Origin of the sequence: Brevibacterium renqingii, from assembly GCF_017808105.1 — a bacterium.
Classification (GTDB): domain Bacteria; phylum Actinomycetota; class Actinomycetes; order Actinomycetales; family Brevibacteriaceae; genus Brevibacterium; species Brevibacterium renqingii.
Genome location: NZ_JADBHF010000002.1, coordinates 283,431 through 325,210, shown reverse-complemented (window position 1 = coordinate 325,210; position 41,780 = coordinate 283,431). Strand labels below are relative to the sequence as shown.

The following is a 41,780-nucleotide window of genomic DNA, read 5'->3' as shown; positions in this document are numbered from 1 at the left end:
GACCGGATGAGTTTCGCGGGCAAAACCATGTGAGGCATCGACTACTTTTCGCGGGCATATTGACATGAGGCATTACGCCCCTCGTCGGGAGCGCCGCGGTGATCGAGGTGAGCCAGCTGCCGGCTGCCGGCACCTCCGTCCGCCGGCATCACCCGACGCGCGGCACCACCCGACTTGTGGTATGAAATAGACCAGTGGTCTTGATCTGCGCGTGTGTCCTGTGCCTCAATAGGGGTGTGACGAAATTCCACTCGATCCGCGACCAGCTTCTCGACCGCCTCGAGGGCATGGCCGCCGGCGAGCAGTTCCCGCCCGAACGGCAGCTCGCCGAGTCCCTGGGCATCTCGCGGATGACCCTGCGCCGGGCCCTCGACGAACTCGTCGCCAAGGGCATGGTGCGCAGGCGCCATGGCACCGGGGTCTTCGCGCTCGGTCCGAAGCTCGACCAGCCGCTGGCCGCGAGCTCCTTCACCGAGGACATGCTCGCCCGCGGAATGCGGCCGGGCTCCCACATCCTCAGCTTCGACACGGAGCCGGCGGGCGCCCACATCGCCCGGCGGCTCCACCTCGGCGAGCATGACGAGGTCATCGCCGTCCTGCGTCTGCGGCTGGCCGATGACGAGCCGATCGCCCTCGAGGAGCTCCACGTCCCCTCCGCGCTCGTCCCGGGCCTGAGCGCGGGCGACCTCGAGAACCGGTCGTTCTACGAACTGCTCGGTCAGCGGTTCGACATCGGCCTCAGCCACAGTGTGCAGACGATCGAACCGACGCTCCTCGACGCCGCCGAGGCGAAGCACCTCGGCGTGCCCGAACTGTCCCCGGCGCTGCTGTTCGAACGCACCTCGCGCGGTGCCGACGATGTGCCCTTCGAATTCGTCCGCTCCGTCTACCGCGGCGACCGCTACAAGATCCGCACCGAACTCACCGTCCCCGACCGCATCGGAGGAGAGCACGCATGATCATCGCCGGACTCATGACAGGCACGTCCGCTGACGGACTCGATCTCGTCATCGCCGAGTTCCTGCCCGACCCCACCGTCGGCTCCGACCTCGTCGGCGCCGATCCGACGACCCTGAATGTGCGTATCCTCGCCGAATGCGAGACGCCCTTCGACGCGCAGCTCGCCTCCGACATCCTCCGTCTCCTCGAACCATCGGACCTCCCGCTGTCACTGGTCAGCAGCGTCGACGCTCGGCTCGGCCGCTTCTCAGCCGATGCCCTGGCCGAACTCTGCGCGGAGCACGAGCTCATGCCCGACCTCGTCGTCTCCCACGGACAGACGGTCCGCCACGACATCAGCGACGGCAGCGTCACCGCGACCCTCCAGCTCGGTCAGCCGGCCTTCATCGCCGAACGGCTCGGGGTGCCGGTGCTCTCCGATGTGCGCTCCCGCGACGTCGCCGCCGGCGGGCAGGGCGCTCCGCTGGTGGGAATGCTCGATTCCCTCCTCCTGTCCGAGGTCGCGGCCCCGACCGCGGTGCTCAACCTCGGCGGAATCGCGAACATCACCGTCATCGCCCCGGACCGGGACCCGATCGCCTTCGACACGGGACCGGCCAACGCCCTCATCGACGTCCTCGCTCGTCGCATCACCGACGGCCGGCAGGGATTCGACCGCGACGGGGTGCTCGCCGCCGCCGGAACCGTCGACGAGAAGCTGCTGACCGATCTGCTCACCGAGCCGTTCTACGCACTCGCGGCGCCGAAGTCGACGGGCAAGGAGCTCTTCCATGGCGACTACCTCGATTCCTTCCTCGCAGATCACCCCGACCTCGGCGAGCAGGATCAGATCGCCACGGTGACCGAGCTGACGGCCCGCACCATCGCCGAGGCGTGCCGCCGTTACGAGGTCGCCACCGTCATCGCCTCCGGAGGTGGGACGCGCAATTCCGAACTCATGCGCCGCCTCGGCGAGGGACTGGGCGACGGGGTCGAACTTCTGGGCACGGACGAGGCCTTCGGATTGCCCGAAGGCAGCAAGGAAGCACTGCTGATGGCGCTCATCGGCTGGCTGAGCTGGCACGGACTCGACGGGACCGAACCGAGCCTCACCGGAGCTCGTGGGCCACGCATCGCCGGCCGCTTCACACCGGGATCCGGACCGCTGCAGCTGCCCGAGCCCCTGCACCGACGACCCGCCCGGCTGAGGCTGGCCGACTGATTGCGGCGAACCGAACGCCGCCTGCACGCCCGAAACACCGACCGACAGACTCCACACCTCGAACAAGGAGAGACCAATGCAGATCATCGACCTCCTGGTGATCATCGCCTATCTCGTCGCAACGGCGTGGCTGGGACTGGCACTGAGTGGAAAGCAGAGCAGCCTCAAGGACTACTTCCTCGGCGGACGCGACCTGCCGTGGTGGGCGGTGTGCCTGTCCGTCGTCGCCACCGAGACGAGCGCGCTGACCGTCATCGGCATCCCGGTGATGAGCTACCTCGGCGATCTCAACTACCTGCAGCTGGGCTTCGGCTACATCCTCGGTCGCATCGTCGTCGCCTACTTCATGCTCCCGCGCTACTACGACGGTGAGATGATCACTGCCTACGCCTATCTGGGCAAACGGTTCGGGCAGTCGACGCAGACGACGGCGGGCGTGACCTTCCTCTTCACACGCCTGCTCGCCGACGGCGTCCGGGTGCTCGCCGCGGCGATCCCGCTCAAGGTCATCCTCGACGGGCTCGGGATCCACACGAACTACTTCGTCATCATCGTCGTGCTCTCGTTGGTCACGATCGTCTACACCTTCATCGGCGGCATCAGGGCCGTCGTCTGGGTCGACGTCGCGCAGATGGTCCTCTACGTCCTCGGCGGGATCCTCGCGATCGTCATCATCTCGACATCGATCGGCGGCGGCTGGCTCGCGGAGGCGGTCGAGGCCGGAAAGACGAACCTCTTCGTCTTCGAGGGCAGCCCGATCTCCGCCGACGCCTCGTTCATCCCATCCTTCTTCGGCGGCGCGGTCTTCGCCATGGCCTCGCACGGTTCGGACCAGCTCATCGTCCAGCGGCTGCTGTCGTGCCGGTCGAAGCTCGAGGCGCAGAAGGCGCTCATCGCCTCCGGCATCGTCGTATTCGTCCAGTTCGCGATCTTCCTCGCCGTGGGGCTGGCCCTCTGGGCCTACTACGATCATGCGCTGCCGGCGGACCTCGGACTGACCCGCGATGATGAGATCTTCCCGCACTTCATCATCGAGGGCCTGCCCACCGGCATCTCGGGCCTGCTGCTGGCCGGAATCCTCGCCGCCGCGATGTCGACATTGTCGTCCTCGCTGTCCGCCCTGTCGTCGTCGACGGTCAACGACGTCTATGCTCGTCTCAAGCGCACCCCGATGACCGATGAGCAGGGCTTCAAGGTCGGCCGCTGGGCGACGATCGGCTGGGGGATCGCGTTCATCCTCCCGGCCACGGTGTTCGAATCCGACTCCGGCAACATCGTCATCCTGGCGCTGGGCATCGCCGGCATCACCTACGGAGGGCTGCTGGGTGCGTTCGTCTTCGGCATCCTCAACAAGCGCGCGAACGCCCTCGATGCGAATATCGCCTTCGCACTCGCCGTGGCCGTCAACGCCTTCTTCTTCGTCATGGAGAAGTACGTCACCGGCGAGGTGTGGGTCGCCTGGCAGTGGTACCCGCTGCTCGGCGTCATCGTCACCTTCGCCGTCGGCGGTCTGCTCTCGCTGCGCCACCCTGCAGCAGATCCCACCGCCGCCGAGCTGGAAGGGAGCAGGCGCTGATGGCTCCGTCCCAGCCCGGTTCGCCGCAGCCCCAGTCGGCGTCGTCCGAACGCCGTCTGTCTCCGACCGAGCAGCGCAATCCGGCCAGCTCAGGACTCGACTACCTCGACACGCTCGGGGTGCTGCAGGTGCTCAACGCGCAAGACCACGCCGTCATCGACGCGGTCGCTTCCGCCCTGCCGCAGCTGGCCGAGCTCGTCGACATTGCCGCAGAGCGCATGCGCCGAGGCGGTCGTGTGCACTACTTCGGGGCCGGCACCTCGGGTCGGCTGGGGGTGCTCGATGCGAGTGAACTCCTGCCGACGTTCAACCTCGAACCCGGTCGGGTCGTCGGGCACATCGCCGGCGGACAGGCGGCCCTGGTCAATGCGGTCGAGAACGCCGAGGACTCCGCAGCCGACGGGCGCGCGATCGGTGCAGAGCTCGGACCCGTTGATGTGGCCATCGGCATCGCCGCCAGCGGGTCGACTCCCTATGTCGGAGGTGCCCTCGACGCTGCTCGGGAGGCGGGCGCACACACGGTGCTCATCTCGAACAACCCGTACGCCCCCTTGGCCGGGAAGGCGGCCGATCACATCGTGCTCGACACCGGCCCCGAGGTGATCACGGGCTCGACGCGGCTCAAGGCCGGCACCGCGCAGAAGCTCGCCCTCAACGGGTTCTCGACCGCGCTCATGGTGGCTCTGGGTCGGACCTGGGACAACCTCATGGTCTCGGTCGTCGCCACGAACGCGAAGCTGCGTGAGCGCACTGTGCGCATCCTCATGGAGGCCGCGGACCTCGGGGAAGGGGATGCCAGAGCTCTGCTGGAGAGCTGCGAGGGTGACCTCAAGACCGCGATCGTCGTCTCCTTCACCGAGGCGACCCCCGCTGCGGCCGCCTCGGCGCTCAAGTCCCATGCGGGATCGGTCCGGGCCGCGATCGGAACACTGGCCGCCGGCGGTTCCGCATGAGCAGGTTCGTCCTCGGCATCGACATCGGCGGCACCGGCAGCCGGGCCGCGCTCGGTGCGATCGACGCCGACGGCGGGCTGTCGGGTGCAGGGCGGAACGACAGCGGTCCGGCGCCGATCGTCACGCCTCTCACTCGGCCGCGGGTCGTCGACACGTTCACCGGGCCCCGCATCGAGGTCGGAGCCGGCGGCAGCACCGTCCTCGCAGTGGCCCGCGAGCTCGTGGATTCGGCTGCGAGGACCTGGTCTCGGCAGCTGCCCGACATCGTGGGCATCGGCATCGGGGCGACCGGCATCGCGTCCCTGTCCGAGGACCCGGCTGATGCCCTGACCGAGATCTTCGCGGAGCTCGGGATACCGGCTGTCGTTGCCATCGACGCGGTGACCGCCCACCTCGGGGCCCTGGGCGGCAGGGGCGGAGCGATCACGGTGCTCGGCACCGGTGCGATCGCCATCGCCCACCCCGGGCCCGACGAACGGGGGCGCTGGGCCGCGGATTGGTCGCGGGTCGACGGCTGGGGTCACCTCTTCGGCGATCGCGGGGGAGGGGCATGGCTGGGACGGCTCGGGCTCGAGACCGCGCTGCGCACTCACGACGGGCTCGACGAGCACGGGCGCACCCTGCTCGAGGCCGGCACCCGTCGCTTCGGACCACCGGCCTCGTGGCCGGGTCAGTTCTACACCCGCAACAACCGTGCTGGACTGCTCGCCGAGTTCGCCGCCGACATCGCCGCGTGCGCCCGATCCGGTGACATCGCCTCGGCAGAGCTGCTCGACGAAGCGGGACGGGAAGCCGCCCGCAGCGCGGTGGCCGCGGGCCGGGCGGCGTCACCGCGCATCGCGCTCACCGGAGGAGTGGCGGCTGCCGGCGGCCGCCTCGTCGAGGGCTTCCGCGCCGAAGCCTCCCGTCTGCAGCCGGACGTCGCCGTCGTCGACCCCGCCGGCGGGCCCCTCGACGGGGCGCTGACTCTGGCCCACCTCGGCGCGGGCGGCAAGCTCAGCGCTCAGGACAAGGTGATCTGGTCCTGAGCACCGGGGGAGTCCGATGACGGTGTCATTCCGGTTTCCCTCCATCGACTCCAATGGTCAACACCACTGTGCCAGCGAGCGGGAACACGTAGTGTGGCAGGTATGAGAAAGTTCTTCGATTCCATCCGCCGCCTCGGATTCCGCCGTGGTCCCGACCGCATGTTCGCCGGCATCGCCGGTGGTCTCGCCGAGGCCACCGGACTCAACGTCTGGCTCGTCCGGCTCCTCGTCCTCGCTTCGTTCCTGCTGCCCGTCGTCGGCATCGGAGCCTACCTCGTCGCCTGGGCACTCACGCCCTGGCAGGACGGCAGCATTCCCGCCGAGCAGATCGTCAGCGGCCGCCTCGAACGGTAGGCCGCAGACGGCTCGGCCTCTCACTGTTCGGTTCTGCCGCTCAGCGATGACGCGCCTCTGCCGCCGAAGCAGCTGCTCCACACCTCCTTGCCAACATGAGTGACACGGACGATAGTTGAAGCGTTCGTAGTCCACCCGGTGCCCGAGACGACATGGCAGCAGGCGAAGGAGAATTCCGCATGAACGAGGCCAGCGACGAGCAGAACACCGACGTCCGCCGCTCGGACGAAGAGGTCGACTTCGATCTCATCGTCCTCGGTGCCGGTCCCGTCGGAGAGAACGTCGCCGACTATGCGACCAAACGCGGACTGCGCACGGCGATCGTCGAAGCCGAACTCGTCGGCGGTGAGTGCTCGTACTGGGCCTGCATGCCGTCGAAGGCGCTCCTGCGCAGCGGCCAGGCACTGAGGTCGGCCCGCAGAGTCGCCGGAGCGCGCGAGGCCGCCGACGGAGAACTCGATGTCCCGAAGGTCCTGTCCAGGCGCAACGCGTTCGCCAGCCACTGGAAGGATTCGGGGCAGGTCGACTGGCTCGCCTCTGCGGGCATCGAACTCATCCGAGGACGCGGCCGCCTCCTCGACGAGCGCCGGGTGGGGGTCGGGGACCGCGAGTTCACGGCACGGTCGGTCGCACTCGCCACTGGATCCGTCCCGAATCTGCCGCCGATCCCCGGTCTCGCAGACGTAGGAGCGTGGGGCACACGCGAAGCGACATCGGCCGACGAGGTCCCGCCGCGCCTGATCATCATCGGCGGAGGCGTCGCCGGTGTCGAAATGGCCTCTGCCTATGCGAGCCTCGGCTCGGACGTCGTTCTCGTCGCTCGCAGCGGACTGCTGGGCAAGGAAGAGCCATTCGTCGGGGAACTGCTGGAGAGCGGCCTCGCCGAGGCGGGGGTCGACGTCCGGCTCGGCGTGTCACCGACCCGCATCGACCGTGACGAGGAGGGCGTCGTCCATGCGACGCTCGACGACGGCAGCGTCCTCAAGGCGGAGGAGATCCTCGCGGCGACCGGTCGACGGCCGAACACCTCGGGCCTCGGGCTCGCGGAGATCGGTCTCGAGGACCGGCTGAGCGTGGATGAGACGATGCGCGTCGACGGAACGGACTGGCTCTACGCCGTCGGCGACGCCAATGGTCGTGCGTTGCTGACCCACCAGGGGAAATATCAGGCGCGCGCCGCCGGAGAGGCGATCGCCGCGCGTGTCCAGGGAACGCCGGTCGAGGCCGAACCATGGGGACGACATGCCGCGACAGCAGATCACAGAGCGGTGCCCCACGTGGTCTTCACCGACCCCGAGGTGGCCAGCGTCGGTCTGACCGAAGCCGCCGCGCGCGAAGAGGGAATCGGCATCTCCGCCGTCGAGATCGACCTGGGAACGATCGCAGGTGCCGCACTGCACGCCGATGGGTACAGCGGACGAGCGAAACTCGTCATCGATGACGAACGCCAGGTGATCCTCGGTGCGACGTTCGTCGGCCAAGACGTCGCCGAGATGCTCCAATCAGCCACCATCGCCATCGTCGGCGAGGTGCCGCTCGACCGTCTCTGGCACGCTGTTCCCGCGTATCCGACGATGAGCGAAGTGTGGCTGCGTCTCCTCGAATCCTACGGGCGCCCCGAGAACTGAGAAACGACTCGCGACTTTCCCCTGCCTGCGGCCGCGTGGCGGGACGGTAGTGGCCTATGGAGAGCGGCGGTAGACGCGGATCGGGGCAGAATCGATCGCCGGCGCATCGAGCAAAACCCACACGAGCAACAGGAGCGCGATCGGGAAGAATCCGATGGCGAGGTAGCGACCCATGCCCCGCCAGAACCCGACGCGTCTGCCGTGAGCGGTCTGCAGAGACACGACTCCGCACAGCGCTTGGCCGGGCGAGACCGTGCAGCCGTAGAGGGCGCCGAAGAGGAGGACCAGCAGCGGGTAGCTGATGAGAGCCACGCCTGTCGCCGCATCGATCGAGATCACGTTCACCCCGTAGAGGGCGAAGGCGAACCCGATGAGGAACCCGGTGAATGTCACGACGAATACAGCATCGAGGATCCGGGCCCACCACCGTCGACTCGTCGATGCCGGTGGCAGCAGCATGCCGTTTCGCAGGGTCCCGGTGGGTGAGCTCATGATTGAGATTCTATGCGGCAGTCGGGTGCGGAGCTGACCGACAGCGTCTGTCGCTGCGGCAGGTGGTCGCCGTGAGCCGCGGTCGCACGGGCCATGGGCGGCTGGCACAATAAACACGGAGTGATACCGTGAAAAATAATGCGAGGGGATCTGCCCTCGCCCGATGAAGGAGGACCTGCCATGGCCGAAGACATCGAGCTCGATGTGCGAGCCGAGATTCCCGCCCGTCGTCACGAACTGATCTTCGAGACCTATCACGGGCTCGCCGCCGGCGATGCGTTCGTGCTCGTCAACGATCACGACCCCAAACCGCTGTACTACCAGTTCGTGGCCGAACAGGCGGGCAAGTTCACCTGGGACGCGCTCGAAGAGGGGCCTGAGCGCTGGCGCGTGCGCATCGGCCGCACCGAGCCGGAGGCCTGATCAACCGAACCGGGCGGTCAGCCGAACCGCCGAGATCAACCGAACCTGTGCATCTCCGAGGCGAGATGGTGGGTCAACGGGACACCGACGGCGGCCATCGCGAAGCTCGTCGTGAGCACGTCGCCGACCAGCTCGATGCGGCGCGCCGTTTCAGCGACGTGCTTGGCCGTCGCCGAATTCACCACTCGAGAACTCAATTCGCAGCGGAAGCCTTCGACGGTGGTGTGCAGCGGCCCTTCGGCCAGTTCGGTCTGTCCCGTGGGCTGCGCGAGGATGAACTCCACCGCGGATCCGTCGACGACCCGCAGATAGCCGGTCTCCGTGTGCATGGGAGCGCCGGCCGGCGACCAGGTCTTCTGGACGTAGTGGAGGAATGGTTTGCCCACATCTGTGAACGCCACTTCTTCGATGTACGAGAACGGCTCGATAGTCGAATACTCACCTTGGCCTTCACCGCGCCATGTGCCGATGAGGTCGGTGACCGCCGCTAGGGCGGGATGGAGTGCCATGACTCATTCCCCTCTCTTCGATGTCGACCAGTGGGCTTCTCGCTTCTGGTAGTGGATGCTGCTGCGACCTGCAGGTTCGTTGATATGCGTCTGCGCGCCCGGTTCGATATCGGTGTTCTGCGCCGCAACGGTGATCCACCCGCCGAGGCGGCGCTCGAGGACGAACGTGAAGATCCCATCCCGATCACCGGCCGGTTCGCCGTCCGGCGTCACCTGCCCGACGAGGTGCCACCTGGTCTGGACGACCGCCGCATCGGTGCCGATGAGACGCACGCGCGGCTCATCCATCGTGATGCGCGAATCCGGGAAGATGCGTGCGAACCTGAAGGCATGAGCCCCGCGGATGTTCGCCCGATCGTGCCACCAGAGTCCGACGACGTTGATGAACTCGGCGTCCTCGGCGAACAGGTCGGCCAGATCATCGGCATCCGCCCTGTTCCAGGCGTCTTCCCAGCCGCTGACGACGGCTTCCGGGGTATCCAGCATGGACATTCCTCCTCCGCGCGGGCGCCACAGTGAGCCGGGTTCCCACACTTTTCGGGCCGCGACGATCGTCAGCGTAACAAGAGCGGTGGCGCGACCCTCGGAGCGGGCTGTCGCCCTCGGGGCGGACGACGTCTTCTTCATTACACCAACAGCCTAGAGGAAACGCGAGTACCGTCTACTGCCAAGAGGACAATCGCTTCAGAGGCGTAGGAATGCCTCGGCGCTGCGCCAGAACGCCTCAGCGCTCGGATTGTGGTCACTCCGCCGAGGAGAATTCGGAAAAACCACGGATAAGCCTCGGCGGAGTGACCACGAACGGGTATCGAGAATCGTGGGGAAATGAGAAAATGTGCCGCGACACCGAGCGGATGGTGTCGCGGCACTGGAGGCGGTGGGCCCCGTGGGGATCGAACCCACGACCCGCGGATTAAAAGTCCGCTGCTCTGCCAACTGAGCTAGAGGCCCCGCCCCATCACAATCACAGGACGGAGTCCGTGGATACATGGTGGAGACGAATTAATAGTAGAGCCACGCGGCCGCATTACTCAAACCAGTCCGCCCTGCCATGACGGTCCCGCCTCCGCCGACATGGCTCTGCGGTCACTTGTCCAGCTCACGCCGATCGTCGCCGGTGTAGGTGCGCGGAAGACCGATCGGCGACTCGAGGTCCTCGTCGTCGTTCGGTTCGATGACAGAGGACTCGATGGCCTTGCTCTTCCGCAGTCTCCCGACCAGCGCGGAGACGTTCTTGAGGGTGGACAGCAATCTGCGGTCCTTCTTCGGGGCGACATATTCCGGGTCGGTTTCGATGGGGAAGATCGTGGGTGAGGCGCCGAAGGCCTCCTTCGACTCTCGCGCCACCTGGCGTGCCATCTGGGCGTTCACCACGGCACCGATGACGGCACCGACTCCGAAGGGCAGCAGTCGTCCGACCAGCGAACCTCCGGCGCGGGCGGCGAACTTGCGGATGAAGGCCTTGCGCAGCTTGCGCACGAGCAGGTCGACGAGGGGAGCGGGCAGCTGATTCGTCACTGTCGCGCCCCAGCTGCCGAGCATGGACTCCATGCCGCCGTTCTTCTTGCTGAAACGCTGGACGAGGTTCTTTCCGTCCTTGCCCAGCATCAGGCCGAGCACCAGGGCATTCGCCCTTTTGGCGTCCTGGACGGGCAGCCCGTGGATCTCGGAGACGGCCTGGGCGAAGAGCGCAGTGCCCTCGAGGAATCCGGCGGTCTCGGCGCTGGCCACCCCGAGCGCCGCCGTTGTGCCCAGTCCCGGAACGGCGGCAGTCGCACCGACCGCCGCCCCGCCCGAGGTCGTCAGCGTCAGATAGTGCCGACGAATGACCGTGATGAGCTCTTCGGGGCTAGCGTCGGGATGCTTGCGGCGCAGGCTGCGCACATAGGCCAGGGCGACGGGACGCTGCACGGACAGCAGCCGCGACAACATCGACTGAGCCTGCGGATTGAGGGTGCCGTCGTCATTGACCGCGAGCTTCGCCGCCTTGCCGAGGCCCTTCTTCGCCACGGATGATTTTGCCACGAGAGTTCCTCCTCGTATCGGTCACTCGCATCTGCCGGTCACAGACACGAATCATCTCCCAGTTTAGTCGCGGCCTCTGTGAGTCCGTCTTGCGAATGCTGGCCGCCAGGCGACAATGCTGCCGTGCGGGAGGACACAGTGGTCGTGGCGGCGTGCGCGCCCGGATCTGCCGTGTGCTCTGTGCCCTAGTGGCCGGGAGGGGACAAGGACTAGACTGCCCTGACCATGACACAGCGACAGTTTCACCGCCCCGTACCCCTGGCCGACCTCGATTCCGTCGGTGCCGTCGACGATCCCGTCGCGCGCTCGGAGACCTCGCACGCGACCGCGGCACTGCTGCTCGGCGATGCCGACGGTCAGCGCGACGAAGCCGCGACCAGGCGGTTCGTCGAGCTCGCCGATGACATCGGCTTCGAGGTCATCGCCGAGATGTGGTCTGCCGCCCCAGCAGTCTCCGCTCCCGGGGCCCTCTGGCGCCTCTACGCCCTGCGTCAATGGATCCGATCCGCGCCCCGCGAGCTGTCCGAGATGTTCTCCGAGGGCCAGCGCCGGGTCACCGACGGCATTGCATACGAGGAGATCCTCGCCGGCGTCGAGCTCCCGGCCGGCCCCGACGAGGTGGCCCGGGCGATCGACGAGATCCTGGTCGGAGCCTTCCGCGGCGACGTCGTCATCGCCCTGCTGCGCGCTGCAGCCTTCGTCGGCATCTGCGCCGAAGGGACCGAGGCCGACGCCACGAACACCCGTCTGCGCCGACTTTCCCGGGACCTGACCGATGCCGCCGTCGCCCATCGCCGAGGCGGACTCGACTGAGCCCCGAACCGACTGGGATCTTCCGCTTCGGTCTGCAGGTCGGCGCCCGTCGCCTCGGAGACCTCGTGCTCGTCTCTGCACACTCGGTATCGGTATGACTGTGAGATTTTCAACGGATGAACAGCCGCCTCGGCGGTGGACTCATGAGCATGAACCGGTATCGTAGGAGGTGGCCTTCGGGCCACCGGACGCTGGATCGCTGAAGCCCCGGGCTCCAAATTCAGCCGCTTCGAGCGGCCTTCCGCCGAGAGGCGCTCTCGGTTCAGCGTCCGGCACAAATCATTGAGAAATCATGCATATTCGTCCGGCTCGTCCGGGCCTCGGGCAGGAGGAGCGCATGCGGCTCAAGCGAGTACCGCAGGACACTGTCTTCTATGAGCGGCTGTCCGATCTCGTCTCTCATATGCGGCAATGCAACCTGGTGCTCGCCGAACTCTCCGGAATCGAAGTCAGCGGACGACGCGATGTCGCTGATCGTCTCCGTGAGATCGGGGACAGCGCCGACGAAGACATGGGTGGGATGCTGCGCGCGTTGCGCGAGAACTACATCACTCCCTTCGACCGCAACGACCTGTACCTGCTCAGCCACCACATGCGCGATATCTGCCACCGCCTCCACGGTGTCGGGTTCGTCCTCGCCTCCGAGGCTTTCGACCCTCTGCCGTCCGGCGTGCCCGAGACCCTGGCGGTGCTGTCGAACCAGACCGACCACACCTCGCGGATGATCACCCGACTGCCGGGCAAGCTCGATCAGTGGGACTACGTCGACGCGATCAATCGGCTGACCTATCAGGTGGAGACCCTGCAGTGGCGGATGTCGGATGCGGTGCCGAACTCCAAACGCGGTCTGACCTATATGGCTGCGGTCTCCCAGCTCGGGCAGGCATTCGTGCGGGCGGCCCACGGGTTCACCGAACTCGGCAAGGTCGTCGCGTCCATCGCGATCACGGAGTCGTAGTCCGTGGAGCTGCTCTTGGTCGGAGTCATCGTTGCCGCGGTGATCTTCGCCGGCTCGAACGGATTCCATGATGCCGCACTGACGATCGGCAACGCCGTCGTCGGACGCGCACTCAAACCGGGCTGGGCGCTCAGCCTGGCCGTGGTCTTCAACTTCATCGGCGCACTGCTCGGCGAGGGGATCGCCTTCGTCGTGGCCAATCAGATCGTGATCTTCACCGGCAGCGCCGAGCTCATCCTCACCTGTCTGCTCATCGCCTTCGCGGCGGCGACGATCTGGAGCCTGTTCACGTACTTTCTGGCGCTGCCGGTGTCCTCGACGCACTGCCTCATCGGCGGTCTGCTCGGCGCCGGCCTCGTGTTCGGGCTCTCGGTCAACATCGACGAGGCGATGAATTCCGTGGTGTGGCCTCTGCTGCTCTCACCGATCCTCGGGTTCATCCTGTCGTGGGCGCTGACGCTGCTGCTCTCGAAGAGCCTCGCCTCGGCGCCGCCGAAACCGCTGTTCCGGGGCGCCCGGATGGTCGACTCGGTGCTCACGGCCTCACTGTCCCTGGTCCACGGAGTCCAGGACGCGCAGAAGGTCGCGGCCCTGGTCATGGTCGGCGTCCTCGCCGTCGAAGCCACTCCGAACGACGGCCTGTCCATCGTCGACATCTCCTGGCCCGTGCGCATCCTCATCGCAGCCGCCCTGGCTCTGGGCACCGGACTGAGCGGCTGGCGTGTGGTTCGGACCCTGTCCGTGCGGATGGTCAAGCTCGACCCGCTCAAGTCGGCCGTTGCCGACGGAGCCGCCTCGATCCTCATGTACACGGCAGCCCTGATCATGCGGGTGCCCGTGTCACTGACATTCGTTCTCGGCTCGGCGATCCTCGGGACCCAGTACTCAGGTCGTCGCGGCCATGCTCGGGCTCGCTACTTCCTGCCGATGTTCGGCGTGTGGCTGCTGACGATCCCCGCCGCGGCTCTCTTGGCGTCGGTGATCGGCGGCGTGGTCAAGTTCGCCACCACCTGAATTCCACCTCGAGACAACGGCGGAGCGCCGAGACCACGGTGCGTGCACAGTGGTCTCGGCACAGCGCCGTGGTCTCGGGGACATGGTGCCGGGCTGCGGGCAGCCTCGGCGCGGAAACAGCCCCGGCGCGCGATCAGGTTCGGCGCGCGATCAGGTTCGTACCCTGCGGCCGAAGACGAGACCGGTCGTGACCATGGCGACGGCGAGGACGAAGTGCAGCCAGTTGTCAGCGGTGTTGAGCGGGACGAAGTTGCCCATCGACTCCATCGGGACGACCAGACCGTAGATCCAGAGCACCGCGTAGACGATGCCGCCGACGACGAGGTAGGTCTTTGCGAGTCCGCGGGATCGGATCCCGAGGAGCCCGACGATGCCGAAGAGCAGATGGACGACATTGTGGAGGACGGACACTTGGAAGAGCCCGAGCAGGGCCGCCTCTGAGTGGTGTCCGGCGAACATGATCGTGTCGAGATTCTGGGTGATGCCCGGGACGAACCCGAGGATGCCGACGAGAAGGAAGACGGCACCGAAGACGCCGGCGACGACAGATACGACGCTGCGCCCTGTGTGTGCGGAACTGGACAGGAGCGGTGACGCGGATGACTGTGAGGCTGATCCTGACGTGGTCATGACAGTCCTTTCGACGAGAGGTTCTCTGTATCCGGTGATTCGGAGTCCAACCGGAAGCGGATGGGTGCTCGGTGAGAATTTTTCGAAGAGGTTGCTGTCCGCGGTCCCGGCGGTCTCGCGCCGCCGACTGGTGGAAAGGCGAACTCGCGTGACGACGCGGTGGCGCAGACGACTGAGCCGCTGCGCCACCCGCAGTTCTCACCGTCGCCGGGGTCCTCGAACACGAACAGGCTCAGCCGCCGCGCGGGCCGACCTTTCCGGGATCGCATCGGCGGGCGGGCCTTGCCTGTCCGTCCGTCAGTCGGCGAAAGGCTCGTAGGGGCGGCGTGCAGGTCGCCTTTGCTGGTGTGCGGCATGTTTGTGAGGGTCAGGTGGGCGGACACTCCGGCTTCGACGGAGCCGAGCGACCGCCTCGTCGCCGAGTTCGTTCGAGCATTCCGTGCGCCTCTCGACGAATTTTCCGTGCTGTGAACTGAGCGGGCCGACCTCGCCGACACTCGGTCCTGAAGCGGCGGACGCAGTGAACTTGAGCCGCGACATGGTTCCTGCGGGTGGATCCGTTTTGATTTCCTGCGCCAGATTGAAGTGGATCCACCCGCAGGACACCGAATTCTCACCGCAGGACGCTCACCGCGCGCACACACAGCCCGCGGACCCGCTCAGTCACCGGACCCCCGGGTTCAGCGAAAGCCGTCGGCCGCGGCGGCAGGGCAGATCACATCAGCCGAAGCGGCCGGAGATGTAGTTCTCCGTCTCCTCCCTGTCCGGGTTGGAGAAGATCGCCGAGGTCTCATTGAACTCGATGAGCCTGCCGGGCTTGCCCGTTCCGGCGATGTTGAAGAACGCGGTCCTGTCGGACACACGAGCCGCCTGCTGCATATTGTGGGTGACGATGACGACCGTGTACTTCTCCTTGAGGTCGTTGATGAGGTCCTCGATGGCCAGCGTCGAGATCGGGTCGAGAGCCGAGCAGGGTTCGTCCATGAGCAGGACCTCGGGCTCGACGGCGATGGCGCGTGCGATGCACAGGCGCTGCTGCTGCCCGCCGGAGAGTCCGGAGCCGGGCAGGTTGAGGCGGTCCTTGACCTCGTTCCACAGGTTCGCCCCGCGCAGCGCGCTCTCGGTGAGCTCATCGGCTTGTGCCTTCGACAGGCGCTTGTTGTTCAGCCGCACACCGGCGAGCACGTTCTCCTTGATGCTCATGGTGGGGAACGGGTTCGCGCGCTGGAACACCATGCCCACCTCACGGCGGACGTTGACCGGGTCGACGCCGGGGCCGTAGATGTCGTTGCCGTCCATGAGCACCTGGCCGGAGACGCTCGCACCGGGGATGACCTCGTGCATGCGGTTGAGCGTGCGCAGCACCGTGGACTTCCCGCAGCCCGAGGGCCCGATGAACGCGGTCACGGAACGAGGCTTGATCTGCATCTGCACACCGTCGACGGCGCGGAAGTCGCCGTAGAAGATGTCGAGATCCTTGATGTCGATCTGCTTGGACATTGTGTTTCCCTATCGTCAGGACCGTGAGGTCAGTATTGCAGAAGTCTGTGACGGCCGGCCTACGTGTGCCCGGCCCGCGAGTGTGCGGCTCGGTACCAGGACCATCAGCGTCCGCTCTTCGGAGCCAGCACCTTCGCGATGATGCGAGCCAGCAGGTTGAGCACCATGACCAGCAGGACGAGCACGAGGGCGGCGGCCCAGGCACGTTCGGAGCTGGCCAGAGCGGCGGCACCGGGCGAGACCGGGCGCAGCTGCGAATCGTAGATGTAGGTCGGCAGCGTCGACATCCATCCGGAGAACAGGTTCCAGTTGAGCGTCTTCGCGAATCCGGCGGTGACCATGATCGGTGCGGTCTCACCGATGACGCGAGCGATGGCGATGGTGACCCCGGAGAGGATTCCCGACACCGAGGTGGGCAGCACGATCTTCATGATCGTCTTCCACTTCGGCACGCCGAGAGCGTAGGAGGCCTCCCGCAGATCCATCGGCACCAGACGCAGGATCTCCTCCGTATTGCGCACGACGATGGGGACCATGAGCACCGACAGGGCCACGGCCGCTGTGAAGCCGGTCTTCGCGATTCCCGCCGAGGCCGGCATGAGCACATTCGCCACCGTCGAGAACAGCGCGAACGCGAAGAGACCGGCGACGATCGAAGGGATGCCGGTCATCACGTCGACGAGGAAGGTGATGGCCCTGCCCAGACGGTTCTTACCGGCGTACTCGACGAGGTAGATGGCGGTGAGGACGCCGATCGGGATCGAGATGACGCAGGCAGCCAGCGTGATGAGCACGGTGCCGACGATGGCGTGGTAGAAGCCTCCGGCGAGAGTCGCCTCCCCGGCCACGTACTGCTGATCGAGCACACCCTTCATGCCGAGCATGGTGCGGCTGAGCAGATCACCGCTGATGGCGGCACCGCCCTTGGACGCGGTCAGCCACAGAAGCGAGATGAGGGGAACGCACGCGAGGACGAAGGTCGAGGTGACGACGGTGGTCGCAACCCGGTCGACCGCCTTGCGACGGCCCTCATAGGACGCGGAGAGCACGAACACCGCGACCATGTTGATGAGGCCGGCGAGCACGGCGACGACGGGGACGTTGAAGCCGCCGAAGAAGACGAAGCCGATGACGATCGCCAGGACGATCGAGGCCGTGGCGACGACCCACGGGGTGGCCTGCGGAAGCTGCTTCGAAGTCAGCTTCGCAGGCTTGGCGATGGCAGTGTCTGCGGTGGTCACAGTTCTCAGCTTCCCTTCACCGAGGTTCGAGCGACGATCGCGCGCGCCCCCATGTTCACCAGCAGGGTGATGACGAAGAGGACGAGCCCGACCGTGATGAGTTCGGACAGGCGCAGGCCGGCGGCCTCAGGGAAGTTCTGCGCGATCTCCGAGGCGATGGTCTGGTTGCCGCTGACGACCAGCGAGGCGGTGAGGACGCCGGGGGAGAGGATCATGGCCACGGCCATGGTCTCGCCCAATGCGCGGCCGAGGCCGAGCATGGTGGCCGAGACGATGCCCGACCTGCCGAAGGGCAGCACGGCCATCCGGATCATCTCCCAGCGGGTGGCGCCGAGCGCCAGGGCCGCTTCCTCCTGCAGACGCGGTGTCTGGAGGAAGATCTCACGGGTCAGGGAGGTGATGATCGGCAGGATCATGATCGAGAGCACGAGCGATGCGGTCAGCAGTGTGCGTCCCGTCTGCGAGACGGACCCATCGGCGGCCGGCGCGAAGATCGGGATCCACCCGAACCACTTCGACAGCCACAGGTAGAAGCCGGTGAGGTTGCCGGCCAGTGCGATGCCCCAGAGTCCGTAGACGACCGAGGGGATGGCGGCGAGGAGGTCGATGACGTAGCCGAGCATCGGGGCGAGCCTGCGCGGCGCCATATGCGTGGTGAACAGGGCGATGCCCAGGGCGAAGGGAGTCGCCACGACGAGCGCGATCGCCGCAGAGATGAGAGTGCCGATGACCAGCGGCCAGACGTAGGAGAAGAATCCCCTGCCGCCGGTGATCTGCGTGGGATCGCTCAGCTGGGCGGCGATCGTGTCCTTCGACTGCGCGAGCAGGAACAGGGCCACTCCGGCGAGGATGAGCAGGATCAGGATGCCGGCGATGAGTGTGGCGGCCGAGAAGATCCGGTCGCCGGGACGGACGACGGCCTTCGGCCGCGTGCCGCCGGGGTTCGAAGCCGGCGGCTGCGGCCCGGCTTCGGGTGCGGAGCCCGGCCCGGTGGGGCCAGACTCGGTGATCTGTGTGCTGGTCGGCACAAGTGCTCCTCACGTGACTTGTGGTGGAACCCGGATGGTTCCGCAGGCGCCGAAGAGCGGCGCAGGGACTCTGCGCCGCTCTTCGGATGGTCATTTCTCGAAGTCAGGGACCACCGTCACTCGGCGACCTTGATCGAGTCGATGACCTCTTCGATCTGGGATCGGAGGTCATCGGACAGCGGAGCGGACCCGGCTGATTCGGCGGCCGACTTCTGTCCTTCCTCGGAGACGACGAACTTCTCCCAGGCCTTGACCATGTCCACGGTCTCCTGGTCCTTGTAGGAGGAGCAGACGAGGTGGTAGGAGACGAGGACGATCGGGTAGGCACCGGACTCGGTGGTGTCGCGGGCCAGATCGAAGGCGAGGTCGCCCTCTCCGCGTCCCTCGACCTTCTCCGAGGCGTCGACGACCTTGCTCGCCGCTTCGGGGGAGAGCTCGACGAACTCGTCGCCGACCTTGACCTTGGCGGTGGACAGCTCGCCCACGGCCGAGGCGTCGGCGTAGCCGATGGCGCCGTCGGTGTCCGAGACGGTCTGGATCACGCCGTCGGTGCCCTGCGCCGCTTCGCCGCCGTACTCCTTCGGGAAGTTGCCGTCGACCTCGGCGTCCCAGGTCTTCTCGGCGGTGGCCTTGAGGTACTCGGCGAAGTTCTCGGTGGTGCCCGAGTCGTCGGCGCGGTGGACGGCGGTGATCTTGAGATCGGGCAGCTTCGCATCCGGATTGTCGGCCTTGATGGTCTTGTCGTTCCAGTTCGTGATCTCGCCCTTGAAGATCTTCGCGATCGTGTCAGGGGAGAGATTGAGCTCATCGACGCCCTTGACATTGAAGGTCACGGCGATCGGGGAGATGTAGACGGGGAACTCGAAGGCCCCGTCGGCCCCGCAGGCGTCCTTCCCGGCCTTGACCTCGTCGTCGTCGAGGTGGGCGTCCGAGCCGGCGAACTGCGCGTTGCCGGCGAGGAACTGCTCACGACCGGCGCCCGAGCCGTCGGGGGAGTAGTTGACGGTCACACCGGAGTTCTGCGAGGTGAAGTCGGCCGACCAGGCGTCCATGGCCGCCTTCTGCGAGGAGGCGCCGATGCCGGTCAGGGTGCCCTGCAGATCACTGTCGCCGCCGCTGGCCTCCTCACCGGTGGCCGAGGCCCCGCCGCAGGCCGAGAGGGTGAGGGCGCCGACCGCGAGGATCGCTGCGGAGGGGGCGAGATGCTTCATCTTCACGAAGATGCCTTTCATGTTGTGGACACAGCTCGAGAGTTCTCGGTTGTACGCGATTCACGGTAAGGATCACGCGTGAAGTGTGGGGAGTCGCCGAGTGAATGAGAGGTGAACGCGCATTGAAGGCTTGGCATCGGTTCGCGTGCACGCCGTGAGGTTCGTGGAGGTGTTGTTCCCCCTCGAAGACGGCTCCTACGGTGTCCTGCATGGTGGAACCGCCTCCGCCCGGTCGCGGCGACCACCGGAAGCGACGACGTTCAGGGAGGAACCATGCGCACTCAGGACCGCTACGTCATGGGAGAGGGAGAGGACGACCACGGCAGGCTGCGCGATCAGGCGGTCGTGCTCGACCCACTCACCGAGCGATTCCTCGCAGATGCGGGAATCGGCCGCGGGATGCGCGTGCTCGACCTCGGCACGGGTGCGGGGTCGGTGGCCGCCATCGCCGCCGATCTCGTCGGCGAGGAGGGCAGCGTCCTCGCCGTCGACCGTGACCCGACGGCCCTCGACGCGGCCAGGACCGCGCTCGCTGACCGACCGCAGATCGCCTTCGCCGAGGCGGACCTGCGCGACCTCGACATCGACGAGGAATTCGACGCCGTCGTCGGCAGAGCGGTCCTCATGTACCTGTCGGATCCGGCTCCCGTGCTCGCCCGCATCGCCGACCATGTGCGTCCAGGAGGCCTGGTCTGCCTGCACGAGTTCGATCTCACCCACGAGTGGACGAGCGCGCGCACACCGCTGTGGGAGACCGTGAGGACCTGGATGCTCGAGGTCCTCGCCCGGGCCGGAGCCGATGCGCGGATGGGCCCGAAGCTGTTCGCGACCTTCCGTGCCGCCGGTCTGCCCGAACCGCGGCTGAGCGTGGACGCGCCCGCAGGCGGCGGAGGGGCCGCTCCGATCTTCGGGTGGACGAACGCTCTGGCCGCCGTGGTGCCGGCACTCGAGGAGATGGGCATCGCCTCGGCCGAGGAGATCGGCATCGACACTCTCACCGAGCGCCTCGGCGCGGAGATCGACGAGGCCGACGGCGTGGTCCTCGGTCCGATGCTCTACGGAGCAGGCTGCACCGTCGCCTGAGCCGTTCGCACGAGTGCTCCGGCCCCGCACGCCTGGTCAGGCGTCGATGGGGCGGACGCGTTCGATCTCGACGATGCGGGCCACGGGCCCGGGCCGCACATAGGCGATGAGCACCTCACCGGGTTTGAGGTAGGGGTCCTCCTTCGGCAGCTTCGCCACCACTCGCTTCGGGGCACGTGCGGCGTAGACGGAGAAGATCGTCGGCAGCACCGGCCGGTGCGTGCAGTAGATGACGGGACGGCCCCGCTCGAGCAGCTTCTCGATGAAGCGTGCGGTCTTCGCCGGGTTCGCCGAGTTCGCCTTCTCACTCAGCGTGGGCACCTTCTTGATCGACTTGCCCGTCGCGGCCGACAGCGGCGCCAGGGTCGCCATGCACCGCTTCCACGGGCTCGATACCAGCTTCTTCGTCTCCCAGGCTCCCAGCAGACCGGTCAGGGCCATCGCCTGCCGGGTGCCGAGCTTGAGCAGCGGGCGCACATGCTCGGTCTCATGCCACTTCGACCGCGGGAAGGCCTTGCCGTGACGGACGAGGATGAGCGGCCAGGCACGCAGCGCATCCGTCGAATCGTACTTCTCCACGGCGTCGAGCTGCTCCCGATCGGAATAGGACGTCAGCTTCGTCCTCGCCTTCTCGATCGGGAACCACTTCGCCCGGTCGACCTCGCGCTTGTTCATCGGTGCGAACGCCGCATCGCCCCTGACCTCGGCCGACCAGTAGAAGACCTTCTTCGTGTTCTTCCCGCCGACCTTGTACTCGGCGGTGGGCAGCGGGATGCCGAGGCGAATGTCGAGCCCCGTCTCCTCCTTGACCTCGCGCACAGCGGTCTCGGGCAGGGTCTCCCCGGGGTCGACCTTGCCCTTGGGCCAGGACCAGTCGTTGTACTTCGGGCGGTGGATGAGGACCACTTCGAGGCCATCGGCCCCGCGCCTCCAGCACACGGCACCTGCGGCCAGCACATCGGCGGAGACACGTGAGGACTTCTGCGCCGAGGAGACCGAGGAGGGGCTCACGCCTCATCCCCGATCCGCCGGTCCTTGCGATGACGGCGGATGAGCTCCGACTGGTAGTCGACGAGCTCGGTTCCGTCCTCGGCATGCGTCCGCCGCGTCCACTTGCCGTCACCGGCGAGATCGAACGCCGAGGTGGTCTCGGCGAAGGCGAGATCGAAGAGCTCGATGATCTCGGCCCGGTGGCGATCGTCGACGATCTGCACGAGCGTCTCGACCCGACGGTCGAGGTTGCGGTGCATCATGTCCGCCGAACCGATGTAGACGATGGGATCGCCCCCGTTGCCGAAGACGAACGCCCGCGAGTGCTCGAGGAACCGTCCGAGCACGGAGCGGACGGTGATGTTCTCGCTCAGCCCTTCGATCCCGGGACGCAGGGCGCAGATCCCGCGGACGAACACTTCGACGCTCACCCCGGCACGAGACGCCCGGTAGAGGGCATCGATGATGGCTTCGTCGACGATGGAGTTGACCTTGATGCGCACCTGCCCGGCCCCGCCCGCCTCGGCGATGGCGATCTCGGACTCGATGAGCTCGATCAGGCCCGAGCGCACCTTGGTGGGCGCGACGAGGAGGCGGGAGTACTCGGAGCGCGGAGCATAGCCGGAGAGCTGGTTGAACAGCTTCGTGAGATCATCGGCGACGGCCGTGTCCTTCGTCAGCAGGCCGAAGTCCTCGTAGCCGCGGGCGGTCTTCGGGTGGTAGTTGCCGGTGCCGACATGGCAGTAGCGGGCCAGCCCCTCGGCCTCCTGCCGCACGACCAGGGAGAGCTTCGCATGGGTCTTGAGCCCGACGATGCCGTAGACGACGTGGACGCCGGCGCGCTCCAGCTTGCGCGCCCAGGTGATGTTGGCCTCCTCGTCGAAGCGCGCCTTGATCTCGACGACGGCGAGCACCTGGATGCCGGCCTGGGCGGCATCGACGAGGGCGTCGATGATCGGCGAGTCGCCGGAGGTGCGGTAGAGCGTCTGCTTGATCGCGAGCACGTTCTTGTCGGACGCGGCCTGCTCGAGGAAGGCCTGCACACTCGTGGAGAACGAGTCATAGGGGTGGTGGAGCAGGATGTCCCGGCTGGCCACGGCGGCGAACACATCGACCTGATCGCTGGATTCGCGCAGCGAGAGGTCCTTGTTCATCTGCGGGACCATCTTCGGGAAGTGCAGGTCGTCGCGGGCGACATCGGCGATATCGGACATGCCCGACAGGTCGAGCGGCGTCGGCAGATGGTAGATCTCGGATTCGTGGATGCCCAGTTCGTCCTTGAGCATCTCGAGCACCCGCGGATGGATGTTCTCGGTGATCTCCATCCGCACGGCCGGTCCGAAGCGCCTGCGCAGCAGCTCCTTCTCCAGGGCCTTGAGCAGGTTCTCCGCATCGTCCTCCTCGACCTCGAGGTCCTCGTTGCGGGTGACGCGGAAAGTCGAGTGGTGGATGACCTCCATGCCCTCGAAGAGCGTGCTCAGGTGCTCGGCGATGATGTCCTCGAGCGCGACGAAGCGGGCGGGCACATCGCGTCCGGCAGGACGGTCGGTCGCCTCGGCGACGTTGAAGAAACGGGGCAGGCGCGGGGGCACCTTGACCCGGGCGAAGAGCTCCTTGCCCGAATCGGGGTAGCGCAGGAGCACGCCGAGGTTGAGCGAGAGTCCCGAGATATAGGGGAACGGGTGGGCCGGATCGACGGCCAATGGCGTGAGGACGGGGAAGACGTGGCCGAAGAAGAACTCGTCGACGCGAGCGCGTTCGCCCTCCGTGAGCTCATCGACGGCGACCTTCGTGATCGCCTCCGCATCGAGGCGAGGGCCGATGTCGTCCTTGAGCAGAGCCGCGTGCCGGCTCATCAGCTCATACGCCCGCTGCCCGATGGCGTGCATGACCTGCGCCGGCATCCGGCCGGTCACACTCGGCACCGCGAGCCCTGTGTTGATGCGGCGCTTGAGGCCGGCGACGCGGACCATGAAGAACTCGTCGAGGTTGGTCGCGAAGATCGAGAGGAAACGCACTCGTTCGAGCAGCGGGATCTGCGGGTCCGAGGCGAGGTCGAGGACGCGTTCGTTGAATGCCAGCCAGCTGAGCTCCCGGTCGAGGAAGCGGTCGGCGGGCTCGGGCAGACCCAGCTCCCTGCCGGCTGCTGCGATGTCGTACATCGGTCTACTCCTTCTCGCTCGTCGTCTCCGCCGCCGGCGCGTAGGACACGTGCGCGACCGCGACATGGAATCCCAGCCGCTCGTACAAGCGTAGCGCCGGGGCGTTGTCCGACTCGACGTAGAGTTCGATGGCCCCGGCTCCGGCGGCGACCATCCTCCGCATGCCCTCGATCGTCAGGGCCCTGCCCACGCCCTTGGCATGGACGCGCGGATCGACGCCGACGACATAGACCTCGCCGAGGCGGCCCTCGGACTCCGTGTCCGTGAGCTTCGTCTGGTGGAAGCCGATGACTGCGCCCTCGCGCTCGGCGATGACGAGCGAGTCGGGTTCGAAGTCCGTCGCGGTGACGAGGGCGTCGATGTCGGCACGGGTCTGCGAGCCCTGCTCCGGATGCCAGTCGAAGGCGGCATTGTTCACGGCCAGCCATCCGTCCTCGTCGCCGGGGGCGAAGGAGCGGATCTCCACGCCCTCGGGCGCCTGCGTCGCGGGCAGGTCGTCGAGCCCCAGCCCGGAGTCGGTGCGCATCTGGTAGAGCACGCGGTCGCGTCCGAGCCCGTGCTTCTTCGCCAGGTGGGCCGCGGCCGGGTGGTCGCCGTGGGACCAGCACCAGGAAGCGGGCTGCTCGTCGAGGATCGTCAGCAGCAGCCGTTCGCCCAGGCCCTGTCCGCGGTGGTCGGGGGCGATGAGGAACTCGGCGGCGTGGCGCTCGCCCTGCAGCGCGCGGATCCCGAAGCCGATGAGCTCCTCCGCTCCGTGCCCGTCATCGGCGCAGACGCGCCACACGCTCGAGGCGGTCTGCGCCTCGTGGGCGGTGTCCTCGCCGGTGGCGATGGCCATCAGCCCGCCGGAGATCTCGGCCGCTCCGTCGGCGGCGGCCACACGGTCGAGGAAGCCCAGCTCCGCCTCGGTGAGGGTGTCGATGGGGGTGGCGGTGATCGCTCCGCTGGCCTGGATTCTCATGCCTTCACGTCCTCTGTGCTCGTTGCCGTTCTCGGGCCCGCCTGCGCTCTCGTCTCCGCCTGCGGGGGCTCGGACTCGCCGTCCGCCTCCGCGGTGACGCTGTCGGCGCTGAAGCGATAGCCGACATTGCGCACGGTGTGGATGGCGTTCTCGAGGTCTTTGCCGAGTTTCGCACGGAGCCGGCGAACATGCACGTCAACCGTGCGGGTGCCGCCGAAGTAGTCATCGCCCCACACGGCCAGCAGGATGTCGTCACGGGTGAAGACGCGTTCGGGATGCATGGCGAAGAACTTCAGCAGCGCGAACTCGCGATAGGTCAGGTCGAGGCCGCGCCCGCCGAGTTCGGCGGTGAACGCGCCCTCGTCGATGCGCAGGGTGCCGGTGACGACGATCATCGGCTCGCCCTCGGCGTTCCACGGCCCGCCGCTGCGGACCGCATCGGAGAAGGCGGCGAGATGGCGGTCGCGGGCCACGCGCAGACGGGCCTCCACCTCGGCGGGGCCGGCGGTGGTGAGGAGGAAGTCCGCGACGTTCCACTGCGCCGAGGCGGTTGCGAGCCCGCCTTCGCCGAGGACGACGATGACGGGAGCGGTGACGCCGGCAGCGGTGAGCATCTCGGAGATCCGCGGGGCCAGGGAGAGATCGAGGCAGGCATCGGCGATGACGAGATCGGCGTCGGGGGAGACCGTGTCCGTGGTCGGCAGCTGCTCGGCTCCGCAGCGGTCGATGCGGTGGCCGAGGTACTGCAGCGATTCGGGAGCGATGGGGTGATCGAGCCGGGCCGTGGGGCAGATGTGCAGAATCCGCATGTGCTGCATCCACCTCCTCGGCGCCCGACGTCTGAGCCAAAGTATAGCGAGGGCGAAATCGCGAAGGCACGAGAAGATGAGGCACGATAGTGCTGTGATCAGATGGATTCGAGTAGCCGTCGCCCTCGTGCTGGTGCTGGCCCTCAGCACCTCCGTGTACTGGGGCTACACACTGTTCCTGTTGGCGACCGGGCTCATCGTCCTCGGCGTCGCCTACGGCTGGCCGCGCCTGACGGACTCCCCGCAGTCGCGGGCGACGTCGATCATGCTCGCTCTCTTCGGCGTGGCGGGACTGTCGGCCGCGTGGCAGGATTCGACCGCTCCCTATCTCGACTGGCTGCCCGTCCTCGCCGGTCTGGGACTGCTGTGGACCTTCGTCCAGAACCTCACTCGCGGCATCGGCGCCTCCTATGCGGTGGCCAATGTCTCCGCTCAGGTCTCCGGCCTCGTCATCGTTCTGTCCGCCAGCACCTGGGTCGCGGCGATCACGGTGCCCGGGGACAAGGAGGCCATCGTCATCGGCCTCGCCGCACTCATCGTCGCCCAGTGCATGACGGCACTGCCGTGGCCGCCGATCTACACCTCACCGCTGGCCCTGGCCATGGCCACGGCCGTCGCCGGAATCCTCTCGGTGCTCGTGTTCGACGATTCGATCTCCTGGCCGGCCGCGCTCGTCCTCGGCGTCATCATGGGTCTGCTCGTGGCCGCCGTCGACCGGATGCTCGGGCTCGTCGCCTATGCGAAGTTCCAGGCGGCCAGCCTCGAGGCCTCGCAGAACATCGAACTGAAGAAGAACGTGGAGAAGGCCCGCAGCTTCGCCGTGCAGCTGGCGCTCGGCGCGGCCCCCATCGCCCTCGGCGGTGTCGTCGTCTACGCCATGGAGCGCATCGCACTCTGAGGAACTGTAGACTGAGGGCATGGAAAATCTCGCTGCTCTCGAAATCGTCTTCTCCAGCCTCGTCGGCCTCGCCGCTCTCGGCGCCCTGGGCGTGGGGGTCAAGGTCGTCACTGCGCTGTTCAAAGACAATCGCTGATTCCTATGATCGAACTTGACGCCTCGGTCCATCCGGAGCTCGTCCCGCTGTCCTGGCTGATCGGGTCCTGGGAGGGCGTCGGTGTGGTCGGCTATGCGGACACGCCTGAGAAGCAGTTCGGCCAGCGCATCGACTTCGTCGCCCATGAGGGCACCCCGTTCCTCCAGTACAACGCGCATGCGTGGCTGCTCGACGAATCCGGGGAACTCGAATCGACCCTGACGCTGGAGTCCGGCATCTGGCAGCTCGTGCGTGAGCACGACGAAGGTGACGTGGGGCCGGGCATGATGGTGCCCACCGCACAGCAGAGCTTCACCTCCGCCGCCGCGGTCGAGACCCTGCGCACGAACGACGACGCCTTCGAGATCGAAGCCGAGATCGTCCACCCGCACGGCGTCATGGAACTCTACGCGGGAACCGTCAGGGGCCCGCGCATCGACCTCGCCACCGACGTCGTGGCCCGAACGAAGACCGCGAAGGAGTACACCGCCTCGACGCGCATGTACGGCCTCGTCGGCGGCGAACTCATGTGGGCCTGGGACATGGCAGCCCTGGGGCACGAACTCGCCACGCACTCCTCTGCCAGATTGAAGAAGCTGTCTTAAGATGACCGATCCCGTGTCGCCGAATTCCGATCCCTCCGATTCGCCGTCGCCGGAGAATGAGAGCACTTCCGCCGAGGCGACCGTGCGCCGGTCCTCCCTGGCCCGACCGCTGAGTTCCACCGCGGTCATGGGAACCGGGCGCCTGTCCGAGACTCCGCTGCACTACGGTGCCTCCCTGCGCGAGCAGCGCATGCTCGAGGAGAAGGACGGCCTCGTCGACCTCCCTCATCTGCGTGTGCTGCGGCTGAGCGGGCCGGACCGCCTGACCTGGCTCAACTCGATCACCACGCAGAAGATCGACGCCCTCGCGCCGGGAGTGTCCACCGAGACCCTCGTCCTCGACCCGAACGGTCGGATCGAGGGCTGGCTCAAGATCGTCGACGACGGTGAGGCGCTGTGGGCGATCAGCGAGCTGGGCACCGACGAGACGCTGGACTTCCTGCGCAGGATGGTCTTCATGATGCGGGTCGAGATCGACGACCTCAGCGACGACTATCAGTGCTTCGGCGCCGTGACCGCTCTGCCCGAGAAGCTGCCCGTGACCCGGCTGTGGGCCGATCCCTGGCCGCACATCGGCGTCGGCTCGGCCTCCTACGCCCAGATCGACATCGGACAGGAGATCGCGGGCACCGACCATCCCGGTCTCGAGACGCCCTTCGTCATCGGCATCGTCAAGCGCTCCGATCTGCAGGGACTGTCGGCCAAGGACTTCTCCATGGCCGGGTTCGACGCCTGGGAGGCACTGCGGATCGCCGCCTGGCGTCCGGGCTGGAATGAGATCGACCACAAGGCGCTCGTCGGCGAACTCGATCTGCTGCGCACGGCCGTGCACCTGGCCAAGGGCTGCTATCGCGGTCAGGAGGCCGTGGCACGTGTGCACAACCTGGGACAGCCGCCCAGGCGTCTGACCTTCGTCCACCTCGACGGATCCGGACACATCGCTCCGGACCCGGGAGCCGATGTGCTCGCCGAGGTCCGCGGATCGGAACGGTCCGTGGGCACCCTGACCTCGGTGATGGTGCATTGGCAGCTCGGCCCCATCGGTCTGGCCGTGGTCAAACGCAACCTCTCCACCGAGGCCGGCCTGAGCTTCGAAATGAGCGACGGAGACCGCGTCGTCGGGGCGCAGGAGACCATCGTGGTGCCCGTGCGCGAACACGAACGCGAGCTTCCGGCACGCAACAAGGACGTCGACATGCGGAACCAGAACCGCTGACCTCGGGGCGCTGCCCAGCTGCCCGACGGCAACGGAATCCGCACCTCGGAGTTGCCGAATGCGAGCGCTGTGCCCAGCCTGCGGACGATAAGTGACAAAAAGCGTCGGGAACCCCTATTGTTCCCCTTATGACAGCTTTGGAGATTGGCGGCGAAGCTCTGCCGCAGGAACGTAAGATCGTCACTGAGATTCCGGGACCGAAGTCCCGTGAACTCGAGGAGCGGCGCAGAAGCGCCGTGGCGACCGGTGTCGGTTCGAGCTTGCCTGCCTACGTGGTGGCGGCCGGCGGCGGCATCCTCAAGGACGCCGACGGCAACCAGCTCATCGACCTCGGTTCGGGCATCGCCGTGACCACGGCCGGGAACTCGAATCCGCGCGTGGTCGAGAAGGCGAAGGCCCAGCTCGAGGCATTCACCCATACCTGCTTCATGGTCAACCCGTACGAGAACTATGTCGAGGTCGCCGAAGCCCTCAACCGCGTCACTCCGGGAGACCACGAGAAGCGCACCGTGCTGCTGAACTCCGGCGCCGAGGCGGTCGAGAACGCAGTGAAGATCGCCCGCGCCCACACCGGCCGCGATGCCGTCGTCGTCTTCGACCACGCCTACCACGGTCGCACGAACCTGACCATGGCGATGACCTCGAAGGCCGCCCCCTACAAGGCCGGCTTCGGTCCCTTCGCCGGGGAGGTCTACCGGGCCCCGATGTCGTACCCGTACCGGGACAACGACGCCGCGGGCACGAAGATCAGCGGTGAGGACGCAGCCAAGCGCGTCATCACGATGATCGAGAAGCAGATCGGCTCCGAATACGTTGCCGCGATCGTCATCGAACCCATCCAGGGCGAGGGCGGCTTCATCGTCCCGGCCGAGGGCTTCCTGCCCACGCTCGTCGACTACGCCCGCGAGAAGGGCATCGTCTTCGTCGCCGACGAGGTGCAGGCCGGCTTCGCCCGCACCGGCAAGATGTTCGCCTCCGAATGGGAGGGCATCGTCCCCGACCTGATCACCACGGCCAAGGGCATCGCCGGCGGTCTGCCGCTGTCGGCCGTGACCGGTCGCGCGGAGATCATGGACTCGGTCGGCCCGGGCCGCCTCGGTGGAACCTACGGCGGCAACCCGACCGCCTGTGCCGCGGCCCTCGGAGCGATCGCCGCATACGAAGAGGACGGACTGGTCGCCAACGCCGCACATATCGGTGAGATCCTCGTCGACCGTCTGACCAAGCTGCAGTCGAAGTACCCCGAGGTCGGCGACATCCGCGGCCGCGGTGCCATGATCGCCGCCGAGTTCGTCGAGCACGACTCGATCGAGCCGAACCCCGATCTGGTCAAGAAGCTCGCCGACCACTGTGCGAAGAACGGCGTGCTCGTGCTCACGACGGGCACCTTCGGCAACATTCTGCGCTTCCTGCCGCCGCTGACGATCTCCGACGAACTGCTGAACGACGCGTTCGACGTCATCGAGGCGGGCCTGGCCGAACTCCTCGGCTGACCGCCCGCAGCCGCCTGACGGCGGCGCAGATGCCTTGCGAGTTGTCTGCGCCGCCGTCGTCTGCATTCACAGACTCCTCACAGCAGTCACCACCGACGGAAATGCGGGATGCCGCATTTCTCAACCCGACCAGGGGTCTCGTCCGCCTCGTCGGAATAGACTTCCAGAACGGTGCTTCGCCCTTCGTCGAAGCACTGCTGTTCAGGATCGCGCGCACTCCGCCGACGCCGACTTCGTGAAGGGGCGCACACATGGCTGCAACCGAGCAGAACCTCCCCGGCCGATGGCCGGCAGAGGCGGCTGTATTCCTGCGGCGCTCCTTTGCCATCTGCTGCTTTGCCGCTCTCGGGTCCCTCGGGTACTTCGCGGTGTCCGGACGCTTCGACTTCGCCGCTCATTACCTCGCCGGGGTCGGCGGTGGCCTCATCCTCATCGCAATGGCACCGCCGCTCGTCGCCTGGGCTTCGCGGCGCGGACATGCACCCGAACGGCTCAGCGGCCTGCTCGTCGTCCTCGCCACGCTGCTGGCGATCGGCATCGGCATGGTGATCGAATACAGAGTCTTCGGCGACCCGACTGCCGACTGGTCGGATATCGTCCACCAGTCATTGGGTGCGGCATGCATCGGTCTGATCTGCGTCCTCGCCCCCGAGCCGCCAGGAACCCCCGCGGCCGCAGCCGTGAAAGGATCTGCCCTGATTGGTCTGGGGCTGGTCATGATCGCGATGGGGGCGAGTTTTGTCGGGCTGCTCTGATCGAGTCCCCGCTCGTCGCAGAGGCAGGGGGCGCCCGCACAGCGGGTGGAGACGGGCGTCGGTGCTCCTTCTGTTTCTCATCTGTGCGATCTTCATCGTCCTCGGCGCTGCCGTGGCTTGGCAGAGGTCTCTGATCCCGCTCGAACTGCACGGAAAGGTGACTGAGCTCGCCGCGGTCGAAGTGGAACAGCCGGGCGTCGACGACTGGGTGGAGTTTCACCTCGGACCGACTCGGTTCGCCGCTGGCATCGCATCGCTGTCGTGCATCAGTGACGGTGTCGAGGTGGAAAAGAAGGCCTGGAGCAGGCAGGTCGCCGTCGACGGTCAGCCGTGCGTTCTGCCATGGCCCCGTCAGGCGATCGCGGACTCGGTGGTGCCTTGCGCAATCCTCGCACTGATCGCTCTCATCATTCCGCACGTCCTCGGTCCGCGGCACCGCCACAGGCACGCCCAGGCGCAGGAGGGGACGACTCCCGATGAACGGCGAGGCTGAGAGCTGAGACCGGCTGGGCCGGGGCGCCAGCCAGCGGGGACGGCTGACGTCGTGTCCGTCGGCGAAGCCGAAGACGCGGTTGATCGGACGAAGAGTCAGAGCACGGCAGACGGGGTGACTCACCGCGTCCTGCCGTCCCGGTCCCCGGGTTCGCGATCGTCTCCCCCGGAAGGGGCAGCGGTCGCCATTGGCTACAGTGAGAACATGACCGACACCGCTGGCGTTCGCCTGTCCCGGCTGCTCCGGGACGCCGAGAGCCTCCTCCTCCCACTGACCGAGGCAGCCCGCGATCACGAGGTCACCCGGATCGACTTCGGCTTCGACCTGTCGCAGGCACCTGCTGCGCGGACGCGAGGAGCCGTCGTCCTCATCACCGAGGCGGTGCACAGCCGCTCGGGCCTCGACACGATCCTCGCCGAGCACGCCGAAGCCGCAGCGCTCGTCCTCCCGCCCGGAGCGCATGCCCACCTCGGCGACGCCGAGACATCCGGGCACACGGAAGACGCTCCCGTCCTCCTCGAACGCTCACCGCATGTGACATGGTCGGAGACACTCGTCCACCTGCGCCAGCTCACCGAGGGAGTGACGAGCGCCCTGGCCTGGCCCGATGTCGACGACCTCAGCGCGCTGGCGGCGGTCATCGCCGAGTCGACGGGGGCGTCGATCACGATCGAGGACCCGGGCTCCCGCGTTTTGGCCCACGCCAACCTCGGCGGTGAACTCGATGAGATCCGACGGGAGACGATCCTCTCCGGCGCCATCCCCGCCTGGCGGATCGCCGAGCTCGAGGAATCGGGCTTCCTCGACACCATCCGACGCTCCACCGACGTCGTCGAACGTCCCGCAGCGGGCAGCTCTCCGGCCCGATCGGTCATCGCCCTGCGCAGTGAGGGCGAGCTGATCGGCACGATCTGGGCGGCCTATCCGGCTGCAGTCGATCCCGGGCCGCTGCGGGACGTGCTCCGGGACGCCGCGCGTGCCGCCCTGCCGGTGATGCTGCGGACGCTGCGCCGCTCGCCGTTCGAGAAGCGCATCCGCCGCGAGGCGCTCAGCGGAATCCTCGCCGGCTCGGTCGACCTCGGTCCTGCGGCGACCCTGCTGGCGCTGCCGTTCTCCGGGCACTACTGTGCCCTCGCCTTCGCCGAGGTGGCCCCCGAGCGAGAGCCCGTCCTGCGGTTCCACCTTCGGGCCGCCTTCGCAGACGCCGTGCTCGCACATGTCGATCCCGGTGCGGACCTCGGCCCGATCGCAGGAAAGGGCGCTCACCTTGCGGCTCTCGTGCAGATGAGCGAGCCGCTGGACGCCGAGCGGATCCGAGACCATGTGCTGGCCACGCTCCGGCGGTCGCTGCCTGCCGGCGAACGGCTGTGCTTCGGCGTCGGCGGCGCCGTGGACCGCCTCGACGAGGTGCATCGCTCGTGGACCGAGGCCGTCTATGTCGTCGACGCCCTGCCGCGCAGGCCGGAACCCGCCGACTCGGGCCCGGCGTCGGACGAGTCGCTCACCGGCGCAACGGCCGCCGATGTCGCCGCCGAGGTCGTCGGGCTGCGCGTCGCCGATGCGCTGCTCTCCGCCGGTGGGAGGGACGGAGACGAACGTGTGGTGCGGCCGGCTCGTGTGCTGGCCCGCCACGATGCGAACCACAACGGCAGCCTGCTCGAGACCCTGCGCGTGTACTTCGCCACGGTCGGCAACTCTGCCGAGGCCTCCCGCCGGCTGCACGTGCACACGAATTCGCTGCGACATCGGCTGGGCCGGATCGAAGAGATCACCGGGCTGTCGACGGCCGCGCCGGCCGACAGGCTGTGGCTCGAGCTCTCGGTGCTCGCCCATGACCGCGCGAGCGGCTGAAACGCCTCTCGTGTGAAACACACAATCCGGGGCGGCGAAGTTTGGCACGTTATCGTCGGATCGTTCAGGGCAGTCGTCCTACAGTGACAGGAGATCACGAACAGAGGACGGTATGCCGAGCAGTCACCATTCGATCCCGGACAGCCGGGCACGGGCGATCAGAGCGATCGCCGAGACCAGCAATGCCGCCGGAGACGGCGACGCGGACGGCTTCGAGCCGGGCGGCCGTCCCCCGGACGGTTTCGAGCCGGAACCTGCCGCACGTGCCTGCGTGCCCGTTCTCACGGACCGGACCCCGGTGCTCGGTCTCATGGACCTCGATGGGCTGAGTGCCGCGTTCGAGCGGCTGAACGCGGCTTTCGTCTCGCAGAGGGATGTCCTCCATGCGGTGGCCTGCAAGGCCGTGCCCGTGCGTGCGCTGCTGCACCGCTACGCCGAGGCGGGTGCCGGCTGCGAGGTCGCCAGCTCCGGCGAACTCGAACTCGCCCTCGCCGCGGGTTTCACTCCTGAACGGATCGTCTTCGACTCCCCGGCCAAGACCTGGACGGAGCTGCGGCGGGCCGTCGACCTCGGCGTCTCGATCAACGTCGACAACTTCGAAGAGCTCGCCCGCCTCGACGCTCTCCTCGGTGAACGTCGGCGCGGTCACTCTGCCGGGGCCGGACAGTCCGACCCCGCCTCGGCGCGATCGGAAGTGCCGGGCTCCGCCCCGACGGGGTCGGAGGTGCCCAGCCCCGCCTCGGCGCGGATCGGCATCCGCATCAATCCGCAGTCGGGAACCGGCGCGATCGGCGCGCTGAGCACCGCCACCGAGACCTCGAAGTTCGGCATCGGATTGGCCGATCCCGACGCCCGCGAGAAGCTCATCGAGGCCTATCTGGCCCGACCCTGGCTCAATCAGATCCACGTCCATTCCGGCTCACAGGGCATCAGCCTCGACCGGGCCGCCGTCGGCGTCCGCGCTGCCGTCGACCTCGCTCAGGAGATCAACGCGCGAGCGGCTTCTGATTCGGACGCGTCGGATCCGACAACCCTGAGCGACGCACGAGCCGTGTCCGACCGCCGGCGAATCACCCGCATCGACATCGGCGGGGGACTGTCGGTGAACTTCGAGGGCGAGGACGTCACTCCGACCTTCGCCGAGTACCGGGCCGTGCTCGAGGAGCAGGTGCCGGAACTGTTCGACTTCGATATCGTCACGGAGTTCGGCCGGGCGCTGCTGGCCAAGGCCGGCACCATCCTCACGCGGGTCGAGTACGCGAAGACCACGGGAGGCCGCCGCATCGCCATGACCCAGGCCGGCGTCCAGGTCGCCACCCGCACCGCCTATGCGCCCGCGGACTGGCCGCTGCGCATCCTGCCCTTCACCGCGGACGGTGAACCGAAGACCGCCGAGGCGACCCCCACCGATGTCGCCGGGCCGGCCTGCTTCTCCGGTGACCTCCTGGCCCGCGACCGGATGCTGCCCCGCCTCGACGCGGGCGACCTCGTGGCCGTGCCCGAGACCGGCGCCTACTACTTCTCGAATCCGTTCTCCTACAACCTCCTCCCACGCGTGCCCGTCTACGGCTACTGCGCCGCGGGAGCCTCGACTGTCGAGGGAGCCGTCGGAGCCGGCTCCGAAGGGACCGCGCAGCAGTCCGAGGTGACAGTGCCGCAGTCCGCCGGGGCCGCGACCCGCAACGGCGGGCTCGCGCCGCAGTTCTTCCTCATCCGGCGCGGACAGTCGATCGACGACGTGCTCGCCGAGGCGGGAGGGCCAGAGCTGCAGAGCCTGAACACTCTGACCGAGCAGAGCCTGAACACTCCGACCGAGCAGGGCAGCATCTAACGATTCAGCAAACTTTCAGGTCGAGTAGCCAAAAGCTCACCGCTTCCGCATAATCTCGAGGGAGATCACTGAGTATCCAGCTGAGCAGCTGGTGACGACGACGTACCAGGAAGGATGACATGACATTCCGACGCATGACCATTGCGGCCATCGCCGCCTTGGCGCTCAGCCTCACAGCCTGCGGATCCGGAGGCAGCGGCGGGGGAGGGGGCGAAACCACGGACGACCTCACCCTCGGCACCGGAGGCACCTCGGGCACCTACTATCCGCTCGGCGGTGAACTCGCCTCGATCTTCGAGGACAACGTCGACGGGGTCACCGTCAACTACGTCGAATCCGGAGCATCGGCCGAGAACCTCGGAAAGATCTACCAGGGCGAATGGCAGATGGGCTTCACCCAGAGCGATACCGCGAACGATGCGGTCAACGGCGAGCTCGAGGATCTGGACGGCACGAAGCTCGACAACGTCGGCTGGCTGGCCTCCCTCTACCCGGAAGCCGCGCACATCATCGTCCGCGACGACTCGAAGATCGAGTCCGTCGAGGACCTCAAGGGCAAGAAGATCGCCGTCGGCGACGCCGGATCGGGCACACGGGCGATCTCCGATGCGATCCTCGAGGCCGCGGACATCGGCGAGTCCGACTACACCCCCGAGGTCACGGACTTCGGGGCGTCGACCGATATGCTCGGCGACAAGCAGATCGACGCGACGATCTTCGTCGTGGGCACTCCGGTCGCCGGCCTGACTCAGCTGGCCGCCTCGACCGATGTCAGGCTGCTCGAACTCGACGACGACATCACCTCGGCGATCGAGGAGTCGACGGGCGCAGAGTCCTATGACATCCCCGCCGAGGCCTATGACTTCCTCGACGAGGACGTGCCGACGGTCTCCGTGTTCGCCGCTCTCGTGGCGTCGACCGACCAGGTCAGCGAGGACACGGCCTACGGGCTGACCAAGGCACTGTTCGACAACACCGACGGAGTCACCCTCGATGTCGGCAAGCTCATCAAGAAGGACACCGCGATGCAGGGGATCGGCGACGTCCCGCTGCATCCCGGCGCCAAGAAGTACTTCGAAGAAGAGGGCATCGACCTGCCGTGAGTGACGAGACGACAGCGCCCCGACCGGGGGACTCCTCGGCCGGGGCGGCTGCCGCGCCGACGGTGGCAGCCGATCAGGCAAGAGAGAAGGTCCTGCGCGACGTCGACTCCTCGAGCCGGTTCCGCACGGATCTCGGCTGGTGGGCGTGGGTGATCGGCGGAGTCTCCGTCGTCTTCACCCTCTACCACCTCTACGCCGCACTCGAGCGGCCGTTCAACACGTGGATGCACTCATCGCTCCACCTGGCCGGGGCGACGGCGCTGATCTTCTTCCTCTACCCGGCGAGCAAAGGGCTGCTCGACGCTCCCGCCACCGGCAATCGCGTCGCCGACTTCCTCATCGGACGCGGCAGCCGCGTCCCTTGGTACGACGTGCTGCTCGGGCTCGCAGGGCTGTTCTGCAACCTCTACGTCTTCTTCGACTATTCGCGTCTGGTGAGCAACTCGGTCCAGATCCTCGGCTATTCGCCCCTCGACTTCGTCGTGGCGATCCTCGGCGTGCTGCTCATCCTCGAAGCCACCCGTCGCTGCGTGGGCCCGCCCATCGTCATCATCGCCGCAGTCGCGCTCCTCTACGGGCTCTTCGGCAACCACAGCCCCGTCTTCAGGCACTCCGGGCTGAGCGTCGAGGACCTCGCGACGAACATGTTCCTGTCCAACGGCACCGGCATCTTCGGCACTCCCGTGCAGGTGTCGGCGAACTTCATCTTCCTCTTCCTGTTCTTCGCCGTGATGCTCGTGCACACGAACATCGGCCAGTTCTTCAATGACCTCGCCTTCCGGCTCACCGGGCGCTACACCGGCGGACCGGCGAAGGCGGCGGTCGTCGCCTCCGGACTGCAGGGCATGGTCTCGGGGTCCTCGGTGGCCAATACCGTGGCCTCGGGATCGTTCACCATCCCGCTGATGAAGAAGGCCGGGTTCAAACCCCACTTCGCCGCCGCCACCGAGGCCACGGCATCGACCGGCGGACAGATCATGCCGCCGATCATGGGCGCGGCCGCGTTCATCATGGCTCAGAACGTGCCCGACCTCGAATACAACGGCCTCATCGTCATCGCCATCATCCCCGCACTGCTCTATTTCCTCGGTGCGTTCCTGTCCATCCACTTCGAAGCGAAGATGAGCGGCATCCTCGGAATGGCGAAATCCGCCCTGCCGGACGGTCGCGATCTGCTCAAGCGGCTCGACCTGCTGCTGCCGCTGGTGGTCATCGTGCTCACGCTGCTCTCGGGCATGTCTCCGATCCGGGCGGCGCTGTTCGGCATCGGCACAGCCTTCATCCTCAGCTTCCTGCGGAAGATGACCCGTCTGAGCCCCCGCGCGCTCGTCGACGTCCTCATCGCGGGGGCACGCACGGCGCTGCCGGTCATCGCCGCCTGTGCCACGGCCGGAATCGTCGCCGGCACGGTGACTGTGACCGGCCTCGGCGGTCAGCTGGGCAAGGGCCTGGTCGATCTGGCCGGCGGCAACTTCTTCGTCGTGCTGTTCATGGTCATGATCGCCTGCCTGGTCCTCGGAATGGGGCTTCCGACGACGGCGAACTACGTGGTCACGGCGACGGTCGCCGCACCGATCCTGTACAACAACTTCGATGTGCCGCTGATCGCCGCACACATGTTCGTGTTCTTCTTCGGCATCCTCGCCGATATCACCCCGCCCGTCTGCCTCGCGGCCTATGCGGGTGCCGGCATCGCGGGAGCGAACCCGATGAAGGCCGGAGTCACCGCGGTGCGGATCGCGATCGCAGGATTCCTCATCCCCTACGTCTTCATCCTCCAGCCCGCGCTGCTGCTGCAGGGAACCTGGCAGGAGATGGTCTCGGCTCTCGTGACGCTGTGTCTGGGCATGGTCGGCGTGGCCGCGGGTATGGCCGGCTACTTCTTCGGCGTCACCAACGTGGTGGAGAGAGTGCTGCTGGTCGCCGGCGGCATTGCTCTGGTCTACCCGGCCATGTGGATCTCCCTCATCGGTCTGGCGGTGCTCGTCGGCATCGCGATCGTGCAGAAGCTGCGCAAGGCCGAGACCTCCGAGCAGATCGCCCACCGCAGCGGCGACCGGTCGCCGCAGGGGGTCTGAGGACCGGAGCGGACGCAGTGCAGGACGTGAAGCGCCAGGAGCGCAAGGCGTCTGTTCGTGAGCCGCTGTGGTGTTTGCACAGTTGCTGACAAGCAACTTTGTGTGGTGTTGTGCGTAGATCATGGCACTTCGAACGTAGAGTGATGAAAAGCACACTCATCGCATTCCGGACGAGCGACCGCATTCGTCCGAAACGGGAGTGACAACTGAATCACCGCACGAGCAGAAGGACAATGATGTTCACTCACCCCACACTGCGCAGACACTCCGCACTGCGCAGAGGATGGCGCCGCTGCCTGGCCGGCGTCGCAGCCCTCGCCCTCGTCGGCTCCTTCGCCGCCGCCCCGGCACAGGCGGCCACGTCCGAGGCTCCGGCTTCCGAGAACGTGCTGCGTATCGCCACCGACGGATTCATCGATTCGTTCAACCCCTTCACCTCCTTCTACCTGGTGCCGACGAACACCTTCAGGTACATGTATGAGAACCTCGTGGCCAACGACGCCGAGGACGGCTCGGTCACCGAGGGACTCGCCACCGAATGGAACACGGACGACGAGGGCAAGGTCTGGACGTACCAGATCAGGCCGGACATGAAGTGGTCCGATGGGGAACCGCTGACGTCGAAGGACGTGGCGTGGACGTACACCCAGATGATGGAGAAGGAGGAGATGGCGGTCGCCAACGGCAGCCTCGTCGAGAACTTCGACAAGGTCGAGGCTCCGGACGAGTCCACTGTCGTCATCACTCTGAAGAAGCCGCAGGCGAACAATCCGGGCCAGGAGATCCCGATCGTGCCCGAGCACGTGTGGTCGGAGATCGACAAGCCCGGCGAGTTCAAGAACGACGAGAAGTCGGTCGGTTCGGGACCCTTCCAGCTCGAGAGCTATGAGGCGAACAAGTCGATCACGCTCAAGGCGAACCCGAACTTCTGGCGCGGCAAACCGAAGCTCGACGAGATCCAGTACCGCTACTACACGAACTCCGACGCCCAGGTGCAGGCCATCCGCTCCGGCGAGGTCGACTTCATCTCCGGCCTCAGTCCGGATCAGTTCACCGCGCTCGAGGGGGCCGATAACGTCAAGCTCAACGACGGCAACGGCCGCCGCTTCAACGGCATCTCCATCAATCCCGGAGTCGCCGATGCCGAGGGCAAGGAGTTCGGCACCGGCAGCGAGGCGCTGAAGGACAAGAAGGTGCGCCAGGCCATCCGCGCCGGCATCGACATCGAAACGCTGCGCAAACAGGTCATGCACGACTACGCGCAGCCGGCCACGAGCTTCATCCCTGCGGTCTATCCGAACTGGACGCTGAAGTCCGATGACCCCGTCATCAGCGGTTTCGACGTGAAGAAGGCGAAGAAGCTGCTCGACGAGGCCGGTTGGAAGGAAGGGGCGGACGGCATCCGGGCCAAGGACGGGAAGAAGCTCGAGCTGCGCTTCCTCACCGACGCCGATGCGCCGATCGAGCAGAACACTGCGAAGTTCCTCGCGCCTTGGATGAAGGACATCGGCATCGCTCTGAAGAACGAGTCGACCGATGTCGACACGGTGTCGGAGCGCACCACCAAGGGCGACTACGACATGTACTTCTCCGGCTGGTCGATCAATCCGGATCCGGACTATCAGCTGAGCATCAACACCTGCGGACAGCGCCCCGACGCTGACGGCAACGGGGGCACGAGCCAAGACGGTTGGTGCAACAAGGAGTTCGACAAGCTCTACCGGGCTCAGCACGTCGAACTCGACCAGGCCAAGAGAGCCGAACTCGTGCAGAAGGCCCTGGCGATCCACTACGAAGAGGCTCCTTCGGTGACACTGTGGTACCCGAGTCAGCTCGAGGCCATCCGCTCCGATCGGTTCACGAACTTCACGAAGCAGCCCACCGACGGCGGAGTGATCGCCAATCAGGTCGGCTACTGGGGCTATGCCTCGGTCGAACCCGTGAGTGCGGAGGAGGCCTCGGGCGGAGGGGGCCTGGGCGCGGGCGGCTGGATCGGAATCGCCGCAGCCGTCATCGTCGTCCTCGGCGGAGGCGGCTGGCTGCTCAGCCGCCGCAGGAAGTCCGACGACCGCGAATAGGAACCGCCCCGCCGTCCCGACCGTGGCCCTGCCGTCCTGAGCGCGGCCCTGACGTCACGAGCGTGGTCCCGCCGCCCCGGGCGCCGCTTCGGCGTCCGGGACGCCGGGGCCGCCGTCCTCGACAGCACCCTCTCGGCACCACCCGGCACCACCCAGCACCAGGAGCACCCCAGTGACCAGACCTGCCCGCAACGATCCCCACCCCGCGGATCCGACGGACCCGGGCCCCGCCTCGGCGACCCACTCCGCGGATCCGGCGGACCCGGACCCCGCCTCGGCGGCGGGATCCACCGGAACAGCCGATGCGGACGAACCGCCGGCGGGCGGATCGTTCGCAGGCTACTTCCTGCGCAAACTCGGCGGGGCCGCGACCTCGATGATCCTCGTCATCGTCCTCGGCTTCTTCGCCTTCCGGATGCTGCCCGGCGATCCCGTGCTCAAGATCGCGAAGGAGCGCCCGATGAGCCCGGCGCAGATCGCCGAACTGCGCAGCCAATACGGTCTCGACAAACCCGTCATCGTCCAGTTCTGGGACTACCTCGTCGGGATCGTCACCGGCGACCTCGGCGAGAGCTATGTCTATCGGAAGACGGTGTCCTCGCTCATCGTCGAATACCTCGGCCCGACCCTGCTGCTCACCGGCACCGCGGCACTCATCGCGATCGCCATGGGACTGTGGCTCGGCCAGCTCTCCGCTTGGAGGAGGAACTCGCTGTTCGACAAGCTCGCCTCCTCGACCTCGCTGATCTTCTGGTCCGTCCCGACCTTCTGGCTCGGCCTCATCCTGCTCATGATCTTCGGCGGCACCCTGCAGTGGCTGCCCACCGGCGGCATGATCACTCCCGGCCTCGACCCGTGGTCGGCCGCCGGGATCATCGACGTGATCAAGCACCTCATCCTGCCCGTCGTCTCCCTCGTCGTCGTCGTCTACGCCCAGTTCCTCATGATCATGCGCGCCTCCCTGATCGAGGAGATGAGCGAGGACTATCTCACCACCGCCCGCGCCAAGGGGCTGACCGAGGACGAAGTCCGCCGCAGGCACGCAGTGCCCAACGCTCTGCTGCCCACCGTCACCGTCGTATTCCTCCACATCGGCGGCCTCATCGCCGGTGCCGTCACCGTCGAAGCCGTGTTCTCCTGGCCGGGCCTGGGCAAACTCACCTTCGAAGCCATCCGCGGCCCCGACCTCCCGCTGCTGCAGGGCACCTTCGTCGTGTTCTCGGCGATCATCATCGTGATGAACCTGGCCGCCGACCTCGTCTACCGATTCCTCGATCCCCGCGTCAGGAGGGCCTGATGAGTGCGAACACCCCCGCCGAGGCGGCTCCCGGCCCCCCGGACCGCGATCCCCGGGAGCGCGGTGCCGCGATCGACGGCGCGAAGCTCGTCCGCGAACGTCGGCTGAACAACGCGAAGAAGAACTGGGCGCTCTTCCGCTCCGACGTCCCCGCGCTGCTCGGAGCCCTCGTGCTGCTCTTCTTCGTCGTCATCGCGCTCGCCGCCCCGCTCATCGCCCCTGCCGCGATGCTCGATGTGACGAAGCAGCTCGACGCTCCGCGCTACGCCCCGCCGAGCCTCGAACACCCCTTGGGCACCGACGGCCTCGGCCGGGAGCTGTGGGTGCGCATCCTCTGGGGAGCGCGTGTGTCGATCCTCGTCGGCGTCGCCGCCACCGTCATGTCCATGGTCATCGG

At 67.1% G+C, this 41,780-nt stretch carries 38 protein-coding genes and 1 tRNA gene (1 of these 39 only partly in view); 25 read left to right on the top strand and 14 right to left on the bottom strand.

Features of this window, described 5'->3' with window-relative positions; genetic code table 11:
* Positions 1-236 precede the first annotated feature (236 nt).
* The 7 genes from IHE57_RS04005 (at position 237) to IHE57_RS03975 (ending at position 7,700) form a co-directional block, all read left to right on the top strand.
* A complete protein-coding gene (locus tag IHE57_RS04005) occupies positions 237-959 on the top strand; it encodes a GntR family transcriptional regulator (RefSeq protein WP_209323942.1) in 723 nt (240 codons plus the stop codon).
* Positions 956-2,161, top strand: a complete 1,206-nt coding sequence (locus tag IHE57_RS04000) for an anhydro-N-acetylmuramic acid kinase (protein WP_209323941.1) — start codon at positions 956-958, stop codon at positions 2,159-2,161. The genes IHE57_RS04005 and IHE57_RS04000 overlap by 4 nt, the downstream gene beginning before the upstream one ends.
* Positions 2,162-2,237: 76 nt before the next feature.
* Positions 2,238-3,737 (top strand): sodium:solute symporter, encoded by a 1,500-nt coding sequence (locus IHE57_RS03995; RefSeq protein WP_209370952.1) that lies wholly within the window; start codon positions 2,238-2,240, stop codon positions 3,735-3,737.
* Positions 3,737-4,690, top strand: coding sequence for an N-acetylmuramic acid 6-phosphate etherase (murQ, locus tag IHE57_RS03990; RefSeq protein ID WP_209370950.1), 954 nt, complete (start codon positions 3,737-3,739; stop codon positions 4,688-4,690). Before IHE57_RS03995 ends, murQ begins: the two co-directional genes overlap by 1 nt.
* Positions 4,687-5,718, top strand: a complete 1,032-nt coding sequence (locus IHE57_RS03985) for an N-acetylglucosamine kinase (RefSeq protein ID WP_209370948.1) — start codon at positions 4,687-4,689, stop codon at positions 5,716-5,718. The genes murQ and IHE57_RS03985 overlap by 4 nt, the downstream gene beginning before the upstream one ends.
* Before the next feature lie 102 nt (positions 5,719-5,820).
* A complete protein-coding gene (locus IHE57_RS03980; RefSeq protein WP_209370947.1) occupies positions 5,821-6,072 on the top strand; it encodes a PspC domain-containing protein in 252 nt (83 codons plus the stop codon).
* A gap of 179 nt (positions 6,073-6,251) precedes the next feature.
* Positions 6,252-7,700, top strand: a complete 1,449-nt coding sequence (locus IHE57_RS03975) for a dihydrolipoyl dehydrogenase family protein (RefSeq protein WP_209370946.1) — start codon at positions 6,252-6,254, stop codon at positions 7,698-7,700.
* A gap of 54 nt (positions 7,701-7,754) precedes the next feature.
* On the opposite strand, the gene IHE57_RS03970 is transcribed toward IHE57_RS03975, so the two are convergent.
* On the bottom strand, positions 7,755-8,192 hold the full coding sequence (locus IHE57_RS03970; protein ID WP_209370945.1) for an RDD family protein: 438 nt from the start codon (positions 8,190-8,192) through the stop codon (positions 7,755-7,757).
* A 180-nt stretch (positions 8,193-8,372) separates the two neighbouring features.
* On the opposite strand from IHE57_RS03970, the gene IHE57_RS03965 reads away from it, so the two are divergent.
* Positions 8,373-8,615, top strand: a complete 243-nt coding sequence (locus tag IHE57_RS03965) for a DUF2249 domain-containing protein (RefSeq protein WP_209370944.1) — start codon at positions 8,373-8,375, stop codon at positions 8,613-8,615.
* A 35-nt stretch (positions 8,616-8,650) separates the two neighbouring features.
* Here IHE57_RS03965 and IHE57_RS03960 read toward each other — a convergent pair whose 3' ends face one another.
* The 4 genes from IHE57_RS03960 to IHE57_RS03945 all read right to left on the bottom strand — a co-directional run bounded on the left by IHE57_RS03960 (position 8,651) and on the right by IHE57_RS03945 (position 11,149).
* Complete coding sequence (locus IHE57_RS03960; RefSeq protein WP_209370943.1) at positions 8,651-9,124, bottom strand: heme-binding beta-barrel domain-containing protein; 474 nt, start codon at positions 9,122-9,124, stop codon at positions 8,651-8,653.
* 3 nt (positions 9,125-9,127) lie between these two features.
* The gene (locus tag IHE57_RS03955; protein ID WP_209370942.1) at positions 9,128-9,616 is read right to left on the bottom strand and encodes an SgcJ/EcaC family oxidoreductase; all 489 of its coding nucleotides are present in this window, start codon (positions 9,614-9,616) and stop codon (positions 9,128-9,130) included.
* 386 nt (positions 9,617-10,002) lie between these two features.
* Positions 10,003-10,075 (bottom strand) — tRNA-Lys (locus IHE57_RS03950).
* 135 nt (positions 10,076-10,210) lie between these two features.
* The gene (locus IHE57_RS03945) at positions 10,211-11,149 is read right to left on the bottom strand and encodes a hypothetical protein (protein ID WP_253719877.1); all 939 of its coding nucleotides are present in this window, start codon (positions 11,147-11,149) and stop codon (positions 10,211-10,213) included.
* 225 nt (positions 11,150-11,374) lie between these two features.
* Between IHE57_RS03945 and IHE57_RS03940 the strand changes: the two genes are divergently transcribed.
* From IHE57_RS03940 to IHE57_RS03930, 3 genes are all read left to right on the top strand, one after another.
* Positions 11,375-11,962: a hypothetical protein gene (locus IHE57_RS03940; protein WP_253719876.1), complete on the top strand. Its 588-nt coding sequence runs from the start codon at positions 11,375-11,377 to the stop codon at positions 11,960-11,962.
* A gap of 292 nt (positions 11,963-12,254) precedes the next feature.
* Positions 12,255-12,920 (top strand): DUF47 domain-containing protein, encoded by a 666-nt coding sequence (locus tag IHE57_RS03935; protein WP_246475675.1) that lies wholly within the window; start codon positions 12,255-12,257, stop codon positions 12,918-12,920.
* A gap of 3 nt (positions 12,921-12,923) precedes the next feature.
* Entirely contained in the window at positions 12,924-13,934 is a 1,011-nt protein-coding gene (locus tag IHE57_RS03930) for an inorganic phosphate transporter (protein ID WP_209323931.1), read from the top strand.
* Positions 13,935-14,084: 150 nt separating this feature from the next.
* On the opposite strand, the gene IHE57_RS03925 is transcribed toward IHE57_RS03930, so the two are convergent.
* The 5 genes from IHE57_RS03925 to pstS all read right to left on the bottom strand — a co-directional run bounded on the left by IHE57_RS03925 (position 14,085) and on the right by pstS (position 19,550).
* The gene (locus IHE57_RS03925) at positions 14,085-14,564 is read right to left on the bottom strand and encodes a DUF4383 domain-containing protein (protein ID WP_209370941.1); all 480 of its coding nucleotides are present in this window, start codon (positions 14,562-14,564) and stop codon (positions 14,085-14,087) included.
* Between the two features lie 720 nt (positions 14,565-15,284).
* Complete coding sequence (pstB, locus tag IHE57_RS03920) at positions 15,285-16,064, bottom strand: phosphate ABC transporter ATP-binding protein PstB (RefSeq protein ID WP_209370940.1); 780 nt, start codon at positions 16,062-16,064, stop codon at positions 15,285-15,287.
* Positions 16,065-16,168: 104 nt separating this feature from the next.
* A complete protein-coding gene (gene pstA / locus IHE57_RS03915; protein ID WP_209370938.1) occupies positions 16,169-17,305 on the bottom strand; it encodes a phosphate ABC transporter permease PstA in 1,137 nt (378 codons plus the stop codon).
* 5 nt (positions 17,306-17,310) lie between these two features.
* Entirely contained in the window at positions 17,311-18,201 is an 891-nt protein-coding gene (gene pstC, locus IHE57_RS03910; protein WP_366933845.1) for a phosphate ABC transporter permease subunit PstC, read from the bottom strand.
* A gap of 248 nt (positions 18,202-18,449) precedes the next feature.
* Positions 18,450-19,550, bottom strand: coding sequence for a phosphate ABC transporter substrate-binding protein PstS (gene pstS / locus IHE57_RS03905; RefSeq protein ID WP_436627478.1), 1,101 nt, complete (start codon positions 19,548-19,550; stop codon positions 18,450-18,452).
* A gap of 267 nt (positions 19,551-19,817) precedes the next feature.
* Here pstS and IHE57_RS03900 point away from each other — a divergent pair, with 267 nt between their 5' ends.
* Complete coding sequence (locus tag IHE57_RS03900) at positions 19,818-20,627, top strand: class I SAM-dependent methyltransferase (RefSeq protein WP_209370933.1); 810 nt, start codon at positions 19,818-19,820, stop codon at positions 20,625-20,627.
* A gap of 36 nt (positions 20,628-20,663) precedes the next feature.
* Here IHE57_RS03900 and IHE57_RS03895 read toward each other — a convergent pair whose 3' ends face one another.
* The 4 genes from IHE57_RS03895 to IHE57_RS03880 are packed head-to-tail and all read right to left on the bottom strand — an operon-like array spanning position 20,664 to position 25,549.
* Positions 20,664-21,638, bottom strand: coding sequence for an NUDIX hydrolase (locus tag IHE57_RS03895; RefSeq protein WP_209370931.1), 975 nt, complete (start codon positions 21,636-21,638; stop codon positions 20,664-20,666).
* Entirely contained in the window at positions 21,635-23,779 is a 2,145-nt protein-coding gene (locus tag IHE57_RS03890; protein WP_209370930.1) for an RNA degradosome polyphosphate kinase, read from the bottom strand. Before IHE57_RS03890 ends, IHE57_RS03895 begins: the two co-directional genes overlap by 4 nt.
* Positions 23,780-23,783: 4 nt before the next feature.
* Entirely contained in the window at positions 23,784-24,740 is a 957-nt protein-coding gene (mshD, locus tag IHE57_RS03885; protein WP_209370928.1) for a mycothiol synthase, read from the bottom strand.
* The gene (locus IHE57_RS03880) at positions 24,737-25,549 is read right to left on the bottom strand and encodes a winged helix-turn-helix transcriptional regulator (RefSeq protein WP_209370926.1); all 813 of its coding nucleotides are present in this window, start codon (positions 25,547-25,549) and stop codon (positions 24,737-24,739) included. The genes mshD and IHE57_RS03880 overlap by 4 nt, the downstream gene beginning before the upstream one ends.
* Positions 25,550-25,643: 94 nt before the next feature.
* On the opposite strand from IHE57_RS03880, the gene IHE57_RS03875 reads away from it, so the two are divergent.
* From IHE57_RS03875 to IHE57_RS03815, 13 genes are all read left to right on the top strand, one after another.
* Positions 25,644-26,447, top strand: a complete 804-nt coding sequence (locus tag IHE57_RS03875; protein ID WP_343071784.1) for an ammonia permease — start codon at positions 25,644-25,646, stop codon at positions 26,445-26,447.
* A 141-nt stretch (positions 26,448-26,588) separates the two neighbouring features.
* On the top strand, positions 26,589-27,188 hold the full coding sequence (locus IHE57_RS03870) for a nitrobindin family protein (RefSeq protein ID WP_209370924.1): 600 nt from the start codon (positions 26,589-26,591) through the stop codon (positions 27,186-27,188).
* Position 27,189: 1 nt separating this feature from the next.
* Positions 27,190-28,404 (top strand): CAF17-like 4Fe-4S cluster assembly/insertion protein YgfZ, encoded by a 1,215-nt coding sequence (gene ygfZ / locus IHE57_RS03865; RefSeq protein WP_209370922.1) that lies wholly within the window; start codon positions 27,190-27,192, stop codon positions 28,402-28,404.
* Positions 28,405-28,532: 128 nt separating this feature from the next.
* Positions 28,533-29,897 carry a 4-aminobutyrate--2-oxoglutarate transaminase gene (gene gabT, locus IHE57_RS03860; protein ID WP_209370921.1) on the top strand — a complete coding sequence of 455 codons (1,365 nt, stop codon included), beginning with the start codon at positions 28,533-28,535 and terminating at the stop codon, positions 29,895-29,897.
* 251 nt (positions 29,898-30,148) lie between these two features.
* Complete coding sequence (locus IHE57_RS03855) at positions 30,149-30,652, top strand: hypothetical protein (protein ID WP_209370920.1); 504 nt, start codon at positions 30,149-30,151, stop codon at positions 30,650-30,652.
* Positions 30,653-30,713: 61 nt separating this feature from the next.
* A complete protein-coding gene (locus IHE57_RS03850; RefSeq protein ID WP_209370919.1) occupies positions 30,714-31,145 on the top strand; it encodes a hypothetical protein in 432 nt (143 codons plus the stop codon).
* A gap of 204 nt (positions 31,146-31,349) precedes the next feature.
* Positions 31,350-32,996 (top strand): PucR family transcriptional regulator, encoded by a 1,647-nt coding sequence (locus tag IHE57_RS03845; protein WP_209370918.1) that lies wholly within the window; start codon positions 31,350-31,352, stop codon positions 32,994-32,996.
* A 112-nt stretch (positions 32,997-33,108) separates the two neighbouring features.
* The gene (locus IHE57_RS03840; RefSeq protein WP_209370917.1) at positions 33,109-34,827 is read left to right on the top strand and encodes a type III PLP-dependent enzyme domain-containing protein; all 1,719 of its coding nucleotides are present in this window, start codon (positions 33,109-33,111) and stop codon (positions 34,825-34,827) included.
* Between the two features lie 119 nt (positions 34,828-34,946).
* Positions 34,947-35,930: a TAXI family TRAP transporter solute-binding subunit gene (locus tag IHE57_RS03835; RefSeq protein ID WP_253719875.1), complete on the top strand. Its 984-nt coding sequence runs from the start codon at positions 34,947-34,949 to the stop codon at positions 35,928-35,930.
* Positions 35,927-38,008 carry a TRAP transporter permease gene (locus IHE57_RS03830; RefSeq protein WP_209370915.1) on the top strand — a complete coding sequence of 694 codons (2,082 nt, stop codon included), beginning with the start codon at positions 35,927-35,929 and terminating at the stop codon, positions 38,006-38,008. The genes IHE57_RS03835 and IHE57_RS03830 overlap by 4 nt, the downstream gene beginning before the upstream one ends.
* Positions 38,009-38,244: 236 nt before the next feature.
* On the top strand, positions 38,245-40,086 hold the full coding sequence (locus IHE57_RS03825) for an ABC transporter substrate-binding protein (protein WP_209370913.1): 1,842 nt from the start codon (positions 38,245-38,247) through the stop codon (positions 40,084-40,086).
* A 172-nt stretch (positions 40,087-40,258) separates the two neighbouring features.
* Positions 40,259-41,383 carry an ABC transporter permease gene (locus IHE57_RS03820; RefSeq protein WP_209370911.1) on the top strand — a complete coding sequence of 375 codons (1,125 nt, stop codon included), beginning with the start codon at positions 40,259-40,261 and terminating at the stop codon, positions 41,381-41,383.
* A protein-coding gene (locus tag IHE57_RS03815; RefSeq protein ID WP_253719874.1) for an ABC transporter permease crosses the window boundary here: on the top strand, positions 41,383-41,780 show its beginning. Its footprint extends 565 nt past the window's final position; 398 of the gene's 963 nt are visible here — the first part of the coding sequence; the start codon lies at positions 41,383-41,385; the stop codon falls past the right edge of the window. The genes IHE57_RS03820 and IHE57_RS03815 overlap by 1 nt, the downstream gene beginning before the upstream one ends.

Bases quoted from the DNA above. Each gene is read 5' to 3' on its own strand.
- IHE57_RS04000 (WP_209323941.1), top strand. From the start codon at position 956: ATGATCATCGCCGGACTCATGACAGGCACGTCCGCTGACGGACTCGAT.
- IHE57_RS03995 (WP_209370952.1), top strand. From the start codon at position 2,238: ATGCAGATCATCGACCTCCTGGTGATCATCGCCTATCTCGTCGCAACG.
- murQ (WP_209370950.1), top strand. From the start codon at position 3,737: ATGGCTCCGTCCCAGCCCGGTTCGCCGCAGCCCCAGTCGGCGTCGTCC.
- IHE57_RS03985 (WP_209370948.1), top strand. From the start codon at position 4,687: ATGAGCAGGTTCGTCCTCGGCATCGACATCGGCGGCACCGGCAGCCGG.
- IHE57_RS03980 (WP_209370947.1), top strand. From the start codon at position 5,821: ATGAGAAAGTTCTTCGATTCCATCCGCCGCCTCGGATTCCGCCGTGGT.
- IHE57_RS03975 (WP_209370946.1), top strand. From the start codon at position 6,252: ATGAACGAGGCCAGCGACGAGCAGAACACCGACGTCCGCCGCTCGGAC.
- IHE57_RS03970 (WP_209370945.1), bottom strand. From the start codon at position 8,192: ATGAGCTCACCCACCGGGACCCTGCGAAACGGCATGCTGCTGCCACCG.
- IHE57_RS03965 (WP_209370944.1), top strand. From the start codon at position 8,373: ATGGCCGAAGACATCGAGCTCGATGTGCGAGCCGAGATTCCCGCCCGT.
- IHE57_RS03960 (WP_209370943.1), bottom strand. From the start codon at position 9,124: ATGGCACTCCATCCCGCCCTAGCGGCGGTCACCGACCTCATCGGCACA.
- IHE57_RS03955 (WP_209370942.1), bottom strand. From the start codon at position 9,616: ATGTCCATGCTGGATACCCCGGAAGCCGTCGTCAGCGGCTGGGAAGAC.
- IHE57_RS03940 (WP_253719876.1), top strand. From the start codon at position 11,375: ATGACACAGCGACAGTTTCACCGCCCCGTACCCCTGGCCGACCTCGAT.
- IHE57_RS03935 (WP_246475675.1), top strand. From the start codon at position 12,255: ATGCATATTCGTCCGGCTCGTCCGGGCCTCGGGCAGGAGGAGCGCATG.
- IHE57_RS03925 (WP_209370941.1), bottom strand. From the start codon at position 14,564: ATGACCACGTCAGGATCAGCCTCACAGTCATCCGCGTCACCGCTCCTG.
- pstB (WP_209370940.1), bottom strand. From the start codon at position 16,064: ATGTCCAAGCAGATCGACATCAAGGATCTCGACATCTTCTACGGCGAC.
- IHE57_RS03900 (WP_209370933.1), top strand. From the start codon at position 19,818: ATGCGCACTCAGGACCGCTACGTCATGGGAGAGGGAGAGGACGACCAC.
- IHE57_RS03890 (WP_209370930.1), bottom strand. From the start codon at position 23,779: ATGTACGACATCGCAGCAGCCGGCAGGGAGCTGGGTCTGCCCGAGCCC.
- mshD (WP_209370928.1), bottom strand. From the start codon at position 24,740: ATGAGAATCCAGGCCAGCGGAGCGATCACCGCCACCCCCATCGACACC.
- IHE57_RS03880 (WP_209370926.1), bottom strand. From the start codon at position 25,549: ATGCGGATTCTGCACATCTGCCCCACGGCCCGGCTCGATCACCCCATC.
- IHE57_RS03870 (WP_209370924.1), top strand. From the start codon at position 26,589: ATGATCGAACTTGACGCCTCGGTCCATCCGGAGCTCGTCCCGCTGTCC.
- ygfZ (WP_209370922.1), top strand. From the start codon at position 27,190: ATGACCGATCCCGTGTCGCCGAATTCCGATCCCTCCGATTCGCCGTCG.
- gabT (WP_209370921.1), top strand. From the start codon at position 28,533: ATGACAGCTTTGGAGATTGGCGGCGAAGCTCTGCCGCAGGAACGTAAG.
- IHE57_RS03855 (WP_209370920.1), top strand. From the start codon at position 30,149: ATGGCTGCAACCGAGCAGAACCTCCCCGGCCGATGGCCGGCAGAGGCG.
- IHE57_RS03845 (WP_209370918.1), top strand. From the start codon at position 31,350: ATGACCGACACCGCTGGCGTTCGCCTGTCCCGGCTGCTCCGGGACGCC.
- IHE57_RS03840 (WP_209370917.1), top strand. From the start codon at position 33,109: ATGCCGAGCAGTCACCATTCGATCCCGGACAGCCGGGCACGGGCGATC.
- IHE57_RS03835 (WP_253719875.1), top strand. From the start codon at position 34,947: ATGACATTCCGACGCATGACCATTGCGGCCATCGCCGCCTTGGCGCTC.
- IHE57_RS03825 (WP_209370913.1), top strand. From the start codon at position 38,245: ATGTTCACTCACCCCACACTGCGCAGACACTCCGCACTGCGCAGAGGA.